Below are 57671 nucleotides of genomic sequence, written 5' to 3' on the forward strand. Positions count from 1 at the left end.
AGTTCCTGCCGTGGAACTACCTCCAGCAGATCAACCCTGCCTAAACAACACGCCGCTTCCCAGCGGTGTGACGCTATCATCGGTCCGATTGAATACCCGTTCAAGACGGTAGTGGCCGGACGCTTACCCTGGTCATGCTCTTTCTCCCCTTGATGCTTCCCTGCCGCATGCTGACGCACGGCCGGCGCGCTGTGCATAAAATGCAACAGCTTCCGTTATTTGCATAAGCGCTTATGTAAATACTGCTAATATCGCTACAGGAAACAAGATGTGGAAGGCCATGGCATCGAACAGTGTTCCATTGGCAAGCGTATCCATGATGTAGGCAAGCCGCAAAAGTAACTCCCTGAACACTCTTTGAGGAAAGTGACGATGGAAAATACCCTGGGTATGGCAATAAAGAAATCCCTGCCGGCGCGCCTGCTGGCCTATCCCCTGGTGCAAATTGTGCTGGGCATGGTGCTGACCTTTGCCGCGGTGCCGCTGACGATGATCATCGCTTCCAGGCTGGTGGACAAGTCCTACCGTATCCTCTGGCCACAGCTGCTGGCGGCCGTACTGGTGTGGTTCGGCTACCGTTTCTATGTCCGCCGCATCGAAAAACGCCAGCCGACTGAATTGGCAATGCCGGGCATGGCGCGTGAACTGGGCCGCGGACTGCTGCTGGGCGCCGGACTGGTCGTCCTGACCTTTGCCGTACTGGCGGTGCTGGGTGTGTATCAGTTTAGCGGCGTCAACGCGCTGAACGTGTTGCTGCTGCTCCCGCTGGCTGAATTGTTGTTGGTAGGTATGGCGGAAGAGATGATGTTCCGTGGCGTCATTTTTGGCGTGACCGAACGTGCGCTGGGCAGCAAGGCTGCCATCGTGATTTCAGCACTGGTGTTCAGCCTGGCCCACTTGCCCAATGCCGGCTTTTCCTTGCTGGCGATCGCCGGGCTTGTCACATATGGCGTGCTGCAGGCGGCGCTGTACCTGCAGACGCGCCGTTTGTGGGTCTGCATAGGCACGCATGTCGGCTGGAATTACTGCGTCGGCCAGGTATTCTCGTCGATTGTATCCGGCCATGCGGATACCGGCGGCCTGCTGCGTGGCGAACTGGCAGGCAATGCCATGCTGACGGGCGGCGCATTCGGCGTGGAAGCTTCGCTGGTGACGGTGCTGCTGCTTGGCGTCGCCGCCGCGTACGTGCTGCGCCTGGCTTTGGCCAGCGCACCACGCACAGCGCGCAACTAGGCCGTCGCTCCGCTTTTATTGTCCGGCGACTACCGGCCTGGCACCGCTCCTGGCGACCCACTCGATCAGCGCATCGACGGCCGCGCGGCCATTGCCGTTGCCCACCAGATCGCTATTGATCATGGCGACCACCACGCACTGCTGGTTGTTGGCGTCGGGCACATAACCGGCGATGGCCACCACATTCTTCAAGGTGCCCGTCTTGACGCGTGCCCGCGCGGCGGCAGGCGTGTTCAACAGACGCTTGCGCATGGTGCCGTCCAGTGCCACGATGGGCAGGCTGGACTGGAACTCGGGCGCCCACGGACTTTGCTGCATCGCTTGCAGCACGCCAGCCAGTTGCGCCGGCGCAATGCGTCCCGTGCGGGACAGGCCGGAACCGTTGTCGACCAGCATGCCCTGGGTATCGATATGGTGCCGCTGGAACCATTCCTGGATGACCAGCCGCGCCCGGTCGGCCGTGTCTTCCGGCGCCGCCATGGCGACGGGTCGGCTGCCCAGCCAGCCATCGCTCTGCAGGCTGCCCAGGCTCAGGAACAGGGTGCGGGCCAGGGTGTTGTCGGACGTCTTGTTGATATCGCGCAAGACCTCCGGCAAGGCGCGCGCCACATGGTCGGCCAGCATGCGCGTGCCGACGGGTTCGGCCGTTGGCGGCAAGCCCGTGCCTGGTGCTTCGCGCACGCTGCCCGTGATCGTGCCGCCCAGGCGTTTCCAGGTGGCGCGGAATAGCCGGTCCGCATAATCGTTGCGATCGAGCACATTGATGCTGGTGGCCTTGCTGCAGTTTTGCGGGAAGGTACCGTGCAGTATCACCTGCAGCTTGCCGCCCGCATCGCGCCGGTATTCGGGCGGACGCCAGCCATCTTCCCACTTGGCGCAACTGCCCTTGATGAGCTTCATGTCGCTCGTGATGCTGACATTCTCGAGCGGTGGCTGCATCTGGAAGCTCAATTGCCGCTCCGTCGCACTGATGTTGATATCGATCAGATTAGTGTTCAGCAATAAGGCGTCGGGGATGACGTTGTAGCGGAACTCGGCCGATTCATCGAAAGGGGCGGCACCGACATCGGGCCGGGCCGGCTGGAACAGCTGACGGTCGAGGATCAAATCTCCCTTGATTTTGACGATGCCTTGGGTGCGCAGGGTTTGCAGCATGTGCGCGAGCACGTCCGCATTGAAATCCGTATCGGCGCCACCGCGCAGGATCAGATCGCCCTTCAGCACGCCATTGATGACGTCGGCACTGGTGCGCAACTCCGTGCGCCCGCGGAAGATGGGGCCCAGTTGTTCCAGGCCCACGGCCGTCGTCACCAGCTTCATGGTGGACGCGGGCTGCATGCTGCGGTCGGCGCCATGCGACAGCACGGTGGTGTTGCCGCGCAAGACAATGGCGCCCATGGCGTCTTCGGGGATATTCGCGCTGCGCAGCAGCAGGCTGACGGATTCGGGTAGTTGTGCCTGCGCATTAGACAGGCCGATGCCGGCCAGCAAGGCAGCGATGAGGATGGGACGGAACATGGCTCTCCTTAGTGGAAAAAGACGTAGGCGACAAAGACGGCTGTGATCACGCCAGCCAGATCGGCGATCAGGCCGGCCGTGATCGCATAGCGCGTCTTGCGGATGCCCACGGAACCGAAATACAGGGCCACGATATAGAAGGTGGTGTCGGCCGAGCCCTGGAACACGCAGGCCAGGCGGCCGACGAACGAGTCGACGCCGTAGGTATTCATGGCATCGATCATCATGGCTTTCGAGCCGGAGCCGCTGAGCGGCTTCATCATGGCCGTCGGCAGGGCGGGCACGAAGTCCGTATTGATGCCCAGGTTGGCGAAGAACCAGTTCATGCCGCTCATCAGGAAATTGAACACGCCCGCGTTGCGGATCACGCTGATGGCCACCAGCATGCCGACCAGGTAGGGAATCACGGTGATCGAGGTCTGGATGCCGCCCTTCGCGCCTTCGATAAACGCGTCATACACGTTCACTTTCTTGCGCAAGGCGCCGATGATGAAGATGGCGATGACGCTGATCAACACCAGGTTGCTGACCACCTTCGAGACCAGCTCGATTTCCTGTTTCGTCAGGTATTGCGTGAAGTACCAGATCATGGCCACGATGGCGCTCGTCATGCCGCCCATCCAGCCCAGCACGACCCCGTTGAGCAAGTTGATGCGTTGCTTGATGGAGACGGTGATGATGCCGACCATGGTGGCCACATAGGTGGCGATCATGCAGGGGATAAAGATGTCGGACGGATCGGCCGCGCCGAGGATGGAGCGCTGCGCCATGATGGCCAGCGGAATCAGGGTCAGGCCCGAGGTGTGCAGCACGAGGAACATGATCTGCGCATTCGTCGCCTCTTCCTTGTTCGGGTTCAGGGTCTGCAGGCTTTCCATGGCCTTTAAACCGAAGGGCGTGGCCGCATTGTCCAGGCCCAGCAGGTTGGCCGAGAAGTTCATCACCATGTGGCCCGTGGCCGGATGGTCCTTGGGAATTTCCGGGAAGATGCGCGAAAAGAAGGGCGCGATCACTTTTGCCAGCCAGCCGACGATGCCTGCCTTTTCGCCGATGTTCATGATTCCCAGCCACAAGGTCATCACGCCCGCCAGCGGCAGGGCGATATCCATCACGCCCATGCGCGCCGTCTCGAACGTGCCGTCGATGATGCGCTTGAAGATATCGGTATCGCCGAGAAACAGCCACTGCAGCACTGCGGCCAGGAAGCCAACGAGGAAAAAGCCGGACCAGATGTAATTAAGTGCCATATGCGATCAGTTCTGTATTTCGGGGAAATGAAAAGTAGCTGCAAGCAAAGTATAGAGGTAGCCCGATACGAGTTGATGAAAGAATGCAGCAATCGCATGCCAAAAAGTTATAAGCTGGCAGCCTGTTTTCATTGGCGTCCCGTACTTTGCCCGCGTAGTGTGGGGGATGCCTGTCGCTTATCGCTGTTCGTTACCCTTGTCTGCACTGGATCACTGATGATGTTTTTACGCAAAACCGCCTGCGCCGCCGGCCTGGCCCTGTTGACGCTCTGCATTGCGCCCGCGCATGCCGCCGCCGATGCCCGCGCGAACAAGACCCTGCACTTGTTTTTGAGCACCAGCGAGACGGGCCTGGACCCGGCCGTGGCCTCGGACCTGGCCAGCCTGAATTTGATGGAAAACATCTTCGACCCGCTGCTGCGCTACGACTACCTGGCGCGCCCCGTACAACTGCAGGGCAATACGGCGCGCGGCTTGCCGAGCGTGGAAGATGGCGGGCGCACGTATATTTTTCACTTGCAGCCGGGTATCTTCTTTACCCCCGATCCCGCCTTCAAGGGCCGGCCGCGCGAAGTGACGGCGCAGGATTATGTGTACAGCCTGACGCGGCTGTATGACCCGGCCCTGAAGTCGCCGTGGCTGTTCTTGCTGGAAGATAAGCTGGTGGGCGATGCGGCCCTGAAAGCCAAATTCAGCTACGACACGCCGATCGCCGGCTTGCAGGCGCTGGATAAATACACCCTGCGCATCCGCCTGAATGGCGTCGACCCGAACTTCCTGTTTTACCTGGCCATGCCGGCGACAGCTGTGGTGGCGCGCGAAGTGGCCGAAGCGTATGCGGCGCCGGGACAGATCGGCAACCACCCCGTGGGCACGGGGCCGTTCCTGGTGAAGGAGTGGAAGCGCAGCGACAAGATCGTGCTGCAAGCCAACCCGACCTTCCGCCCCACCGTCTTTCATACGGATGCCAAGGCGCTGGCCGCCCTGCCGCCGGATGCGCGCGCCATCGCCGGCGCGCTGGAAGGCAAGCGCCTGCCCTTGGTCGAACGCATCGAGGTGCGCATCGTCGAGGAATATCAATCGCGCATGCTGGGTTTTTTGAAAGGCGAATTCGATTACCTGGAGCAAGTGCCCGAATCGATGACGGACATGGTGCTGGAAAACGGCGCGCTGAAACCGGCATTGGCTGCCAAGGGCATGCAGCTGACGCGCTTTCCCGTGCTGCAGACGTATTACATGTGGATGAACATGGATGACCCCGTGCTGGGCGGCTATACGAAAGACAAGCTGGCCCTGCGGCGCGCCATCGCCCTCAGCTACAACAGCCGCGAAGACATCGCGCTGCTGAAGAAAGGCCTGGCATTGCCGGCCCAGTCGCCGCTGCCGCCCAATGTGCTCGGTTACGACAAGCATTACCGCAGCCCTGTCGGCTACGATCCCGTGCTGGCGCGCGCGCTGCTGGAGCGCTTCGGCTACAAGCTGGGCGCCGACGGTTTCCGCACGCAGCCGGATGGCACGCCCCTGATCCTGACCATGCACACGGAGCCGAGCACGGTGGGGCGGCTGCGCGATGAACTGTGGCGCCGCAACCTGAATGCCATCGGCGTGCGCGTGGAATTTAAAAGCGACAAGAAGACGGAAATCATCAAGGCCTCGCGCCTGGGCAAGGTGCAGATGTTCGAGACCAACTGGATTGCCGACTTCCCTGACGGCGATAACTTTATGCAATTGTTGTATGGAGGCAACGTTGGCCGCGCCAACTATGCCCGCTTCAACTTGCCCGATTACAATAAACGCTATGAGGAGGCGCGCCTGCTATCCGATACGCCGCGCCGACGCAGTCTGTACTTCGACCTGTTTCAGCTGATCCACGCCTACACGCCGTGGGTGCTGCTGACGCATCCCATCTCTGCCGACCTGCAGCAACCGTGGCTAAAAAACTACAGGCGCCACCCCGTGGAATTCACGTCCTGGCGCTATCTGGACGTGGATGAAGCCAGGGGCAGCCCCGCAGGCAAGTGACCATGTCGCTGAAAAGGGCATTCATTCCAAAAAGTTATGGTTAGGAAAGCATTTTTCATTGGCTGGCCGCGGATGCATCGCGCTACTCTGAAAATGAAAACAAATAAAGTCATGCGCAAATGTCATAAAAAAATGTACTGCGAGACAGACAGCTGCGACGTGAAAAACAGCCTGACTTGATAACTCAAGTTTCGATTGCCCAACAAGGAGAAGACCTGTGAAATTGAAGAAGCTAGCGCAGTTGGTGGCATTGATGGGGGTGGTGGGGCCGGTCGTGGCACAGGAAGCGGCGCCGCCAGCGATGCAACGGGTCGAAGTGACGGGCAGTAGCATCAAGCGCGTGGCCAAGGAAGGTGCGCTGCCGGTGCAAGTCATCTCGTTTGACCAGATCGAAAAGCAGGGCATCACGACGACGGAGCAACTGGTGCGCACCTTGTCGGCGAATGGCACGGGCGCCGATAACATGACGTCGGGCAATAACGTGTTTGGCGCCGATGCCGACCGTCTTGCCGGTGGCGCCTCGTTCGCCTCGCTGCGCGGGCTGGGACCGGGCGCGACCTTGGTACTGCTGAATGGCCGACGCGTGGCCACGCATGGTGCCAGTGGCCGTGCCGTCGACTTGAATTCGATTCCACTGGGGGCGATTTCACGCGTGGAAATCCTCAAGGATGGCGCCTCGGCCATCTACGGCACGGATGCCATCGGCGGCGTGATCAATTTCATTCTGAAAACCAATTACAGCGGCGTGGAAGCGTCCGTTTCCACCAACGATACGCAGGCAGGCGGCGGCGCCACGCGCCGCGCTTCGCTGCTGGCCGGCACGGGCTCGCTGGAAGAGGACCGCTACAACATCATGGCCAGCCTGACCGTCGACAAGGCGCAGCGCCTGAATGGCAGCGACCGTTCCTTCGTCAGCGGCTTCCAGCCGGGCCGTGGCCTGTCGCCCGATACGACGGGCACGCCATTCGCCAACCAGATGTCGGGGCCGGGCACGGCATTGCAAATCCCCAATCCTGATCCGAAAAAACCAGGGACGTTTATTGGCGGTTACACCTTGCCTGGCGACCCGACAGTGTATCTGCAAGCCAATCCCCTGAGCTTCCAGGGCAAGTGCGACAGCATCGCCGGCATGTCGCAGTACCAGACGCAACTGTGGAAAGACGTGACCTCACCACTCAGCACCACGCATTCCTGTGCGTATGACTACGGCGCCGACTATGTGCTGCAATTCCCTGTGGAACGGGTCAATTTCCTGTCGCGCGGCACCTTTCAGTTGGCGCCCGACCACCGCATGTTTGTCGAAGTGCTCGGTTCGCGCACCAAGGCCACGGCGATCCTGACGCCGATGCAGGTGCAGACGAGCATCGCCAACAAGGGCGTGTATCCGGTGGGCGGCGCGTATTACCAGGATTTGTCGGCCTATATTCCCACGTTCGACAATACCAAGCCGATTGCCTACAAATGGCGCGCCAATGAGATCGGTAACCGCACGCAGGAAAACACCACCGACAATGCGCGCGTGCTGCTGGGTTTTGAAGGCAACTTCGGCAAGTGGGATTACAAGACCGGGGTGTCCTACGCACAGAGCACCACCAAGACCAAGCTGACGGATGGCTATTCCTACACGGACAAGTTATATGCGGCCTTGGGGACAGGGATCATCAATCCCTGGGTGGCCGCGGGCCAAAGCCAGACGGAAGCGGCCAAGCAATTGATCGAGTCGACCAAGTTCCGTGGCGCCTTCCAGCATGGCAAGACGACCCTGACGCAGATCGATGGTTCCGTTTCCGGCGAGCTGTTCCAGCTGCCGGCTGGTGCCGTGGCAATGGCGGCCGGCTTTGATTTGCGCCGCGAGGGCTACAGTTTTGAACAGGATGTCGATGCCAACCTGATTCTATTGGCGCCAGGAAATGCCGCCTTGAAGGATGTCAGCCGCAACGTCAAGGCCGTGTATGCCGAGTTGCTGGTACCCATCATGAAAGACCTGGAAATGCAGCTGGCCGTGCGTCGTGACGATTACAGCCAGGTGGGCGCCACCACGAATCCCAAGATTGCCTTGCGTTACCAACCGACCGATTTCGTCCTGTTCCGCGCCTCGGCCAGCAAGGGCTTCCTGGCACCGAGTTTCGACCAGCTCTATTCAGGTGTATTGACGCAGGAATTGCCGAATGGTGTGAAAGATCCGGAAGGCTGTATCAAGCATCCCGGCGTGACCGAATACTGTTCCATTCCCCGCCTCATTTACACGACGGGCGGCAACCTGAACCTGAAGCCGGAGACGTCGAAGCAGGGCAGTGTCGGTATCGTCATCGAACCGGTGAAGGGTTACTCCGCCTCGTTCGATTACTGGGCCATCAATACCCAGGACCAGCTCCTCAAACGCACGCCGCAAGTCGTGCTGGCCAACTATCAGGCGCTGAACCAGTACATCTTCCGCAAACCCGATGGCACCATCGATTACGTGCAGGCGGGCTGGTTCAATGCAGGTGGCAGCCGCGTGCGCGGCCTGGACGTGAGCTTGCGCGGCGAAGGCAAGGTGCAGGAAGTGAAATGGACGGCAACCCTGGACGGCACGTATATGGACAGCTTCAAGTTTGCCGAATACAAGGGGCAAGAATACAAGGAGCTGGTTGGCAACTTCTACACGCGTGATTTGTACTTGCGCTGGAAACACAATGCCAGCTTCAGCGTATCGCGCGGCGACTGGAGCGGCTTGCTCGTGCAGAGTTTTGCTTCCGGCTACAAGGACCAGGTGCCGAATGGCGGCAAGGGTACGCCGCCACCGGGCTTCAAATCCGATGTGTCCAGTTACACCACGTACAGCTTGTCGGGCACGTACACGGGCTTCAAAAATACGACGATTACCGTGGGCATCCAGAACCTGTTCGACCGCGATCCGCCATTCACCGCGCACAACGTGGATGACGTGGTGGGCGCCGGCTGGGACCCGCGCGTGGCCGATCCGCGCGGCCGTTCGCTGTCGTTCCAGCTGAAGTACAAGTTCATGTAAGGCAACCATGCCGGCGGCGATCCCGTCGGCATGCTACTCTCATGCGGCGGCGCCTGGCGTCGCCGTTTTTATTCCAGGAAAGGGCCGCATGTCCAGTCAGACCAATCTCAGCCGGCGCCGCTTCGGCGGCTTGCTGGCCGCCACCGTGGGGGCGGCAGGCACACCGGCGTGGGCGGCGGCCGCGCAAGGGAAGGACAAACGCATGCAACAGCAACACTCCATGATCAAGCCGGCGCGCCTGCGCGAAGGCGACCTGGTGGCCATCATCGCACCGGGCGGTTTTACGGACGAGGACGCCATCGCCAAGGCCGTGCGCAATGTCGAATCGCTGGGGCTGCGCGCCAGCCTGGGCGCCAACATCCGCGCCGTGCACGGCAACTATGCGGGGACGGTGCAGCAGCGCCTGGACGACTTGCACGTCGCGTTCCGCGACCCGGACGTCAAGGCCGTGTGGGCCATTCGCGGCGGCTCCGGCTGCATTTCGCTGCTGGCGCTGCTCGACTACGCCTTGATCCGGCGCAACCCGAAAGTGCTGGTCGGCTATTCCGACATCACGGCCCTGCACCTGGCCATCGGCCGCCAGACGGGCCTGGTGACATTCCACGGCCCCGTGGCTTCATCCACGTTTTCCGAGTACACGGTGACGCAGCTGCGCAATGTGCTGATGACGCCGCAAGACAATTACACGATTCCCATGGCGCTGGACAACCACCGCCGCGCGCAGACGGCGCCCAACTTCGCCATCCGCACCGTGCACGGCGGCCAGGCCACGGGACGCTTGACGGGCGGCAACCTGTGCATGGTCAGCGCGCTGGCCGGCACGCCGTATGCGGCTGATTTCCGCGAGCATATTTTGTTCCTCGAAGAAATCAACGAAGTGCCGTACCGCATCGACCGCATGCTGTGCCAGCTGGACCTGTCCATCGGTTTCAAGCACGCGGCGGCGCTGATGCTGGGTATCTTCGAGCATTGCGAGGCGGCCGAAGGCGACACGGCGCTGACCCTCGACGCCACCCTCGACCAGCATTTGCAGCCCTTGCGCGCGCCGGCCGTCAGCGGCTATTCGTTTGGCCACATCCGCCACCAGTTCACGATACCGATGGGCATATTGGCCACCCTCGATGCGGACCGGCAAACCTTGACCTTGCTGGAAGCTGCCGTCAGCTAGTCTGTTCGTTTGCGCACGGCACAGTATGGGGATAGCCAGTATGCTAGGGGCATGTGCGGCAAGGCATCGGGCCATGCCGGCATCCTTGAACGGCTTGCTCATGATCAACCGCCGCGCCAGCGCCTACATTCTGAGCCACCCGCTGGCCTTCGTGCTGCAGGTGCTGAAGGGCTTTCGCGCCAACCAGGGCTTGCTGCTGGCGGGCGCCGTTGCGTATTACTCGCTGCTGTCCATCGTGCCCCTGCTGATGCTGGTGGTGGTGGCCCTGTCGCACGTGATCGCGCAGGATGAATTGCTGCAGACAATCGGCCATTACCTGGAATGGCTGGTGCCCGGGCAATCGAAGGCCATCGTGGCGGAAGTGGCGCATTTCCTCAACAACCGGGGCGTGATCGGCTGGCTATTGCTGCTGACCATGCTGTTTTTCAGCTCGCTGGCGTTTACCGTGCTGGAAAACGCCATGAGCGTGATTTTCATACACCGCGTGGCCATCCGCCGCCGCCATTTCCTCATCTCCGCCGTGCTGCCGTACTGCTACATCCTGTGCCTGGGCGTGGGTATCCTGTTGATCACCCTGGTGGCGGGCAGCTTGCAGGTGATGGGCGAGGAAAGCGTGCGTTTCCTGCGCCACGACTGGGGCCTGGAAGGCGTGTCCGGCGTGCTGCTGTACTTGCTGGGGCTGGCGGGTGAAATCCTGGTGCTCAGCTCGATCTACCTGGTCATGCCCGTCGGACGCTTATCGATCACGCATGCGCTGATCGGCGGCGTGACGGCGGCCCTGCTGTGGGAAATCGCCCGCCATGTGCTGGTCTGGTATTTTTCCACCTTGTCGCAGGTCAATGTCGTGTATGGCTCGATGACGACGGCCATCGTCGTCATGTTCAGCCTGGAAATCGGCGCCACCCTGCTGCTGCTGGGCGCGCAAGTGATTTCCGAATACGAAAGGGTGGCCCGGGGTGGCGCAGAAGACAAGCCGCTGGCGCTAAGGACTTGATTTAAAAAGATTGTTGCATCGCACAAAAAGCTGTGCTATACTGCGTTCAGTGATTGAGATTCGCTTGCGAATAGTCTCACCATCCAGTCCCAGCGCGGCGACCGACAGGTGTAATGTCGATGGCGTGACAGTGCGAAAGAGTGGATTTTGTAATTCCGGATACGTTGGTCGATTTACACTTGGAGTCACCATGCAGATAGCATGGGAGTCTGAAAATCAGGAGGCACTTTGCAGATAGCACTGGCGTCCATGACACGATTAAAGCATTGGTAATACATTGGAACAAGCCCGCGCTAGCGGGCTTTTTTTCGTCCATCGTTGGCAGTCGCTCGGGGTCAGACCCGGCGGGTCTGACCCCAGCATTTGCCGTGGGTTTATAAAGCCCGCGCAATCAAAATCTTCTGGATATCGCTGCTCCCCTCGTAAATCTGGCACACGCGCACGTCGCGGTAGATGCGTTCGACGGGGAAGTCGGACACGTAACCGTAGCCGCCGTGCACCTGGATGGCGTCCGAGCACACTTTTTCCGCCATTTCCGACGCAAACAGCTTGGCCATGGCCGCTTCTTTCAGGCAGGGCAGGCCCGCATCCTTCATGGCTGCCGCGTGACGTATCAGCTGGCGCGCCGCTTCGATCTGCGTGGCCATGTCGGCCAGGCGGAATTGCACGGCCTGGTGTTCATAGATGGGCTTGCCGAAACTCTCGCGCTCGCGCGCATAGCTCAGGGCCGCTTCGTACGCGGCGCGCGCCATGCCCACGGCTTGCGAGGCGATGCCGATGCGTCCGCCTTCCAGGCCGGAGAGGGCGATCTTGTAGCCTTGTCCTTCTGCGCCGATCAGATTTTCCGCCGGGATGCGGCAGTTGTCGAACAGGATTTGCGCCGTGTCCGACGAGTGCTGGCCCATCTTCTGTTCCAGTCCCGCCACGATGTAGCCGGGCGTGTTTGTCGGCACCCAGAAGGCGCTGATGCCGCGCTTGCCGGCTGCCTTGTCCGTGACGGCCATGACGATGGCCACATCCGCATACTTGCCGCTGGTAATGAACTGCTTCGTGCCGTTGATGACGTAGTCATTGCCGTCGCGCGTGGCCGTGGTGCGCAGGGCGGAGGCGTCGCTGCCCGTGTGCGGTTCCGTCAGGCAAAACGCGCCCAGCATGGCGCCTTGTGCTAGCGGACGCAGCCATTGCTCCTTTTGCGCGTCATTCGCGTACATCATGGCGATGCTGCACACAGGGCAATTGTTGACGGAGATAATCGTCGAGGTGCCGCCATCGCCGGCGGCGATCTCCTCCAGCACGAGGGCCAGGGACACGTAGTCGAGGCCGGCGCCACCGAGCGCTTCCGGCACGGCCACGCCAAAGGCGCCCAGCGCGGCCAGTTCCTGTAATTCTTCTTTCGGGAAATGATGTTCCTTGTCCCAGCGGGCTGCGTTGGGTGCCAGGCGTTCGCGCGAAAAACTGCGCAGCGCTTCCTGGATCATCGATTGTTCTTCATTGAGTATCATGGGACGTCGTCTCGTTTGTTTTTATATGGTGTGTGGTGGAATTACCAGGCGATGGGTTTGCCATCGTAGTTGCGGAATACGGCCTTGTCCGTGGCCGGCAGGCTGGCCAGGGTGGCGCGGATGCCGGCAGCGCTTTCCTCGGGGGAAATATCGGCGCCGGCGCCGCCCATGTCCGTGCGCACCCAGCCCGGGTGGAAGGCCACGCAGCTGACGCCCTGCGGGCCATGCACGAGGGCCGTGTCGATCAGCACGGAATTCAGGGCCGCCTTGCTGGCGCGGTACAGCGAACCGCTGGGATTGCCCCGTTCGCTCAGGGAACCCATGTGCGAGGACAATACGGCCAGCTTGCCTTTCGCGTTGGCCACCAGCGGCGCCAGGATGGGCAGCAGGCGCATGGCGGCCAGCACGTTCGTGTGCATGACGAGGTCGAAATCGGCTTGCGCGGGAAAACCGTCGTGGCGGGGGCCATACACGCCCGCGTTGAGAATGGCCACGTCGAGCTTTTCATCGTCGAGCTTCCAGCCCAGGCCGGCGCAGCCTTCCACATCCGTCACGTCCAGCTGGTGCGCTTCGGCGCCCAGTTGCCTGAGGGCTGCGCAAGCGTCGGGTGTGCGGGCCGTGGCGATGACGCGCCAGCCATCGTGGCGGTATTGACGGACGAGCTCGTGACCGATGCCGCGCGAGGCGCCGATGATCAATGCGGTAGGCATATCTTTTCTCCCTGAAAATAAAATGAAAGGCGCGCACCGTGAACTGCGGTGCGCGCCCGTGCTCAGGAAGAGCTTATACCAGTTCGATTGCCATCGCCGTCGCTTCGCCGCCGCCGATGCACAGGGCCGCCACGCCGCGCTTGCCGCCCGTTTTCTTCAGGGCGCCCAGCAGGGTGACGATGATGCGCGCGCCCGAGGCGCCGATCGGGTGGCCCAGCGCGCACGCGCCGCCGTGGATGTTGATCTTGCTGTGCGGAATGTCGAGGTCGTGCATGGCGGCCATGGGCACGGCTGCGAACGCTTCATTGATCTCGAACAAGTCCACATTGCTGCTGCTCCAGCCCGTCTTGGCGTACAGTTTTTTCACCGCGCCGATGGGGGCCGTGGTGAATTCGTTCGGCGCCTGCGCGTGCGTGGCGTGGCCGTGGATTTTGGCGATGACGGTGCAACCGAGTTTTTTCGCCGTCGATTCGCGCATCAGCACGAGGGCGGCGGCGCCGTCGTTGATCGACGAAGACGAGGCGGCCGTGATGGTGCCGTCCTTCTTGAACGCCGCCTTCAAGGTCGGGATTTTTTCCAGGCGGGCTTTTTGCGGACCTTCATCGATGCTGACGACGGTGTCGCCGCCGCGGCCGGACACGGTCACGGGCACGATTTCCCACTCGAAACTGCCATCCTTGGTGGCGGCCTGGGCGCGCTTCACGGATTCGATGGCGAAGGCATCCTGCGCTTCGCGCGTGAAGCTGTATTGGCTGGCGCACTCTTCGGCAAATGTGCCCATCGAGCGGGCATTGCCCTTTTCATCGCGGCTGTAGGCGTCTTCCAGGCCATCCATCATCATGTGGTCATAGATCATGCCGTGGCCGATGCGGTAGCCGCCGCGCGCCTTCGGCACCAGGTAGGGGGCGTTGGTCATCGATTCCATGCCGCCGGCCACCACCACGTCGGCGCTGCCGGCGAGCAAGGTGTCATGCGCGAACATGGTCGTCTGCATGGCCGAGCCGCACATCTTCGACAGGGTCACGGCGCCCGTGGAATCGGGCAAGCCGGCCTTGCGCAAGGCCTGGCGCGCAGGCGCCTGTCCCTGGCCCGCCATCAGGCAATTGCCGAAATACACGTGTTCAACGGCGTCCGGCGCCACGCCGGCCCGCTCGACGGCGGCACGGATGGCCACGGCGCCCAGGTCGCTGGCGGTAACGTTGGCAAAGTCGCCCTGGAAGGCGCCCATGGGGGTGCGCGCGGCACCGACGATTACGACTGGATCATTCATGTTGGATCTCCGATTAAGGGTGGGGATGGTGACTGCATACAAAAACGCAGGTGCTGCGGATAAGGGAAGACGTCCTCGATATGGCCGTCTTCGATGCGCTGTTTGCGCGCCTGCCAATATTGCGCCGTCAGCAGGTCGGCATGGTGCTGCATGAAATAGTTGCGGATGCGGGGATTGCCCAGCAGGAAGGTGCCGAATTGTTCGGGAAACACATCGTACTTGCCGATCGGATACCACGGTTCGGCCGACATTTCTTCCTCCTCCGTGCGCGCCTGGGGAATGACGCGGAACTGGCAATCGGTGATGTACTCGATTTCATCGTAATCGTAAAAAACGACACGCTGATGACGCGTGACGCCAAAGTTTTTATACAGCATGTCGCCGGGAAAGATATTCGCCGCCACCAGCTCCTTGATGGCGTTGCCGTACTCGACGATGGCGTGTTCGACCAGGTCATCGCGGCCTTCTTTCTCGGCATTGCTCAGCCACATGTTCAGCGGCACCATGCGCCGCTCGATGTACAGGTGGCGGATGATGATCTGCTCGCGGTCTTCCTCGATCAGCGAGGGGGCGAACTGTTTCAACTCGGCCAGCAGTTCCTCGGCAAAACGGGCGCGGGGAAAGGCCACGTTGGAATACTCGAGCGTGTCGGCCATGCGGCCCACCCGGTCATGGTGTTTCACCAGCAAATACTTTTGCTGGACTTGCGCGCGCGTGGTTTCCTTGGGCGGCGGGAAAAAATCCTTGATCACCTTGAAGACATAGGGAAACGACGGCAGGGCAAACACCAGCATGACCAGGCCGCGGATGCCGGGCGCGCTTTCGAAGTGGTCCGACGAGTGTTTCAGATGCTGCAGGTAGTCGCGGTAAAACAGCGTCTTGCCCTGTTTTTGCAAGCCCAGTATCGTATAAATCTCACTGCGCGGCTTGCGCGGGAGCAAACTTCGGAGAAATTGTACGTAGGCCGACGGCACTTCCATATCGACCAGGAAATACGCGCGCGTAAACGAAAACAGCACGGCAATCTGCTGGTGCTCGAACAGCACCGTATCGAGCACCAGCTTGCCGTGACGGTTGTGCAGGATGGGCACGACAAACGGGTATTCGCGGTTGCCGTTGATGCCTTTGCCCACCAGGTAGGCGCCCTTGTTACGGTAGAACAAACTGGTCAAGACCTGGATCTGGTGGTTCGGTTCCAGCCTGTCGCCGCCGAACAATTGCTGCAGGCGTGCTTCCACCTGGGCCACGTCACGCTCCAGGTCGGCAAACTCACAATCGAGCTGGAAATGCGTCAGCATGCGCATCAGGGTGTGGCGCAGGCCGTCCTCGCCCGGGTAATACACGCGGTAGGTGGGCAGCGGGTCTTGCGTTTCGATGTACTCCGTGGAAACGACGGGCCGCACGAAAATATAGTCGTTATTGAAATACGTGCGGTGCAGGATGTTGCAGCAGACGGAATTGAAAAAGGTTTCCGCCAGTTCCGGCTGCTTATGCTCCGTCAACATGCCGATGTAGTGCAGCTTGAGTTCGCGCCACACTTCGTCGCTCAACTCCGACTCTTCGTACTCATCTTCGAGCATCTGCACGCATTCCTGTACGCGCTTGTCATAAAAGTCGATGCGTTCACGGGCCGCCGTCTGTGCCGCGGCCCAGGCGCCTTGCTCGAAATACTGCTTGGCATGCTGGCTGGTTTCACGGAACAGGCGGTAATGCTTGTCAAAGCCGTCGCGGATGGTGCGCGCGATATCGAATGCGATCTGGGAAGAAAGCAACTTGGGGAAGGCAATTTGCGTCATAGCTGTACTCGCATGAATGGCTCATTCCCCAGTCGATAGCCGCGCGCCCGTGCTTACTTGGTTTCCGCAAACAGTTCGCGGCCTATCAGCATGCGGCGGATTTCGCTGGTCCCGGCGCCGATTTCGTACAGCTTGGCATCGCGCCACAGGCGGCCGGCCGGGAACTCGTTGATGTAGCCGTTGCCGCCCAGGGCCTGGATCGCTTCACCTGCCATCCAGGTCGCCTTCTCCGCACTATACAGAATGGCGCCGGCCGCATCCTTGCGCAGCTGGCGCACGGCTTCCGGCGTGGCGGCGCGGTCGCAAGCCTGGCCCACGGCATACACATAGGCCTTGCACGCCATCATGGTCGAGTACATATCGGCCAGTTTGCCTTGCATCAATTGGAATTCGCCGATGGGCTGGCCGAATTGCTTGCGGTCATGTACGTAGGGCACGACCAGGTCCATGCAAGCCTGCATGATGCCCAGCGGCCCGCCGGACAGCACGGTGCGTTCGAAGTCGAGGCCCGACATCAGCACGTTGACGCCCTTGCCCAGGCCGCCCAGCACGTTTTCGGCCGGTACTTCGCAATCCTGGAACACCAGTTCGCCCGTGTGCGAGCCGCGCATGCCCAGCTTGTCGAGCTTTTGCGCGATGGAAAAGCCCTTGAAATTCTTTTCGATCAGGAAAGCCGTCATGCCGCGCGGGCCCGCTTCCAGGTCGTTTTTCGCATACACCACCAGCACGTCCGCGTCGGGACCGTTGGTGATCCACATCTTGGTGCCGTTCAAGACCCAGCGGTCGCCCTTGAAGTCGGCTCGCAGCTTCATGCTGACGACGTCCGAGCCCGCGTTCGGTTCCGACATGGCCAGCGCGCCGATGTGCTCGCCCGTGATCAGCTTCGGCAGGTACTTGGCTTTTTGCTCGGCCGTGCCGTTGCGCTTGATCTGGTTCACGCACAGGTTCGAATGGGCGCCGTAGGACAGGCCGACGGAAGCCGAGGCGCGCGAGATTTCTTCCATGGCGATGATGTGCGCCAGGTAGCCCATGCCGGCGCCGCCGTATTCTTCGCCGACGGTGATGCCGAGCAAGCCCATGTCGCCCATCTTGCGCCACAGGTCCATGGGGAACTGGTCGGTGCGGTCGATTTCGGCCGCGCGCGGCGCGATTTCGGCGGCGGCAAATTGTTGGATCGCTTCGCGCAGGGAGGCGATGTCTTCGCCGTGGTCAAAGGTCAAGCCTGGGAGATGGAGCATGTCGTCCTCGTCGTTATAAGTGTGGCGGTCATGGATGCCGGGTCAGTAAAGCTATGATACTCAGTTGTGACGTTTACGTAAACGTAAAGCGATGCGCGTGCGGCCAGCGCCTGCCGCGTGTCCACTCAGTTTGTTGGCGCCTTATCAAGGTTCAAGTCCGCCAGCATGCGCGCGCAAGCGTCTTCGTGTGCGCTGATTTCCGCCAGCGCCATTTCGATATCGATGCGCTGCTGTTCCAGGGTCTGGCGATGCTGCGCCAGCACGCCCAGGAAGCGGTCCATCTGCGCGCGCGTGTCCTTCGGCGACTCGTACATGTCGACCAGGCTCTTGATTTCCGACAGCGCGAGGCCCAGGCGCTTGCCGCGCAGGGTCAGTTTCAGGCGCGTGCGGTCGCGCGGCGTGTAGACGCGGCTGCGCCCGCCCGCGCCTTCGCGTTTCGGGCTGAGCAGGCCCTGGTCTTCATAGAAACGGATGGCGCGCGCCGTGATGTCGAATTCCCGCGCCAGTTCGGTAATGGTGTAGGTCGTCGTTGCTGGGGGCGGTGTTGGTTGCATGGGTGGTCGGTCGCTGGATGGATGCTGCGAGGCAGGTGGTGGCAAAGTGCCGTTTACGTCAACGTCAATACTATTGTAGCGTGCCCTGCCCGTGCTGCAACAAAGAAAAAAGCAGGCATGGACATGGTAATTTGGCGAATATGGCAACAGTTACTGAAAATAAATTGATTCTTCTTGCGCAAACGCGCTTAAGATCGAGAGTTGGTGGCCAAGATGACACCAAAAAGAGCTTTCCTGGCACAACGGCGACATTCTTTTCGTTACGATGGCAGTAGAATTTTTGGGCGCAGATTCTTTCCAATCGGCACGATCAAAAAACAACGTTCCTCTATGAGTACGCTGTTTAGATAGTTTCCATATTGAAAACAAAATGGCCCTTCTGAAAACTTTGTCTACAAGAAATTGTATGACATGGGCATTGCGCGTATCGGCAGAGGGGGGCATTATCCGATACCGTACGTTGTAATGCCAAACCGAGGCTTTGAATCGTGCTGCAGTGCGAAAATCAAGGCCAGCCGCGAATTTGACCCGAAGCCACGCAGAATCACAAGAGAAAATTCGGCCCACTTTTCTACCCGGAAAACCCGGCCGGAGTGTTAATTGTTAATTGATACTCTTTTCAAATGTAACATTTTGTATGGTCATTCAAGAAACTGACTTTCATGTTACAACATGAAATAGTACACCTATGAATTCTTCTAACGAACGCGAAAGCTTCAGCCAGCGACTTCAGTTGGCTCTCAAAAACGCCCATTACTCTCCAGACAGCCCGACCAGACTGGCCCGGGAATTCAATATCCGTTTCGACGGGCGCCCGATTACCGTGCATGCAGCTAGGAAATGGTTAGTAGGTGAAGCAATTCCCACGCAAGAGAAATTGCGCATGATTGCTCAATGGTTGGGCGTGCCGGCGGAATGGTTGCGTTTTGGCGGCCCGGAAAGCGCCACGCCGAATGGCGAAGCGGGCAGCGCCTTGTCGCGGTTTGAGTCCGCCGATGTGAAATTAATTGCCGATTTGCAAAGATTAGATGAACATCATCGTCAAATCGCGCGAGAATTTATTCGCATGCTGGTCCGCGTCAACTACCAAAAGTAAGCATTCAGGCCATCCCCGGCCGGCGCCGTCCGCCTTTCGCTGACGGTGCTCCTCCTGTACTTTTATTTGCGCAGAGTCATACTGGAGACATGATTTTGCCGCACAATAAGACCTCGCATGTTGCGCTGCAGCGGAATTATTTGATAATAATCCCGCATGCAGCGGCGCAGCGGCCAATACCAGCGCATAATCACATCAGAAGCAGCCAGTTCATCCACTACGGAGCCGAGCATTTGAGCCGTCTTATGAAAAGTAACTACAGCAATACCGCGCAGCTGAAAGACTTGATGACCGTGCCACCCATGACTGCCGCGCAACACGCGGAAGTGATGCGCAAACGGATCGCCCACCGCAGGATGGTTGAAGAAGCCAGGGATTTGAAGCAGGCCAGTGCAGTTCAGTTCGAAAAACGCTGAGTGGTGGATGCCTGACCAAAGCTGCTGCGCGTCGCGCTTTGCGGCCGGCGATGCTCACCGTGCTTCAGCACGGTTGCGCTTCTCGGCCACAAGGGGGCGCCGAGCCTCACTGCCGCTCGCTACGCTTTTATCAGGCATCGGAGCGTGCGTAGTTTGATGCGTAGTTGTTTAGCTTGTTGCTGACTGGTCCGGGTTTTTCAAACCATTCCACCGCGGCGCCAGGCTGTGCTCGATGCCGAGCAGGTCGATGACGCGCGCCAGCGTATGGTCGACCATGTCCGCGATGCTGTGCGGGTGGTGATAAAAGCTGGGCAAGGGAGGGAAGATGATGCCGCCCATCTCCGTCACGGCCGTCATATTGCGCAGGTGCGCCAGGTTGAACGGCGTTTCGCGCACCATCAGGATCAGGCGCCGGCGCTCCTTGAGTACCACGTCGGCGGCCCGCGTGATCAAATTATCCGACAAGCCATGCGCCACGGCCGCCAGGGTCTTCATCGAGCATGGCGCCACGACCATGCCATCCGATTGAAACGAGCCGCTGGCGATGCTTGCGCCGATGTCGCGCAGCTTGTGCACCACGTGCGCCTGCGCTTCGATATCCTTGCGCCCCACGCCCGTTTCCTGGTGCAGGGTCAGTACGGCCGCATCGGACAAGACCAGATGCGTCTCGACGCCGGGGATGGCGCCGAGCAATTGCAGCAGCCGCAAGCCATACACGGCGCCCGTGGCGCCCGTGATGGCCACGACGATACGGCGCGGCCGCTGCTGCTGATTAGGCATCCAGCAGGGACTTCAGTTCGCCCGATTCAAACATTTCATTCATGATATCGGAACCACCGATGAACTCGCCTTTGACATACAGCTGTGGAATGGTCGGCCAGTTCGAGTAATCCTTGATGCCTTGGCGAACTTCCGGGTCATCCAGCACGTTGACGGTAGCGATGTTTTCCACGCCGCATGCTTTCAGGATCTGGATGGCGCGGCCGGAAAAGCCGCACTGCGGGAACTGGGCCGTGCCCTTCATGAACAGCACGACTGGCGTGTTCGTCACGGTTTCTTTGATCCAGGTTTGTACGTCGCTCATAGCTGCCTCTGATGGGTAAATAAATAGATGCCGTCATTTTATAAGAAAACGACGGCACGGGTATGCGCTCAGGTCATAAATCGGGCAAGTCAGCCACGCTGGCGCTTATAACTGCTTGCCCAGGCAGGCCGATTGGGCGGCGCCCACGTATTTGCCCCAGGCATTGAGGGGTGCATAGCCGTGTTTGGCGTAAAACGCCATGGCGCGGCGATTCGCCACGCGGGTGGACAGGTGCAGCCGCGCATAGCCGAAGCAGCGCGCCTGCACTTCCACGTGGGCCAGCAGGGCCGCGCCCACGCCGGCGGAACCGGGGCGCGCATACATGCGCTTGAGTTCTGCCGTGGTGCTGTCCGGCCCGTCCAGCGGGCGCAGGGCCGCGCAGCCCAGCAGTTCACCGGCGCCGTCGCGGGCAATATAAAAGCCGCCGCGCGGCGTGGCCGCTTCCGCGTCGAACGAGGAGCGCCCGCTGTCGCCATTGATGCGCAGCAATGCGTCCGACAATGCATCGAGCAGCAGCCGGGCATCCGGGCCGGCCGCATCCGCCGCCAGGATGGCGATGTCCTGCCCGGCGGCCACGGGCTTAACCGCGCAGCTTGGCGAACGCGGCGGCCATGCTGCCGGCCGGTTCCGGCGCGTTGCGCGACTGCGACTGGTGCTGCGCCATGCTGCGGCGGTCGTTGCGGTCGCTGCGTTGTTCCGGCTTGCTGCCCGCCTGCGGCGCGCTGTCCGTCAAGCGCATGGTCAGGGCGATGCGCTTGCGCTTTTCATCGACTTCCAGCACTTTTACGCGCACGACCTGGCCCGCTTTCACCACCGTGTGCGGATCCTTGACGAAGGTGTTCGACAGGGCCGAGATGTGCACGAGGCCATCCTGGTGCACGCCGATATCGACGAAGGCGCCAAAGGCGGCCACGTTGGTGACCACGCCCTCGAGGATCATGTCCGGGCGCAAGTCGCGGATTTCTTCCACGCCTTCCTTGAAGGTAGCCGTCGTGAATTCCGGACGCGGATCGCGGCCCGGCTTTTCCAGTTCTTTTAATATGTCGGAGATGGTCGGCACGCCGAAGGTGTCATCCGCGTACTTGGCGGGGCTGAGAGTTTTCAGCAAGGCCGTTTCGCCGATGACGGCCTTGATATCCTTCTTGATGTCGGCCAGGATCTTTTCCACCAGCGGGTACGATTCCGGGTGGACGGCCGAGGCGTCCAGCGGATTCTCGCCGCCCATCACGCGCAGGAAGCCGGCTGCCTGTTCGTAGGTCTTGTCGCCCAGGCGCGGCACGGCTTTCAAGGCCGCGCGCGAGGTGAACGCGCCCTTCATGTCGCGGTAGGTGACGATGCTTTGCGCCACGCTGGCCGACAGGCCGGACACGCGCGCCAGCAGCGGGGCCGACGCCGTGTTCACGTCCACGCCCACGGCATTTACGCAATCTTCCACCACGGCGTCGAGCGAGCGGGCCAGCTGGCTTTGGCTCACGTCATGCTGGTACTGGCCCACGCCGATCGATTTCGGGTCGATCTTCACCAGCTCGGCCAGCGGGTCTTGCAGGCGGCGCGCGATCGACACGGCGCCGCGCAGGGACACGTCCATGTCCGGCAATTCCTTCGAGGCGAACTCGGACGCCGAATACACCGACGCGCCCGCTTCCGAGACGACGATCTTCGTCATCTTCGCTTCCGGATGCTGCTTGATCAAATCCTGCGCCAGCTTGTCCGTCTCGCGCGAAGCCGTGCCGTTGCCGATGGAAATGAGCGACACATTGTGCTTGGCGGCCAGGCGGCCCAGGGTGTGCAGGGAGCCGTCCCAGTCGTTCTTCGGCTGGTGCGGGTAGATCACGGCCGTGTCGACCACTTTACCCGTGGCATCGACCACGGCGACCTTGACGCCCGTGCGCAAGCCAGGGTCCAGGCCCATGGTGGCGCGCTGGCCGGCCGGCGCGGCCAGCAGCAGCGCTTTCAAGTTGGTGGCAAAGACGTTGATGGCGTCCAGTTCCGAGCGTTCGCGCAGCGCGCCCATCAGTTCCGTTTCCAGGTGCATGAAGCTTTTCACGCGCCAGGTCCAGCGCGCTGTGTCGGCCAGCCATTTGTCGGCCGGACGGCCTTGTTGCTTGATGCCGAAGCGGGCGGCGATGCGGCCTTCGCACGGGTTGTGCGGCGCATCCCATTTTGGTTTTTCCGCTTCCGTGTCCAGGCGCAGGGTGACGTCGAGGATGCCTTCGCGGCGGCCGCGCAGCAGGGCCAGCGCGCGGTGCGAGGGGACGGTGGAAATGGTTTCCGAGTAATCGAAATAATCGGCGAATTTTTCGCCTTCGTCCTGCTTGCCTTCCACCACTTTCGATTCGACGATGCCGTGTTCCTGCACGTATTCGCGCAAGGTTTGCAGCAAGGTTGCGTCTTCGGCGAAACGCTCCATCAAAATCTGGCGCGCGCCGTCGAGGGCCGCCTTGGTGTCCGCCACGCCCGGGTTGTTGCCGTCGGCACTAGTGAATGCTTCGCGCAGGAACTTGCCCGCTTCCATTTCCGGCGTCAGTTCCGGATTGTCCAGCAAGCCGTCGGCCAGCGGCATCAGGCCCGCTTCGATGGCGATCTGCGCCTTCGTGCGGCGCTTCTGCTTGTATGGCAGGTACAAGTCTTCCAGGCGCGTCTTGTCTTCCGCGTGCATGACGGCGTCGAGCAGCGCGGGCGTCATCTTGTTCTGTTCCGTGATCGACGCCACGATGGCGGCGCGCCGCTCTTCCAGCTCGCGCAGGTAGCGCAGGCGCTCTTCCAGCAGGCGCAGCTGGATATCGTCGAGGCCGCCGGTCGCTTCCTTGCGGTAACGGGCGATGAAGGGCACGGTGGCGCCTTCGTCGAGCAGTTCGATGGCGGCGGCAACTTGCACGGGTTTGGCGGCAAGTTCAAGGGCAAGGCGTTGTTCGATAGTGGGCAGCATGGTTGTTTCCAGAGCGATCAAGCCTGGAATGATACGCAATCGGCGCGATTGCGCAATCTTGACAGCGCAAATGGACTGTGCGTTGACAAGCGGCCTAGCGGGGCGGCAGCAGCGGGCTGGCGGGCGGCGCAGGCGCCGGCCTCTGCGGCGTGACGGACTTGCCGAAGGCATTGCCCATGCGGTGTTCGAGGGCGGCGCGGTTGTACAGGCCCAGCTGGTTCGACGGGCGCTGCATGGTCGCTTCCGCGCCGGACAGGGTGGGCGGCTGCCGGTTCACGTTGTTGCTATTCGGCAATAATTTTTCATTCAGGCAAGAGATGGATTGCGCGCGCCTGCCATTGACTTCCACTTCCACGCACCCCTTCCCGGGCGCGGCGGCGTTCACGACGACGGTGTGTTCGTCCGCCTGCGCGGACAGGGCGGCGCAGGCCGACAGCAACAGCAAGAACAGGCGTGCCATGGCGGCTCCCGGAGCGGTGGAAGAAGCGCTCAGCATAGCAAAACCATATGTCGCGGCGATGACACACGGCAAGCGCAGCAAATATTTCATGTCATGCAGTTGTCATTTTATGAAGCTACCATCTTGCCATTCTGCAGAGAACATTGCAGTCAAGACACTTCATGAGCAGGATTCTTCGTTGATTCCCCTGGAAAATGACACTAAGCCACCGCCGCGCCGCAACGGGCAATGCCCTGTCCGCCTGCTTGCTGATGACATTGATGACATTGATGACATTCGTGCGGCCGGCAGCCAGCGCGGACGGTGCTGACGCGGCCGCGCATGCGACCCTGCGCTTCGACTTGCCCGCCCAGCCGCTCGATGCGGCGCTGGTGGCGTTTGGCGAAGTGACCGGCTATTCCGTGCTCGTCAGCAGCCAGCTGGCGGCGGGGCGGGTGGCTGCGTCCGTGCGCGGCGACTACACGCCGGCCGAGGCGCTGCAGCGCTTGCTGGCAGGCACGCAGCTGGGCGCGCGCTTCAGCGGCAGCAATGCGTTTACCTTGCTGGCGCTGGCCGATGCCCCCGCGGCGCTGGCGCCCGTACCGGCCGAGGCCGTTCCTGCCGCACCGCCGTTGCAAGGCTATGCGGCCATCCTGCAGCGCTCGCTCACGCGCGCCCTGTGCCGTTTGCACCCGGACGCGTTCGGCCGCTACCGCCTGGCGTTTCAGCTGTGGCTTGACGAGCGGGGCAAGGTGCGCGCCGTGCACGTGCTGGAACCGAGCGGCGTGGCGCAGCGCGACCGTGCCGTGCTGCAGCGCCTGCGCAGCCTGCTGATGGATGGCGCGCCGCCCGCGGGCTTGCCGCAGCCGCTGACGATTTTGTTGACGCCGCGGCCCGATCCCGATGCCGATTGCGCGCCGTATCTGCACCTTGCCGGAGCGCCCTGAGCATGCCGGAATTGCTGAAAACCACCTTGCGCAAGCTGTTTCTGGAACGCTATGGACAGTTTCGCCGCCACCTGCAGCGCCGCCTGGGCTCGGAAGACCTGGCCAACGACGCGCTGCATGAAACGTATCTGCGGGTGGAGCGGATGACGGCGCCCGAGGCGATCAGCTATCCGTCCGCCTACCTGATGCGCATCGCCATCAACGTTGCGGAAGATCAACGCCGCGACAATGCGCGCCTGCTCAGCCTGCCGGATATCGACGATCTGTACGAGATGGCCGATGAACTGGCGGACCCGGCCCGCACCTTCAGCGCGCGCGCCGAACTGGAAGAACTGGAGCGGGCCTTGCAGGAGTTGCCGAAACGCCGGCGCGCCATCGTCATTGCCGCCCGCGTCGATCAATTGCCGCACCGCGACATCGCCGAGCGTTTCGGCATTTCCGCCCGCACGGTCGAGAAGGAATTGCGCGCCGGCCTAGAACACTGCTGCGAGCGCATGGGACGCGATTTCATTCAGCGCTTCGGTCCCGGCGCGGGAAAAACGTCTAAACATCATGATTGAACAAGCGGAAGACGACATGGGTGTCATCCAGAAGGAAGCGCAGGCGTGGGTCGTGCGCCTGGCCTCGGGCCAGGTCAGCGAGCGCGACGCGCAAGTGTTTCGCCATTGGTGCGCGCGCAGCCGCAAGCATGCGACGGCGTTTGCCGAGGCGCGCGCCGTGTGGGGCGCGATGGCGCCGGCCGCGCTTGCCGTCAAGCGGACGCAGCAGCCAGTGAATACGGCGCGGCGCGCCTGGCTGGGCGCCGGCGTGGCCGCCTCGCTGGGGCTGCTGATAGTGCGTCCGCCCACGGACCTGTGGCCGGCCGTCGCGGGCCTGGGCGCGGACTACGCCACCGGCACGGGCGAGCAGCGCGAAGTGGCGCTCGACGGCGGCGTGCTGGTGCAGATGAATACGCAGACGCGCCTCGATGCGGCGCCGCTGCAGGACGGCGCCGCCGCACTGGTGCTGCTGGCGGGCGAGGCGGAATTCCAGGCCGGCCTGCGCGGCGCGGCGCGCGTGCGCGTACAAGCGGGCGACGGCACGGTGTCGGCCGGCAGCGCGCGTTTCAACATCCGTTTGTTCGGCCAGGAAGTGTGCGTGACGTGCCTGGCGGGCCGCCTGCGCGTGGCGCAGGCGGGCAACGATGCGGAGCTGGCCGCGGGCCAGCAGTTGCGCTACCGGCCCGAGCATTTCGGCATCGCGCGCGCGGTGGCCAGGGGCGACGTCAGCGCGTGGCGCCAGCGCCTGCTGGTGTTCAAGCAAAGCACCCTGGCCGAGGTGGTGGACGAGGTGAACCGCTACCGTCCCGGCAAGCTGATCCTCAATGGCGACGCCTTGAAGCACACGCGCGTGCAGGCCAGCTTTTCGCTCGATCGCCTCGACGACGTGATCGCCCTGATCCAGGATGCGTATGGCGCGCGCGTGACGCGGCTGCCGGGCGGCATCGTGCTGTTCGGCTAGCGCTGTACGCCGATGGCATGCCGCCAATTATGACATTTTGATGACCTTTTGCAGTCCCGGACCTTGTTCCCTGTCAATGCTGCTGGAAGCCGCGAATCAGTGCCTGCCGCCCGCCCCGTGCGTGCCGCGCGCCGCCTCGCGATATCGGTCAGCAACGGAACATGAAAAGGGAATGTCGCCATGCAGCGAAGCAAGTCGGTCACGAAACACGCATCCTCCTCCGCCATGGCGGGCAACCGGACCGGTCGCCCGGTGCGCCTGAAACCGCTGGCGCTGGCCATCGCCATGCTGCTGCAGGCGGGTGGCGCGCAGGCGCAGCAGCCGTTCAGCGGCGCCTGGTTCGCGGGCAAGGGCGCGCAGCAGGGCACGGCTGCCGCCACGGGGCGCTTGCCGAATGGCCAGCCAGCCACATCGCTGAACAATCCCTTGTTGCAGCAGCAAAAGGCCGAAGGCAAGCTGCAGCAATCGCTGAACAATCTGTTGCTGGCCGCGCGCGGCATCGCCGCCGAGCAGGCCGTGCAGGCGGCCGCGCGCCAGGCGGCGCTGGCCGCCGGCGGTGCACCGGACGGCCTGGTCAAGGGCGGCTTGCAGGTCGACAGCAACAGCCTGACGGCGGGTTGGCTCAATGCCCAGGCGCCCGTGCAGACCCAGGCCGATGGCAAGACTGTCGTGAAGGTCGTGCAGACGGATGACAAGGCGATCCTGAACTGGGAAAGCTTTAACGTCGGCAAGAACACCACCTTGCAATTCGACCAGAAATCGAACTGGGCCGTGTTGAACCGCGTGAATGATCCGCTGGCGCGCCCCAGCCAGATCCAGGGCCAGATCAAGGCCGACGGCACGGTGATGATCGTCAACCGCAACGGCATCGTGTTTACGGGCAGCAGCCAGGTCGACACGCGCAATCTGGCCGCCGCCGCCATGGGCATGAGCGACAGCCAGTTCAAGAGCGGCCTGTACGGCAAGGCGCAGGGCACGGGCGCCGTGCCGACCTTTGCGAATGACTTGCTGCTGGGCCAGAACACCTACACGCATGGGGCGGCCGAGGCGGACGTCGTCGTCGCCGCCGGCGCGCGCATCGACACGCGCAAGCCGCAGACGGTCACCGAGGGCGGCGGCTACGTGCTGCTGGCCGGCCGCAGCGTCGAGAATGCGGGCGCCATCACCACGCCGAACGGCCAGACGACCCTGGCGGCGGGCGACGCCATCGTCGTGCGCCAGGGCATGGGCACGGACAAGAACCAATATTCGAGCACGCGCGGCAATGAAGTCGGGATGCTGCGCGTGGCCGGCAGCAACGCCGGCAGCGTCGTCAACAACGGCCTGATCCAGGCGGCAACGGGCGACATCACGCTCAGCGGCAATAGCGTGCGCCAGGATGGCGTGCTGTTGTCGAGCACGACCGTCAATGGCCGCGGCACGATCCACCTGACGGCGGCGGACGAGAACGCCGGCGTCACCCTGGCGCGCGGCAGCGTCAGCGCCATCCTCATCGATGACAATGGCGCCACGGCGCTGGACGTGCAGCGCGATACCTTGCTGAAAGACACGGGCAAGGGCACGGACACGCCGCAGGACCGGCGCGACCAGTCGCTGGTGCGCATCGTGTCCGCCGGTAACATCGAGTTCGAGGGCGATTCGCTGACCCTGGCCACGGGCGGCCAGGTGCTGGCCGATGCAGCCCGCCGCAGCCACGTGGCGCGCGGCGCCGCCATCGACGTCTCCGGCGCCGTCGGCGTGAAGGTCGACATGAGCAGCAACAATGTGCTGATCAACGTGCAGGGCAACGAGCAGCGCGACGCGCCGGGCAGCCGCGACGCCAAGTACCTGAACAACAGCGATGTGTGGGTCGACCGCCGCGACCTGGTGCTGGTGCCGGCCGGCACCTACGGCTACGCCACGGACCGCTGGTACACGGCGGGCGGCTTGCTGGAAGTGAGCGGCTACCTCAATACCAGCGGCCATGGCGTCGGCGAATGGGCGGCCCAGGGCGGCACCGTCGGCTTTGGCGGCGGCGAAGTGGTGACGCAGGCCGGTTCGCGCATCAACATCGCCGGCGGTTCGCTGGACGTGCAGACGGGCATGGTCAAGCAGACGTGGCTGAAGGGCGCCGATGGCGCGATGTACAAGCTCAGCACGGCTCCTGGCGACAACCTGTACACGGGCCTGTACCGCGGCTATGAGAGCACGCATGCGCGCTGGGGCGCGAACACGACGGAAACCTTTGCCAATGCCTTGATCGGTCCCCGCGAGCGCCTGGAAAACGGCTACACGGTGGGCCGCGATGCGGGCCGCCTGATCGTTTCCACGGGCGCGGCCGTGCTGGAAGGCGACATCGACACATCCGTGTTCCAGGGCGAACGCCAGCAGCGCAAGCGCGACGACGGCGTGGACAGCTACAAGCAGGCGCAGACGTCGGCGGCGCGCGCCGGTCAATTGATCGTCGGCAAAATGACGCCCGTCTTCGATCCGAAGTCGGGCCAGTTGCGCGACAGCCCGCAAGCCGTGCTGGAAAAGGTCGAGATCGGCAAGGTGGCAGCCATCGCCGATGGCCAGCTGCTCAATGCGGCCTTGCCCGCCGCGCGCAGCAAAACCTTGCAGCTCGATGCGGACTGGCTCAATGGCCTGGAATTGGGCGCACTGAACATCTACGCCTACGACAAGCTCGACGTCAATGCCGACGTGCGCGTGGCCGATGGCGGCGACATCGCCCTGCACGCCACCGACGTGGGGATCAAGGCGAACGTGAGTGCGCGCAGCGGCAGCATTGCCGCCGGCAACATGATTTCGCGCTACCTTGCCTCCGCGGGCGCCGTGTGGGCGGACCTGCCCGTGTCGCCGGAAGCGCGTCCCGCGGGACCGGCCGGCGTGCGCGTGGCGCCCGGCGTGCGCCTCGATGCGCGCGGCCTGTGGAGCAACCTGGAGCTGGACCCGGGCGCCGGCGCCGGTTTGCCGTATATCAATGGCGGCAAGGTCAGCCTGAAGAGCTCCGGCGGCATCGAGCTGGCCGGCGGCAGCGTCATCGACGTCTCGTCCGGCGCCGCGCTGATGAGCAATGGCAGCCTGCAGGGCGGCCGCGGCGGCGACATCACCCTGGCCGTCGACTTGCCGCGCGAAAAAGCGCCGACGGGCGCCCTGCTCAAGCTCGACGGCGAGCTGCGCGGCCATGGCGTGAAGGGCGGCGGCCGCCTGACGATCGATAGCGGCACGGCCGTCAGCATCGGCGGCAAGCTGCTCGACGGCGACGTGTTGCCAGCAGGAAGCAGCGCCCCCGTGGGCCTGCGCCTCGTCGATGAATTCCTGATTGCCAAGGGCGAGAAGATTCCCTTCGATTTCGCGCTCAGCACCAGCCTGATCAAGCCGGGCCAGACCCTGAGCCAAGCCGTGACGGTGGACGTGTCGGCGCAGAAACCGCTGATCCTGGGAGCCAGCATGGTGGTGCCGCAGGGGGCGCAGGTCGTCGTCAACGGCACGATGTATCTGGGCAGCGGCGCCATCGTTCCCGCTGGTAGCGTGTTGACGTCGATTAACGGCTTGAATGCGGGCTTCGTGGTCTCGGCGGCGGCCTTTCCGAACGGCTTGCCGATCCAGCCGATGACGACGCGGTATGCGGCCGGCAGCATCGCTGCCGAAGCGCTGGCCGCGCCCCGCGGCCAGCTGCTGCCGACCGGTGTCGCGCTGGGGCGCGACGTAGCCGTGCAGCCCATGCTGGCGCTGGACGCCAGCCTGTTCCAGAGCGGCTTTGCCGACTACGCCGTCACGGGCCGCGACGGCGTCGTGGTGGCCAAGAATGCGCAGATCGACGTGCGGATGCCCGTGCTGCGCTTCAAACCCGCCACCGGCCATACGGTGGCCGGCGGCACGGATCCAGGCGCCGCGCTGGAAGTGTGGACGCCGCCGCTGTACCAGGAAGATGCGCGCAAGGGCCGCCTGACGCAGCGCGCCGGCGCCGACCTGACACTGACGGCGGGCAGCCCGTACGTGAAGGGCGGCCTGGCGGTGGCCGAGGGCGCCGTCGTGACGGTCGATCCGGGCCGCCAGATCAGCTTGACGGGCAATGGCCAGGTCAGCATCGATGGCCGCCTCGAGGCCTGGGGCGGCAAGATCGCCGTGCTGCCGGGTACGTTTGGCACGGGCAACGATGTGGATGTGCCGAACGGCAAGGGACAAGCCACGTCGATCTGGATCGGCGAACACGCCGTGCTCGACGTCGCCGGCCGCGCCACCGTCGCCACCGACATGCGCGGCGGCCGCTATGGCCGCGCCGACAAGGGCGGCAGCATCGAAATCGGCGCCCGCTACAAGGCTGACGCCGCCAGCGTCGATGCGGCCGATGCCTTTGTCGTCGTGCGCCCGGGCGCACTGCTCGACGCCACCGGCGCGGCAGCCACGCTGGACTTGCCGAACCAGGGCGCCGTCAACGTGGCCGGCAGCGGCGGCTTGATTTCGCTCAGTTCGTACAACGGCATCTTTGCCGATGGCACCATGCGCGCGGCGGCCGGTGGCGCGGGGGCGGCCGGCGGCACCCTGGCGCTGGCGCTGGACACGCCCAACTATGGCCAGGTGGACCGCCAGACGCTGGAAGGCGCCGGCGTCGACAATGTGGTGCGGGTGCCGCGCGAATTCGTGCTGGCCCAGGTACAGGGCGACAGCGCCTTGCCGGCCGATTTGCGCGCGGGCCAGCAGGATGAAGCCTTGCGCTACGGCAGTGCGCGCCTGGGTGCCGACCGCGTGCAGGCCGGCGGCTTCGATAACCTGGCCATGCACGTGAACGGCATGCTCAGCGTGGATGGCGACGTCAACCTGGCGCTGGGCCAGAGCCTGCGCCTGAGCGCCACGTCGCTGGGCCTGGCGCAGCCGCCGCAACAGCTGGGTATGGACGGCCAGGAAAAGGACGGCCAGGAAAAGCGGCCAAGCCTGGCCAGCCAGGTACACCTGGCGGCGCCGTATGTGCGCCTGGGAACGGCCGCACGCGCGCAGAAGGACAATTACATCGTGCCCAATGCCGTGAAAGGGTCGAAAAACTCGGGCAAGGGGCGCGGCATGCTGGGCGTGCCGCTGGTGGCCGACGGCTCCCTGCTGCAGATCGATGCGGGCATGCTCGATCTCGCGGGCGAGGTCAACATGGGCACGCGGGGCGAGATCGTGCAAAGCAGCGGCAAGCCGCTGGCCGTGGAACGCGATGCCTTCGAACAGCTGACCCTCAACAGCCGCGGCGACTTGCGCATGTCGGACAACGCCGCCCTGTACCAGCCGGGCAATGCCACCCTGGTGGCCGCGCAAATCTACCCGGCCACGGGCGACAGCGGCATGGTCACCGTGGGCCAGAGCAGCCGGGTCGACGAATACGGCATCGTGCGCGTCACGCTCGATCCCTTGCGCACGCTGAATATCGAGCGCAGCGCCGGTAGCGCCACGCCGAACCAGCCGTTTTCCGTCTTTGGCAGCCTGAACCTGGTTGCGCCCACGATCAACCAGCGCGGCGTGCTGCGCGCGCCGCTGGGCCAGATCACCCTGGGCGCCGAAGGTTATGAAGCCTATACGGACCATGTCAACCTGTTGCCGGGCAGCCTGACCTCCGTTAGCGCGAAGGGCTTGACGATGCCGTACGGCGGCACGCTCGATGGCCTCAGCTACCTGTATGACGGCAACGACATCGTGTTCAAGGGCGTGGGCAACGGCCCCGAGATCGCCTTGACGGGCGCTGCCGTCGACGTGCAGGCCGGCGCCGTGCTCGACCTGTCGGGCGGCGGCACCTTGACGGGCGCCGCCTTCCTGGCAGGACGGGGCGGCTCCACCGATGCGCGCCTCAATCCGCTGGTACAGATGAAGCCGAATGGCGGCTTCACCTTGCCCGGCCTGAATACCAACCCCGTGTACGCCATCATCCCCGGCGTCCAGCCGGACGTGGCGCCACTGATGGCCGAGCAGGGCGCGGGCAAGCCTGCCGTGGGACGCCAGATCACCATCGGCGCGGGCGTGCCCGGCCTGGCGGCCGGCACCTACACCTTGCTGCCATCGAATTTCGCCTTGCTGCCGGGCGCTTTCCGTGTGGAATTGAATGGCCTGGCCGGCGCCGTCGAGGCGGGCGGCACGGTGGCCATGCGCAACGGCTCGTACGCCACGGCGGCGCAGACGGGCATCGCCGGCACGGCCATCCGCGACGCCGTGCCCGGCCAGGCCATCCTGACGCCGGCCGACGTGCTGCGCAGCTATTCGCAATACAATGAAACGGGCTATGCCGCCTTTGCCATGGCGCAAGCCACGCGCGACGGCGTGCCGCGCGCCATGCTCGAACGCGACGCCAAGGCCGTGCGGCTGCAGCTGATCGCCCCGTCCCTGCGCAGTGTCGAGAATAACCAGACGCCATTGATGATGGATGGCAGCGCCCTGTACGCGCCGGCCGAGGGCGGCTTTGGCGGTTCCCTGCTGCTGGGGACGGGGACGCATGCGTCGACCCGCTACGAAGTGCTGGCCGACGGCACGGCGCCGCTGGCGGACTTCGATGGCGTGTCCGTGCACGCCTCGCAAATCAACGCCTTCGGCGCCCAGCGCGTGGGCATCGGCGGCTTGCCGCGCGTCACCTACAGCGATTTCGCCACGGGCAGCAACCAGCGCGCCAACATCGCCGCCATCAACGAATCGGCAGGCGGCATCGTGCTGCGCGACGGCGCCGTGCTGAAGGCGGCCGAAGTGTTCCTCGTGACGACGAAAAAAAACGACGGCATCATCCTCGAGCAGGGTTCCGGCATCAATACGCTGGGCCGCGGCAAGGCGGCCTGGGACTCGCGCGACGGCTATGTGTACCAGCCGATGGGCAGCGTGCTGGCCGTCTCGAACGGCTGGCTGGACATGCTGCCGGCCGTAGCGCCGCCGTCCGAATCGTATGGCCCCGGCATCATCGATATCGGCGCCTGCGCCAAGGTCAATGGCGTTTGCAGCGGCAGCACCGCGCTGTACTCCGAGGGCACCATCGCGGCCGTGACGGAGCGCGCGTTTACCCTGCGCGACAACGTGCGCTACGGTACGCGCAACCTGGTGCTGGCGATGGGCGCGATCAATATCGGCAGCGAAGCTGCGCTGGCGGACGCCAGCGCCCGCGGCGCCTTGCCGGACGGCCTGGCGCTGAATCAGGGCGTGCTCGACCGCCTGCTGCGCGGCGATACCAGCACGGGTGCGCCGGCACTGGAAAATCTGGGCTTGACGGCGCGCAACTCCTTCAATTTCTATGACTCGTCGCAGCTGTCGACCATCGATGCGGCCACGGGCAAGTCTTCGCTGTCGCGCCTGGTGCTCAATACGCCCGCCATCTACGGCTATGGCGGCGCCGATGCGCTGGCGCGCATCCACACGGACACCCTGGTGTGGCAGGGGGCGACGAATGCGCCTGGCGCCGTCGTCACGGCGGGCCCCGGCACCGGCAGCGGCCGCCTGCAGGTCGATGCCAAGCGCATCGAGTTCGGCTTCACGCCGGACAGCCGTCCCGACACCATCCACAATCTGGACCGTTTGATACTGGGCTTTGGCCAGGTGGTGCTCAATGCCAGCGAGCAAGTCACCGCCAACCACAAGGGCAGCCTGTCCGTCTACCAGTCGCAGGGCGCGTGGGATACGGCCATCAATGGCTACCGCTACAGCGGTGGCGACGTCGTGATCAACACGCCCCTGCTGACGGGCGCGGCCGGTTCCGTCAACCGCATCACGGCCGGCGGCGACCTGAAGGTGAGCGCGCCGGCAGGCGCAGCGGCCGCCACGCCGACGAATGCGGCGCTGGCCGGCGCCCTGGGCGCCGAAGTGGCGCTGAGCGGCAACAATGTCAGCGTGGATACGTCGGTGGTCTTGCCAAGCGGAAAATTGACCCTGTCGGCTGAGCGCGATGTGCTGCTGGGCGACAAGGCCAAGCTGGACCTGGCGGGCCGCAAGATCGATTTCTACGACACCAGCAAGTACAGCTGGGGCGGCGACGTGATCCTCGACAGCCGCGAGGGCGATGTGCGCCAGGCGGCCGCTTCCGTGATCGACCTGTCGGCCGTGAACAACCGCGCCGGCAAGCTGAGCGTGATCGCCACGGGCGACGCGGCCGGCACGGCCGACTTGCGCGGCACCCTGCTGGGCGGCGCCAGCGGCAGCTATGACGCGGGCGGTACCCAGGTAGCCTATGCGGCCGGCGGCGCGGAAATCCGCGCCCAGCGGATCGGCGACTTCGCCGGCCTGAACCAGCGCCTGAACACGGGCAAGGTGTTCGGCAGCCGCAGCTTCCAGCTCAAGCAGGGCGACCTGGCCATCGGCGACGAGGTCAAGGCGCGCGAAGTGAGCGTGTCCGTCGATGGCGGCGCGCTGACGGTGAACGGCCGCATCGACGCCAGCGGCGAACAGGTGGGCAGCATCCGCCTGGCCGGCCGCGACGGCGTCACCATCAAGTCCGGCGCCGTACTCGACGCGCATGGCACGGTGCTGCGCACGGACAGCTACGGGCAAGTGATCGAGGCGCCGAACCGCGCCGTGATCGAACTGGCGTCGCCTGGCGGACGCCTGACCCTGGAAAACGGCGCGCGGCTCGACCTGCGCAGCGGAGACAAGGGCGGCAATTACGGCAGCATCGACCTGAATGCGCGCCGCCTGGGCGGCGCCACGGGCGACGATATCGATATCGATGCGGCCGGCGCCTTGAACATCGCGGGCGCGCGCAACATCAACGTCAACGCCTTCTGGCAATACAAGGATGCCCCGGCGGGTACCGGCAAGGATGCGGACGGCCGCAACTACCAGAGCATTACCCAGGCTTACCTGGACGGGAAGCATGCGGACAGCCAGGCCTTCATGGTCAATGCGCTGGCGAACGGCAACTTGATGAACAACAAACTGCGCGGCTTGCGCGGCGATGCGAACGCCTTCCACCTGCGACCCGGCGTCGAAATCGTCAGCGCCACGCCGGGCGGCGACCTGCATATCGATGGCGACATCGACCTGTCCGGCCACCGCTACGACGGCGTCAATCCGCTGGCGCGCCTGAGCGGCGTGTACGGCTCGGGCGAGGCGGGCGCGCTGGTCGTGCGCGCCGGCGGCAAGCTCAGCGTCTTTGGCAGCATCACGGATGGCTTCGATACCCGCACCTTGCCCGTCACGTCGGACGACCAGGGCTGGCAACTGGTGAAGGGCCGTTTGCCGTGGGGCGGCGATGTCGTCGTGCCGCAAGGGGGCCTGGTGACCCTGGCCGAAGACACGTATTTCAAATCGGGCACGAGCCTCAATTTCGCCGTGCCGATGAAGCCGATGCAATTGCGCGGCGGCACCTTGCTGGCGGTGCGCGCCACCTTGACGGCGGAGCTGAACTTGCCGGCCGGTAGCGTGCTGGGCGGCGCCGTGCGCAATGCCGATGGCAGCGTGCTGTACGCGGCCGGCACGGTCTTGCAGAAGGCGCTGACCTTATCGAGCGGCATGCAGCTCGATCCCGGCCTGCGCCTGCCTGGCGCAGCCAGGGTGGCGGCCATGGTGTGGCCCGCGAATGTGGCCCTGCCCTTCCCGGAAGGCAAGCCGTGGGACGTGGGCGATGGATGGAATCCCGTCAACGGCGTGGTGCTGGCCACCGCGCTGGCGCTGGACAAGGGCAGCGTGCTGCCCGCCGGCACCGTGGTCAAGCTGCCTGGCGACGCGACCATGGTGGCGCTGCGCAGCGAGGATGGCAGCGGCAGCCAGGGCCGCAACCTGGCGCTGGCGCCCATGCTGGCCCAGGGTTCGCAAGCGTGGTCACTGCGCCTGGTGGGCGGCGCCGATACGGCCGCGGCCGACACGCGTGCGCTGCGGCCGCATGCGAAGGACGCCCATCTGATGCTGGCCGATACGCATTACGGCATGGTCCCTGCCCGCGAATTGGTTCCAGGCACCGGCTTGCCCGGACAATACATCTGGGGCGACGATGCCGGCCTGTTTGGCCAGGAACCGGGCACGCCGATCAACCTGGATGACTTTGGCAGCGAAGAAGTGCTGCTTGGCTTCAATGAATATGGCGCAATCGTGGTCAAGGTTGCCGATGGCACACCGCCCGAATACGTGGACGTGATTGCGCCGGCGCGCCAGCCCCTGTTCAGCGTGCTGCGTACGGGCACGGGCGACCTCGACCTGCTGGCCGCCGGCGATTTCGACATGCGTTCGCTGTACGGCGTCTACACGGCGGGCACGCAGTCGGCTTCGCCGCTGGTCGATGGCAAGGATCTGTTCAACCTGCCCCGCGGCGTCAGTGCCAAGGGCCAGTTGCTCGGCGCCCTGGACAACCAGCTGACGCGCTTCGTCGATGGGGGCAGCGAGAGCCTGTACCGCGCCTGGTATCCTGAGCACGGCGGCAACCTGCTGCTGCGCGCCCAGGGCGACGTCAAGGGCGACACCGTGGGCACCTCCACGCAGCGCCGCGAGGACGCAATCGGCGCCCTGAGCCGGCAGCAGGATACCAGCGACATCGGCACCTGGCTGTGGCGCCAGGGCAGCGGCAGCACGGGCGCGGGCGTGCCGACGGCATGGTGGATCAATTTTGGCACCTATGTCGCGCGTCCCGACGGCAGCGAGCTGTTTGCCGGCCAGCCGGCGGTGTCGGGCTTTACGGGCATCGGCACCCTGGGCGGCGGCAATGTGCTGCTGCAGGCGGGCGGCGATGCCGGCATGCTGACCTCGCGCACCGATCCGGGTGGCGAGTACGCGCCGCGCAGCCAGGGCCTGAACGTGGCCGTGGGCAGCACGGGCAGGGTGACGCCGGACGGCAAGCTGCTGCTGACGGGCGGCGGCGACCTCGACATCCGCATCGGCGGCGGGCTCAACCCTGTTGCCGAGGTGCGCAGTTTCGACCGCAACAGCGATGTCCAGAATGTCGATACGCGCTACGAGCGCCAGTCTCTCACGCTCAACAGCACCTTCACGAACCTGCGCGGCGCGCTGCGCATGGAGGCGGGCGCCGTGGGCGGCGTCGAGCTGCGTTTCGACCGCGCCGATCCGAAGGAATCGCGGCCGTATGAAACCTATACGGCGGGCACGGCGATTGCCAGCGGCGGACCGATCCTGGTGCCGGGCGACAGCGGTGTGCGCATCGATGCGCGTGGCGACCTGGTGCTGGGCGGCACGGCTGATGCGGGCCGCGTGAAGCAGCTGGGCAATGGCTCGCCGTTCAACTACCAGGGCGTCGAGCGCGCCGGCGAGGGCTGGAGCTGGTTCTCGCTGTGGACGCCGGCCACCGCCATCGACCTGTTCAGCGCCGGCGGCAACCTGACGCCGACGTCCGCCTGGATCCGATCGGCGACGGGCGACAACCATGCGCCCTCGGACGGACGCTTCGTCATGCCGTCCGTGCTGCGCGCCGTGGCTGCCAGCGGCAGCTTGTATTACGGCAATGCCAGCCTGGGCAGGTTGGGCGAGGGCGGCAAGGTCGACATGCCGCAAAACGGCGTGATCCTGGCGCCGTCGCCGGTGGCGCCGCAATTCGTCAAGACGGGCACGGGCCAGCTGGAAATGCTGGCCGCCGATTCCATCCATGCGGCCGGCTATCCCATCACGCCATCGGGCGCCGATCCGCGCCTCTTGCCGAACCCGTTCAATCCGGGCTTCGTCGGGGCGCTGGACAAGGTCTGGTTCGGCCTGCTGCCCTTGCATAACGTCAGCACGAACGCGCTGGCGCCCTCGCCGCTGAAGTCGTTTGCGGGGAATGCGAATGGCGCCGGCGTGGAGGCACAGACCTATCCGCTGTTCAGCATGACGGCACCGACGGTGTCGGACTATGTGCCAGTGGGCCAGCTGCCTGCGCATTTCTATGCCAACAGCGGCGACATCGTCGGCCTGCGCACGGGCGGCATCGTGTACCGGGCCACGCTGAGGGGAGAAGCGGGTCCGCTGGGCGTGTGGTACGAGGGCGGCGGCGCCGTGGCCGTGCGCGCCGGGCGCGACATCGTCAATTCGGGCACGCCGCTGGGCAGCATCGAAGACGTGCCGGACGGCGCGGCCGGATGGACCAGCCAGGGCTTTGTCGGCCGGCCGGACTATCCGGACAAGCCGGTCGTCACCGGCAGCTCGTCGGCGCGCGGCAACCTGTTCGTGCACCGCCATGCCGATGACGTTTCCGTCGTCAGCGCCGGGCGCGATATCCGCTACAGCACCTTCTATGTGGCGGGTCCCGGCCAGCTGAACGTGAGCGCCGGGCGCGACCTGTACATGGCCGACAAGGCCGAATTGCGCAGCCTCGGTTCCATCGTCGGCACCGGTCCCGGCGAGCGCGGCAATGGCGCAGGCATCAGCGTGGCTGCCGGCGTGGGCCGCAATGGCCCCGACTATGCGGCCTTCGCGGCGCGTTACCTGGACCCGGCCAAGCTGGCCGACCCGGGCCGCCCGCTGGCCGACCAGGCCGGCAGCGCCGTGTACGTCTACGGCGGCAAGCTGACCCTGGCCGACTGGCTGCGCGGCCAGTTCGGCTACGGCGGCGACGAAGCGGGCGCTTCCGCCTTCCTCGGCACGAAACAGGCGGAACTGGAGAAGGCCGGCGCGCAAACGGGCGGCGTGCGGCGCGACCTGGCGCGCGAATACGCGCTGGTCAGCCAGTTGCACCTGGTGAACTGGCTGACGACGCGCTTTGGCGGCGACAGCGGCCTGGGCATCCGCTACGACCCGGCCACCGATGCGCGCAGCTTCTTTGCCGCCTTGCCGAAGGAACAGCAGCAGGTGTACCTGAGCAATGTCTACTTTGCCGAACTGAAGGCGGCCGGGCGTGAATACAACGATCCGGACGGCATGCGTCGCGGCAGCTACCTGCGCGGCCGCGAAGCCATCGCCACCCTGTTCCCCTCCCAGGACAAGGCGGGCAAGAAGATTGAGTACAAGGGCGACCTGACGATGTTCAGCAGCGCGCTGTACACGGTCAACGACTACGCAGGCATCTATACCAAGCGGCCCGTCGAGGGCGTGCGCTACTTGAGCCCGCAGGAGTGGGCCGAGGCGGGGCGTCCGGTCGTCAACGTGCCGCACGTGATCGTCAACGATGCCGGCATCCATACGGATTTCGGCGGCGATATCGGCATCGCGGTGCCGGGCGGGCGCGCGCTGATCGGCGTCGACGGCGGCTATGCGCCGGGCGAAGGCTCGGGCGTGCTGACGCAGGGGGCGGGCGAGATCCAGATGTATGCGAAAGACAGCATCCTGCTGGGCCAGAGCCGCATCTTCACCACTTTCGGCGGCAACATCCTGGCCTGGTCGGCCACGGGCGACATCAATGCGGGCCGCGGCACCAAGTCCACCGTCGTCTACACGCCGCAGCGCCGCACCTACGACAGCATCGGCCTGGTCAGCCTGTCGCCGAGCACGCCAAGCACGGGCGCCGGCATCGCCACCCTGAATCCGATCCCGGAGGTGCCGCCCGGCGACATCGACCTGATCGCCCCGCTGGGCAGCATCGACGCGGGCGAGGCGGGCATCCGCGTCTCGGGCAACGTCAACCTGGCGGCCTTGCAGGTGGTGAACGCGGAAAACATCCAGGTGCAGGGCAAGTCCACGGGCATGCCCGTGATCGCCTCGGTGAACGTGGGGGCGCTCAGCAATGCCAGCGCGGCCGCCACGCAAGCCGTCACCGCGGCGCAGGACGTGCTGCAGCGCGAACGGGCCGCCACGCGCCAGGCGCAGCCGTCGCTGTTCACGGTGAAGGTGCTGGGCTTTGGCAACGAGCAGGCGGACGAAGCCGGTGTGGGCAAGCACGCGGGCGGCGAACCGCAGGCGTCCAGCTACCAGCCGGCCGGCGTGGTGCAGGTGCTGGGCGCGGGGCCGTTGACGGCGCCGCAGCTGCAGGCGCTCACGCCGAACGAGCGGCGCGGTTTGCAGCCTTGAGCGGAGTTTTATGAACATTTGATGACATTCGGCAGTCGCCGCGCGCGGCGACTGTCTAGGCATCAGTAGACAAGCTTCGATGGACGACATGCGCAGTACACAACGCCGGCCCAGCGCCGCAATACAGGGCAACCGTTTGATTTTAAGGTGAATGGAAGATGCGTGAGATGAAAAAACAGGGCAAGGGTGCAGCGCCAGCGGCGCCTGCGACGGCCTTGACGATGCTGTGCCTGGCCATGCTGGCGCTGCCTGGCATGACATACGCTCAGGAAACAGCTGCAGCCGCGCCGGCCGTGCCGGAGCGCCAGGTGACGATCGAGGAATATTTGGTGCGCGGCAATACCGTGCTCGATGCGCGTGCCATCGAAGAGGCGGTCACGCCCTTCCTGGGGCCGGGCCGCACCCTGAAGGACGTGGAAGGGGCGCGCGACGCCCTGGTCGCCGCCTACCAGGCGCGCGGCTACCAGTCCGTCTACGTGGACTTGCCCGAGCAGCAGGTGGAGCAGGGCGTGGTGGTGCTGCAGGTGAGCGAAACGAAGGTGGGGCGCTTGCGCGTGGTCGGTGCGCAATACAACTCGCCGCTCGACGTGCGCCAGCAGGTGCCGGCCCTGATGGAAGGCAAGGTGCCGGATTTTACGCAGGCGCAAGCGGAACTGACGGCCCTGAACCGGGGCCCCAAGCGCCAGGTGATGCCGCTGGTCAAGCAGGGCAGCCTGCCCGGCACCATGGACGTGGACTTGAAAGTCGAGGACAGCAGCCCGTGGCGTGCCAGCGTGGGCCTGAACAACGATTACAGCGCTGATACGAAGAAGCTGCGCACCAGCATGTCGGTCGGCCACGACAACCTGTGGCAGCTGGGGCACAGCGCCACCATCAGCTTTTTCGGCACGCCGGGCGACCTGAACCAGACCAAGGTGTGGTCCGCCTCGTACGTGGCGCCCATCGGCACGCAGGGCTGGAGCGTGGAAGCGACCGGCTACCAGTCGAACAGCAATGTGGCCAGCGCGGGCGGCACCAGCGTGCTGGGCAAGGGCCACGCGCTGGGCATGAAAGTCAACTACACGGTGCCCAACAGCGGCATCTGGTGGCACAGCTTTTCTGCCGGCATCGATTTCAAGGATAACCAGGAAGCCTTGAAACTCAATGGCACGGGCAGCAATATTCCGCTCAAGTACGTGCCCCTGAGCGTGTCGTATAACGGCTTTGCGCAGACGGACGCGGCGACATACGGCCTGGGCCTGTCGCTGGTGGCCGGCACGCGCGCCTCGTTCGGCTACGGCAGCGACAGCGCCGCCTATGACAACAAGCGCTACAAGGCGTCGCCCAGCTTTCTCGTGCTGAAGGGCGACGCCAACGCCACCTACACCCTGGGCAGCGGCGCGCAGCTGCACGGGCGCATGTCGGGCCAGCTGGCCGACGCGGCGCTGGTGTCGGGCGAGCAGATGGCCGCCGGCGGCGCCAATTCCGTGCGCGGCTATCTGTCCGCCGAAGCGACGGGCGACTACGGCGTCTCGGGCACCGTCGAGTGGCGCACGCCCCAGCTGACGTATTTCAGCCGCCTGGAAAACTGGCGCCTGTTTGCCTTTGCCGATGGCGCGCGCCTGCGCCTGCGCGACCCGATGATCGAGCAGAAAGACCTGTTCGGCCTGGCTTCCGTGGGCGTGGGCAGCAGCTTCCAGTTCCTGCGCTATCTGAATGGCCGCATCGATTTCGCTTATCCGCTGCGCGATGGCCCGCGCACGCACAAACACGTGCGCCGCATCAATTTCAACCTGTCGGCCAGCTACTGACGGGCCAGCTCACCAGCACTGCACTTTTTTAGACTTTTCTTCGGAGAATCACTGTCATGCAACGTTTTCTTTTTCTGCTCACGATCCTGGGCACGCTCGTTCCCGGCCTGGCGCATGCCTGGTGGCAGCCCGACTGGGCTTACCGCAAACCCGTCACCGTCGATGCCGGTCCGAAGGCAGGCGCCGTCGGCGGCGATCCCGGCCGCATTCCCGTGCTGCTGCGCTTGCATTCGGGTAATTTCAACTTCGAAGGCGTCAGCGACAACGGCGCCGACCTGCGCTTCGTGGCAGGCGACGACAAGACGGTGCTGAACCACCAGATCGAACAGTTCAACCCGCTCTTGGGCATCGCCCTGATCTGGGTCGACGTCCCGGCCCTGACGGCGGGCACGCCGCAGCAGCTGTGGATGTACTACGGCAATCCGAAGGCGCCCGCTTCCGGCAACGGCCAGCGCACCTTCGATCCCGACTACAGCCTGGTGTACCACTTCACGGAACCTGGCGTGCCTTCGCGCGACAGCACCGCCTACGGCAACCATGCCCAGACGGCCGTGCCCGCGCTGGACGGTTCCGTCATCGGCGCCGGCGCCCGCCTGGGCACGGCACCGCTGATGCTGCCCGCCTCGCCTTCGCTGGCGCTGGCTGCCGGCGCGCCGTTCACGTTTTCCGCCTGGGTGCGTCCGGACAGCCTGGGCGCCCAACAAGTGCTGTATGCACGCCGCGACGGCGCCAATGAATTGCTGATCGGCATAGACCAGGGCGTGCCTTTCGTGCAAGTGAATGGCCAGCGCAGCAAGCCCGGCCAGCCGATCCAGGCAGCGCAATGGTCGCACCTGGCCGTCAAGGCCGATAAAAACAATGTGGCCCTGTATGTGGGCGGCCGTCCGGCCGTGTCGCTGGCCACCGCCCTGCCGGCGTTTGCCACGGCCGCCTCGGTAGGCGCCGATGCCCCGCCGGTCGCCACCGGCGGCGCCACCCTGGCCAACTTCACGGGCGCCATCGACGAGCTGCGCCTGTCGCGCACGGCCCGTCCCGACGCCTTGCTGCTGGCCGATGCCGTCTCGCAAGGTTCCGAATCGCGCCTGGCCGTGTTTGGCGCCGATGAACAGCAGGCCGGCAAGAGCCATTTCGGCTTCATCATCGCCGCCATGCCGCTCGACGCGTGGATCGTCGTCGGCGTGCTGGGCCTGATGATGGTCTTGTCGTGGATCATCATGATCGGCAAGGGCCGCAGCTATGGCGCCATCTCGCGCGCCAATGCGCAATTCATGCAGTCGTTCCACGAAGCGGCCGGCGCGCCGCTGGACCACCTGGCGCGCAACGGCAAGCTGAGCGCTTCCGTGAAGACGGATTCCTCGCTGTGGCGCCTGTATGACGTGGCCATCGACGAGATGCGCCGCCGCCATGACCGCGGCTACGATCTGAACGCCGTGTCGAACGCGACGATCGGCGCCATCCGCGCCGCCATGGATGGCGTGATGGTGCGCGAAAGCGAGCGCATGTCCAAGCGCATGATCTGGCTCTCGACCACCATTGAAGGCGCGCCGTACGTGGGCCTGTTCGGCACCGTGATCGGCATCATGCTGGTGTTCGTCGTGGCGGCCATGGCCGGCGCCGTGGACATCAACTCGGTGGCGCCCGGCATGGCGGCAGCGCTGCTGTGTACGGCTGCGGGCCTGGGCGTGGCGATTCCCGCCCTGTTCGGCTACAACTGGCTGTCGTCGCGTTCGGACGCCATCGTCGCCGACATGGCCGTCTTCGTCGACGAATTTGCCACGCGCCTGGCTGAAGAGCAGGGCGACGGACGCCAGATGCGTCCCGTGCTGCAACAGGCGTGAGGGGCGCATAACCATGGCCACCTCCGCCAAGTTTACCCCCCGCAAGCGTAGCGGCGGCATCAATATCACGCCCTTCGTCGACGTGCTGCTGGTGGTGCTGGTGATCTTCATCCTGACCAGCAATGCCAGCATTCCCGGCATCAAGGTCGACCTGCCCAAGGCCAGCTCGGCCATGGCGCTGGAAAAACCGAAGACCAAGGCCATCACCATCGACAACGCGGGCCAGGTCTTCCTCGACGCCTATCCCGTCACCTTGCCCGAGCTGGAAGAGCGCTTGCGCACGGAAAAGGCCTTGACACCCGACTTCCCCGTGATCGTGCGCGGCGATGCTGCCGTGCAATACGCGAAAGTGGTCGAAGTGCTGGACTTGCTGCGCCGCATAGACCTGAACCAGGTGGGCCTGGTGACCGGCAAGCCGGCATGAGGAGCGCAAGGTGAAGCGTGACGACATGATGAAGATGGCTGCCTCGGAACCGTCGGGCGCGGCGCAGTGGTGGCGCCGCTGGGGCGGCGTGGCCGGCGGCGCCCTGCTGGCCGGTGCGCTGGCCGCGCTGGTCTGGTATCTGCTGTCCGACACGGCGGCTACCAAGCGCGAAGTGGCGGCCCCGCCGATGCTGATGTTGCCGCCCCCGCCCCCGCCGCCGCCGGAACCGGAAAAACTGCCGGAACCGACGCCGGACAAGGTGGTGCCGGAAGTGTCGGAGCCGGAACCGACACCGGCCGACAAGCCCATGGATGACGCGCCGGAAAGCCCGTCGCCGGACAAGGGCGACCCCGTCACCATCGACGGCGCAGCGCAGGCCGGCAGCGACGCCTTCGGCATCCAGGCCGGGCGCGGCGGCGGCATGACGGGCGGCGGCGGTGGCGGCCTGGGCGCGGGATCGTACGGCCGCTATGTCGCCAATGCGCTGCAGATGGCCATTGCCCGCGACCCGCGCACGCGCCAGCTGGCCTTTGCCGACATCCGCGTCGACCTGTGGCTCGATACGGAAGGCAGGACGACGAAAGTGCAGCTGATGCAAGGCACGGGCAATGCGCAGACGGATGAGCAGGTGCTGGCCATGGTGCGCGACTTCCGCGCCGACGAGCGGCCACCGGCGTCATTGCGTTTCCCGGCACGTGTATCGATCAAGGGCCGCCGGCCGTGAACACCCGACCAAACCTGCTGCGCGTTGTGATTTGCGGCCTGCGATGCTCGCTGTGCCTGCGCACAGCTGCGCTTCTCAGCCACAACTCACTGCCGCTCGCGACGGTTTTGTCAGGCGTTCTTGACGACATTCATTTTAATTTTTACCGAAAGAAACAATGAATTCCTTATTTTCTTCCCCACAGCGCATGCGCCGCCTTCCGCTGGCGCTGGCTGCCCTGGCGTTGAGCATGGCGGCAGGCGCAGTACAAGCGCAGGCGCCGGCCGACAGCACCATGGTCAAGCTGATCCGCGGCCTGATCCAGAGCGGCGCCCTGAACAAGGATGCCGGCGAAGCCTTGCTGGCGCAGGCGCAGAGCGAGGCGCTGGCCGCTGCGCAAGCGCGTCCGGCGGCAGCGCCGGCCGCCCTGGCGCAGGTGCAGCCGGGCGACGTGCGCGTGCCGTATATTTCGCAGACCGTGCGCGAGCAGATCCGCGACGAGATCAAGGGACAAGTGCTGGCCGAGGCCAAAGCGGGCGGCTGGGCGGCGCCGAATGAAACGCCGGCCTGGACCAAGCGCATCCGCGTGGAAGGCGATGTGCGCGCACGCTACGAATCGCGCTACTACGACATGGCCAACAGCAATATCGAGATCGACTGGCGCTCGCTCAACAGCGGCAGCGGCTACGACGTCAACTCGAACACCAACCTGGCCCTGCCGGCGCTGCTGAACACGCGCGAAGACCGCAAGCACTTGCTGCGCGCCCGCGCCCGCCTGGGCATCCTGGCCGACATTTCCGACAGCACGCAAGCGGGCATCCGCCTGGCCAGCGGCAACGACGACAGCCCCGTGTCCACCACGCAAACCCTCGGTGGCGGCCTGGGCAAGAAAAACATCTGGCTGGACCAGGCCTGGCTGTCGTACCAGCCCGCTGCGTGGCTGAAACTGACGGCGGGCCGCTTCGACAATCCGTTTGTGTCCAGCGACGAACTGTTTTCCAGCGAACTCAATTTCGACGGCATCGCCGCCAAGGTGCAGCAACCGGTGGGCGACAGCAAGGACGTCACCGTGTTCGGTACCCTGGGCCTGATTCCGCTCGAGTATTCGTCCGACAATGCGCCTAGCCGCAGCCAGGCCAAAATGTCCAGCGAAAACAAATGGCTGCTGGGCGCGCAAGTGGGCGCCTCGTGGAAGGTCAATAGCGACCATCAATTGCGCGGCGCGCTGGCTTACTACAACTTCCGCAACATCAGCGGCGAATATTCGCAGCCGTGCGCGCTGTACGCGGGCGCCGATGGCTGCAGCACGGACTGGTCGCGTCCGTCGAGCATGCAAAAGGGCAATAGCTTGATGCTGCTGCGTAATATCGCCCTCAATCCGCTGGACCCGGCGAATACGCCGCAGCCGCAATTCGTGGGCCTGGCCTCGAAGTTCCGCCTGGCCAACCTGAATGCGCGCTGGGATAGCAGGGTGGCCGGCGGCACGGACTTGCGCATCGAAGGCGATTATGTGCGCAACATGGCCTACGACAAGAATGCCATGTGGGCGCGCGCCAAGGGCGGCATCATGAACAACTTCGGCGGCACGGGCGGCGTGTCGCAAGCCGATTTCAGGAGCGGCGGCAACGCCTACATGCTGCAGGCAACCCTGGGCAAGGCGAACCCGGCGGCGCGCGGCGACTGGAACGTTTTACTCGGCTACAAGCGCATCGAACCGGATGCCTTGCCTGACGCCTACAACGATTCCACCTTCCACCTGGGCGGCACGAATGCGCGCGGCTACTACCTGGGCGGCGCATATGCGCTCGACAAGAATACCTGGCTGAACGGCCGCTGGACGTCGAGCCGCGAAGTGTTCGGTTCGGCACTGTCGATCGATACCCTGCAAATCGAACTGAACGCGCGTTTTTAAGGAGCCATGATGTTGATATCCAACAAAATGCGCGTGCCGCTACTGTTGCTGAGCTTGCTGGCTGCCGGCACCGCCCAGGCGCAGGCGCAAAAGGGGCAAAGCATGGAAGAGCGCCTGCGGGCCGAGTTGCGCAATGTCACGGCGCAATTGCAGCAGACGCGCGGCGAGCTGGAATTGCTGAAAGCCAAGGGCGTGCCTGCCGCCAAGGCGGCGCCCGTCGCCGCACCTGCCAGCGAGGGCTTGAAAAAGGAACTGGCGCGCAGCCAGTCGCAGCTGGCGCAAGAGCGCGCGCAGCGGGAAAAACTGGGCGAGCAGCAACAGCGCAGCGCTACTGCCGCGCAAGAGGCGGCCGCCAGCCTGGCGCAATATCGCCAGGCCAGCGAGCAGCTGGCCGCCACGGGCAAGCAGCTGGAAGCGGAACGTGCGCGCCTCGACGGCGAAGTGGCGTCGCAGCGGGGCGCCCTGGCGCGCTGCGAGAGCAAGAATGCCCAGCTGTTCGCGGCCGGGCAGGAAATCCTGCAAGCGTACGAGTCGCTGAACGTGCTGGACGTCATGAAGGCGCGCCAGCCGTTCGCCGCGCAAAGCCGCGTCAAGCTCGAGCAGATTGCGCAGCAGTACGGCGACCAGCTGTACCAGGGCCGCTTTGATGCGCGTCAAACCAGTGACACGCCGGCCGCCCCCGCGCCCGCCCCCCAATAATTTTACTTTTTGAAATGAATGGAATGACGATGGAAAACAATACCAACTTGCTGAGCACCCTGAATGCGGAACAAATGGCCGACGCCATCAAGGCGGCCGGCTGCGCCGTGACCAGCATTGAACACGACGGCGTCGTGCGCCTGCACAGTGCCAGCCATGGCATCGGCTTTCAGGTGCTGTGGGGCAATGAAGCGGCGCCTGGCCAGTACGCCGATCTGACCCTGAGCTGCCCGCTGCGCGTGCAGGGCGGCGACTTGCCGGCCGGCTTGCTGGCCGAATGGCATCGCAGCAAGCGTTTTGCCCGCGTGGCCCAGCATGGCGATTTCGTCGTGCTGGAAATGGACGTGCTGGTTGCCGGCGGCGTCAGCCAGGAGTATCTGAATATCAATCTGCAACTGTGGACGCAGATGATGGGCCAGTTCTTCTTGTTCTTGCGCAACTTTACGCCAGCCGATACAAGCACGGCACCGATAGTCGAGGCCGCCAGCGTGGCCGAAGAAGAAACTGTAGCAGCCTGATAAGCGGGCCAAACGGGGCAAAAAGGGCCGGTGACGGGCCTTTTTTGCCGCCTGCGGGTCCCAAGTGTCGTATTAAATACTTATTTTTTAGGCATCGCGCATTAAAACTGCTTAAAGAGCGTGTGTGAATCAAGCCAGCAACGGCTGTATGGCGGATAATATTGCCTGTTGCCGATTTGGATACGACCTTTACACAAAAATGCGCCCCATGGATTTTACCCGCGACGAAACCAGTGAAACCCCAGTTGCCCCGGCCAGCGCGCCGGGAGCGCCTTTGCCGTATGCCGTCGCCACCTGGCTGCAGCGGGTAGAGGCAGCCGCCCATCCGAAGGCCGTGCTGACGATTGCCGAGCCTGATCCCAAGCTCAACCAGCATCGCTTGATCTACGTGCTGGCGCCCACCAGCGGCGGCCGCCACGTGGCCCTGTGCCTGTACAAGGCGCGGCTGCGGCCGAACGGCGACGTGGCGGCGGCCAGTCCCATCAGCGAAATCTTTTCCCTGCTGTCCGCGCCGCCCACGTTCCTGACGCCGTTTGACGAAGACCTCGTGCGTTTCTTCGTGGCCATGCGCAGCGGGCAGAACTCGCAGACGGGCAGCGCCACGGAGCCGAAAGGCAAGGTGGGCGCGGCCCTGCTGAAAATGCTGGCCGAGCAGGATAAATTGTTATGGGCCAATTCCTGGGCCGACGTGGGCAATGGCCTCGTGTATCCGCTGAAGGAAGGTCCCGTGCGTCCCGCGCGCCTGTTCTGGCGCGACGAAGGCAAGACCATGCGCCTGGGCTGGCAAGTGGACCCGCCGGAAGGGGCGAAGCACCATGGCGCCGACCAGATCGACTACATGCTGCCCACCGATCCGCCGTGGTACATCGACAACTTGTCGTGCGGCGTGCTGGAACTGAATCAGGGCGGCTCCGACATTTCCCTGGCCGACTTGCAGGCGCTGGTGGCGCAGGCGCCGCCGTTGAGCGCGAACGACAAGGTGCGCGTGTCGCAACTGCTGCTGGCCCAGGGTTTGCAGCATTTGATGCCGCTGCCGCAACCGTTGCCGCAGCGCTTGCGCAAGGATGTGCCGGCGCAACCGGTCTTGCTGATGGACAGCGCCATGCTGGCCGACGGCAGCGTGCAGCGCTGGAGCGACTTCGCCGTGCTGTCCTACGACTACGATGGCGAGCGCGTCTCGTTCGACCCGTCGCAGCGCGTGGTGCGGCAAGTGGGCGACGTGACGGAAATTATCCAGAGAAACACGGCCGATGAAGCGCGCGCGCTGGCCACCCTGGCCGAGCTGCAATTCAAGAAGCCGGGCTCCGCCCCCTTGAGCGGCTTGAAGGGCGCCTTGCTGCTGCCTTCGCAGGCGGAATGGCTGCGTTTTGCCGAGTCCGGTATCGATACCTTGCTGGACCAGGGCTGGATCGTGGAAAAGACGGCCAAATACCGCTACGACGTGAGCGACGTGGGCGACTGGTACGCGGAGATCGACGACCAGGACCCGGACAGCGGCAACGCCTGGTTCGAGCTGGAACTGGGCATCGTCGTCAACCACGAAAGAGTGCCGCTGCTGCCCGTGCTGGTGCAGCTGATCCGCAGCGCGCCCAACGATTTCAACCCGAAAGTCATCGAAGCGCATGCGGACGATGACCAGATGCTGGCAACCTTGCCGGACGGCACGCGCGTGGCCCTGCCGTGGGGCCGGGTGCGCCCCATCCTGAACACCCTGGGGGAACTGTACTTCAGCGACAAGATCAAACATGCGGTGCGCATGTCGACCCTGGACGCGGCGCGCCTGGAAGAGCTGGCGCGGGGCCTGGACATGGAATGGACGGGCGGCGAGCAGCTGCGCGCCATGGGCCGCAAGCTGAGCCAGTTTGGTTCCGTGCAGAAAGTGGCGGCGCCGGCCGGCCTGCAGGCGACCCTGCGCGATTACCAGGCCGATGGCCTGGCATGGATGCAATTCCTGCGCGACCATGACCTGGCCGGCATCCTGGCCGATGACATGGGCCTCGGCAAGACTGTGCAAACCCTGGCGCATATCCTGGTGGAAAAGGAAGCGGGCCGCCTCACGCATCCGGCCCTGGTCATCGCGCCCACGAGTTTGATGGGCAACTGGCAGGACGAGGCGGCCAAGTTCGCGCCCAGCCTGAAAGTGCTGCTGCTGCAAGGCAAGGACCGCGCCCAGCAATTCGACCAGATCGACCAATGCGACCTGGTGCTGACCACCTACGCGCTGTTGCCGCGCGATGAGGAAACCCTGCGTGAGCATGATTTCCACCTCGTCATTCTCGACGAATCGCATTACATCAAGAATACGCGCAGCAAGGCGGCGCAAAGCGCGGGCCTGCTGCGCGCGCGCCACCGCCTGTGCCTGTCCGGCACGCCGCTGGAAAATCACCTGGGAGAATTGTGGTCGCAATTCCACTTCCTGCTGCCGGGCTTGCTGGGCGACGAAAAGACGTTCAACACGCAGTTCCGTCACCCGATCGAACGCCAGGATGACCCGCTGCGCCGCATGCTGCTGAACCGCCGCATCAAGCCTTTCCTGTTGCGCCGCACGAAGGACAATGTGGCCAAGGAACTGCCGCCGAAGACGGAAATGGTGCGCAAGGTGGAACTGACGGGACCGCAGCGCGACCTGTATGAAACCGTGCGTCTTGCGATGGATCAAAAAGTACGCGAAGAAATCGACAAGAAGGGCGTGGCGCGCAGCCAGATCGTCATCCTCGAAGCGCTGCTGAAACTGCGCCAGGTCTGTTGCGACCCCCGCCTCGTGAAAACCTTGCCGGCGAAGAAGCAGTCGGCCGGTTCGGCCAAGCTGCTCGACCTGATGCAGATGGTGGAAGACTTGCTCGACGAAGGGCGCAAGATCCTCGTCTTCTCGCAATTTACCAGCATGCTGGAATTGATCGAGGAAGAGCTGGAATCGCGCGACATTCCGTATGCCTTGCTGACGGGCGAGACGAAGGACCGGGGCGCGCAAGTGGCGGCCTTCCAGCAGGGCGCCGTGCCCATCTTCCTGATCAGCCTGAAAGCGGGCGGCGTGGGCCTGAACCTGACGGCGGCCGACACGGTCATCCACTACGATCCGTGGTGGAATCCGGCGGCGGAAAACCAGGCCACGGACCGCGCCTGGCGCATCGGCCAGGACAAGCCCGTGTTCGTCTACAAGCTGATCGCCAAGGGCACGCTGGAAGAAAAAATCCAGCTGCTGCAGCAAAAGAAATCGGAGCTGGCGCAATCGATCCTGGCCGAAGGCGAGTCGCAGAAGATGGCGCTCACGCAGGAAGACTTGCAGCAGATTTTCGCTCCGCTGGAAGATTAAGGGCGCAGCACGCGTATACTTGGCGATTCTTTCTTGCCAGGTATAACGCATGCTGCCCTTCCTGCCCTTTCTTGTATTGCTGCTGGCCGGCGCCATCCTCATGGCGCTGCGTTTCGTCCAGTTGCGCCGCGCCCTGCTGCGCGCGCGGGCGGGCGAAACGCAGTTCCGCCTGCTGGCCGAGCACGGGCGCGATGCGGCTTTCCTGCTCGACGCCACCACCTTCGAATTGCTCTACATCAGCCCCGCCGCGCAGCGCCTGACGGGATACGACTTGCCTGCCTTGCGCGAGCACGCGGCACAGCTGGCGGCGGACGTGCCGGCCCGGCTGCAGCGCTGGCGCGATGGCGATGCCAGCCGTTTGACCCTGCTGCGCGAAGTGGAGATGCCGCACGCCGACGGCCACCTGCTGGCGCTGGAAATCAGCTCGACCATCGTGCCTGCGGCGGCGGGGCGCAGCATGACCCTGGTGGGGAGCTTGCGCGATGTCAGCGAGACCCAGGCGCAGGAAGCGGAACGGGAAAAGGAGCAGAAGCGCTTTGCCTCGATGCTGTCGCATGAATTCCGCACGCCGCTGGCCACCATCGACGGCGCCATCCAGCGCCTCGTGTCGACCTCGCAAGACGCGGACGACGCCACGCGCAAGCGCTACGTGAAAATCCAGACGGCGGTCGACCGCTTGTTGTCCATGATCGACGATTATCTGTCGCCCGAACGCATGGCGGCCATCGGCCGCGAGCGGGCCGCCGACGGCATCGCGCCGCTGGCCTTGCTGCAGCAGGCGGCCGCCACCGTGCCCACCAGCCACCGCGTGCAGCTGGAACTGGACGAGGACTTGCCGGCCAGGCTGCGCTGCGACGTGCCCGGCATGGCGCTGTGCCTGAAAATCCTGCTCGACAATGCCGTCAAGTTCAGCGTGCCGGGCAGTGCCATCACCTTGTCGGCCAAGCTGGTGCCCGAAGGGGGCGTGGCCCTGTGCGTGCGCGATGCGGGGCCCGGCTTGCGGGAAGAAGAACTGGCGCAGCTGTTCGAAAAAGGAAGCCGTGGAACGAATGCCACGCATCCGGGGGCGGGCCTGGGCCTGTACATGGCGCGCGCCGTGGTGGATGTGCATGGAGGGAGTTTACAGGGGCATAATCTGCCCGAAGGCGGGGCTGTTTTCCGGATTTGGCTGCCCTTGCCTGTCTAGACAAGGAAAAGCCTTGCTTCCGCTGAAGGCAACCGTGATAATTCCTTGACGTAAACCTATTGTGCCGTCCATCATGGTGCAGAAGTGAATGGCATGGTTTGCCCACGGTAGCTCACTAACGGAAGAATGGCGTTGCAATGACGAAAATACTGATCGTCGAAGACAATCTGGACTACGCCGAAGACATGGCGGAGTTTCTCGTTGAGCTCGAACACGAAGTCCATATCACCAGCTCCGCTGGCGGCATGTGGACGGCGTTGAGCCATGGCAATGTTGGCGTGGTCGTACTGGACCTGGGCTTGCCCGATGAGGATGGCTTCAATGTCATCCCCCGCATGCGCCAGCTGTATCCGCAAATCGGCGTGCTGGTGCTGACGGGGCGCGTGGCTTTCGACAGCCGCATCCTGGGCTTGCGCCTGGGTGCCGACCACTATCTGACCAAGCCGATCAAGTTCCCCGAACTGGCCGCCCACATCGAGGCGCTCGACCGTCGCGTGGGGCCGCAAGACCCCGTGCCCGAGCCGGGCAAGTGGACCTTGAAAGTAAGCGCTCGCCAACTTGAGCTGATGGGTTCGGTCATCGCCTTGACGGAAAAAGAATTCAACTTCCTGCACCTGCTGACCATCAACACCCGCCCCGTGCCGCGCGACGTCATCGTGGCCGGCATGGGCGGCGAAGACCCCGATGCGGGCCGCAGAGTCGACATGCTCGTGTATCGCCTGCGCAAGAAAGCCAAGACGGGCCTGGGTCAGGACTTGCCGCTGCGCAGCGCATATGGCGAGGGCTACAGCCTGTCGGCCAGTTTCAACCTGTCCTGATTTGCGCCTGCAGCCACCCTCAGCCGGGTGGCGTCATAAAAAGGGACAGAGTCAATGGCTTTTTCACGTATTCAAAATAAAATAGGGTCAGAGTCGCGTCTGACGCGTCAGAGTGTGTAGAATCAAGGTCTTAGCCTTCTTTTTGCCGATTCTGCCATGGCCCGTTTGCCCCGCCTCATCATTCCCGCACTGCCCCATTATGTGATCCAGCGCGGCAGCAACCGCCAGCCCGTGTTCCAGGATGCGGCCGATTACGCGCAATTCCTGTCCTGGCTGAAAACGGGCGCGAAAATGTTCAAGGTGGCCATCCACGCCTATGTTTTGTTGCCTGATCAGCTACATTTGCTGGCGACGCCGGCCGACGCCACGGGTCTGGGACAGCTGATGCAGTGGCTGGGACGCTATTACGTGCCGTATTTCAATCAAAAATACGGCCGCGAAGGCGCATTGTGGCAGGGACGCTACAAAACTTCCGTCATCGATCCCGACAATTTCTTCCTCACCTGCTGCCGCTACCTGGAATGCGTGCCCGTGCAGACGGGCCTGGCGGGCCAGGCGCCCGATTACAGCTGGTCCAGCTATGCCCACCATGCGGGCGTGCGGCCCGATCCCGTCATCACCGACCATGCGCTGTACTGGGCGCTGGGCAACACGCCGTTCGACCGCGAGGCCGCGTATCTGCGCCTGTTCGAGCAAGGCCTGGGCAGCAGCCAGGTGAAGGTCGTAGAGCAGGCTGTGCTGAAGGGCTGGCCGCTGGGTTCCGACGCTTTCAAGCAGGCGCTGGAGCAGAAAATGCAGCGGCAAGTGCTGCCGGCCAAGCGGGGCCGTCCCCGCAAAATTGTGGCCGACGCGGCCGCTGATTAATAAAAAGCATTCGCATTTAAAACAAAAAATGCTTCCTTTCCGCGCTTTTATTGAAATTGCTTCGACTATGTCCCTATTAAATTTTTAGGGCGACAAAATCCAATTTAATTCGACTCCGACCCTAATTATTGTGGTTGAGTTTTTTGTTGCGTTGCACTACTCTAGTTTTTCGATAGTCATATGCAGCGGAGAAGCCCATGAAAGCGCAAGGCCTGTACGACCCAGCCAATGAACACGATGCCTGCGGCGTCGGTTTCGTCGCCCATATCAAGGGCAACAAGACCCATTCGATCGTCGAACAGGGTTTGCTGATTCTGAAAAACCTCGATCACCGGGGCGCCGTGGGCGCCGATGCGCTGATGGGCGATGGCGCCGGCATCCTGATCCAGATTCCCGACCAGTACTACCGCGAAGAAATGGCCAAGCAGGGCGTGGATTTGCCGCCGCCTGGCGAATATGGCGTGGGCATGGTCTTCCTGCCGAAGGAACACGCGTCGCGCATCGCTTGCGAGCAGGAAATCGAGCGGGCCGTGCGCATCGAGGGCCAGGTCGTGCTGGGCTGGCGCAACGTGCCCATCGATACGGACATGCCGATGTCGCCTACCGTGCGCGCCAAGGAACCCGTGATCCGCCAGATCTTCATCGGCCGCGGCCCGGACATCATGGTCACCGACGCGCTCGAGCGCAAACTGTATGTGATCCGCAAATCGTCGGGCCACGCCATCCAGGCCTTGAAGCTGCTGCACGGCAAGGAATTCTTCGTGCCGTCCATGTCGGCCCGTACGATTGTGTATAAAGGCTTGCTGCTGGCCGACCAGGTGGGCGTGTACTACAAGGACTTGCAGGATGCGCGCTGCATCTCGGCCCTGGCCCTGGTGCACCAGCGTTTCTCGACGAATACCTTCCCCGAATGGCCGCTGGCCCACCCGTACCGCCTGATCGCCCATAACGGCGAGATCAACACGGTGAAAGGCAACTTCAACTGGATGCGCGCGCGCGAAGGCGTGATGAAGTCGGCCGTGCTGGGCGACGACCTGCAAAAGCTGTTCCCCCTGATCTATGAAGGCCAGTCCGACACGGCGTGTTTCGACAATGCGCTGGAACTGCTGCTGATGGCCGGCTACCCGATCGCCCAGGCCATGATGATGATGATTCCGGAAGCGTGGGAAAACCACACGACGATGGATGACAACCGCCGCGCCTTCTATGAATACCACGCGGCCATGATGGAACCATGGGACGGCCCTGCCGCCATGGCGTTTACGGATGGCCGCCACATCGGCGGCACCCTGGACCGCAATGGCTTGCGTCCGGCCCGCTACATCGTCACGGACGACGACCTGGTGGTGATGGCGTCGGAATCGGGCGTGCTGCCGATCCCGGAATCGAAAATCATCCAGAAATGGCGCTTGCAGCCTGGCAAGATGTTCCTGATCGACCTGGAAGCGGGCCGCATCATCGACGACCAGGAACTCAAAAACACCTACGCCAACGCCAAGCCGTACAAGGCGTGGATCAATTCGGTGCGCATCAAGCTCGACGAGATCAAGCTGGCCGAAGGCCAGGCCAAGCAGGACCGTGCCCAGGGCGAAAAGACCCAGCCATCGTTGCTGGACCGCCAGCAGGCGTTCGGCTACACGCAGGAAGACTTGAAATTCCTCATGGCGCCGATGGCACTGGCCGGCGAAGAGGCGACGGGCTCGATGGGCAATGACTCGCCGCTGGCCGTCATGTCGAACAAACTCAAGCCGCTGTATAACTACTTCAAGCAGCTGTTCGCGCAAGTGACGAATCCGCCGATCGACCCCATCCGCGAAGCGATGGTGATGTCACTCGTGTCCTTCATCGGCCCGAAACCGAACTTGCTCGATACGAATAACGTCAACCCGCCGATGCGCCTGGAAGTGGCGCAGCCCGTGCTGGGCTTTGACGACATGGCGCGCTTGCGCAACATCAGCGCCCACACGGGCGGCAAGTTCAAGTCCTACGAGCTGGACATCTGCTACCCGCTGGCCTGGGGCAAGGAAGGCGTGGAAGCGTGCCTGGCCTCGCTGTGCGCGGAAGCCGTCGACGCCGTCAAGTCCGGCCATAACATTTTGATCGTCTCGGACCGCGCCATTTGCGCCGACCAGGTGGCGATCCCTGCGCTGCTGGCCACCTCGACCGTGCACCAGCACCTGGTGAGCAAGGGCTTGCGCGCCTCCACGGGCCTCGTCGTGGAAACGGGCTCGGCCCGCGAAACCCACCACTTCGCCCTGCTGGCAGGCTATGGCGCGGAAGCCGTCCACCCCTACCTGGCCATGGAAACCCTGGCCGAGATGGCGCGCGGCTTGCCCGGCGATTTGTCCGCCGACAAAGCCATCTACAACTACACCAAGGCCGTGGGCAAGGGCTTGATGAAGGTCATGTCGAAGATGGGCATTTCCACGTATATGTCCTACTGCGGCGCGCAGATCTTCGAAGCCATCGGCTTGAACAAGTCGCTGGTGGACAAATACTTCAGGGGCACGGCATCGAACGTGGAGGGCATCGGCGTGTTTGAAGTGGCGGAAGAGGCGCTGCGCCTGCACGCGCTGGCCTTCGGCAGCGATCCCGTGCTGGCCGACAAGCTCGACGCGGGCGGCGAGTATGCGTTCCGCGTGCGCGGCGAAGACCATATGTGGACGCCGGATGCGATTGCGAAATTGCAGCATTCCACGCGCAGCAACAATTTCTCCAGCTATAAAGAGTATGCGCAAATCATCAATGACCAGAGCCGGCGCCACCTGACCCTGCGCGGCCTGTTCGAGTTCAAGCTCGACCCGACCAAGGCCATCCCGCTCGACGAAGTGGAACCGGCCAAGGAAATCGTCAAGCGCTTCGCCACGGGCGCCATGTCGCTCGGTTCCATCAGCACGGAAGCGCACGCGACCCTGGCGGTGGCCATGAACCGCATCGGCGGCAAGTCGAACACGGGCGAGGGCGGCGAAGATCCGAACCGCTACACGCAGGAATTGAAGGGCATCCCCATCCGCCAGGGCGACACCATGGCGTCCGTCGTCGGTGCCGAGCAGATCGTCGTCGATATTCCGCTGCAGGAAGGCGA

At 64.0% G+C, this 57671-nt stretch carries 37 protein-coding genes (1 of these 37 running past the window's edge); 24 read left to right on the forward strand and 13 right to left on the reverse strand.

All coding sequences use genetic code 11. The features are described from left to right. The first annotated feature begins 372 nt into the window (after positions 1-372). Positions 373-1233, forward strand: coding sequence for a CPBP family intramembrane glutamic endopeptidase (locus GCN74_RS06190; RefSeq protein WP_226938898.1), 861 nt, complete (start codon positions 373-375; stop codon positions 1231-1233). A 15-nt stretch (positions 1234-1248) separates the two neighbouring features. Here GCN74_RS06190 and dacB read toward each other — a convergent pair whose 3' ends face one another. Both dacB and GCN74_RS06200 read right to left on the reverse strand, forming a co-directional pair. Continuing rightward, the gene (dacB, locus tag GCN74_RS06195) at positions 1249-2751 is read right to left on the reverse strand and encodes a D-alanyl-D-alanine carboxypeptidase/D-alanyl-D-alanine-endopeptidase (RefSeq protein ID WP_152255852.1); all 1503 of its coding nucleotides are present in this window, start codon (positions 2749-2751) and stop codon (positions 1249-1251) included. A gap of 8 nt (positions 2752-2759) precedes the next feature. Continuing rightward, positions 2760-3998 (reverse strand): nucleoside recognition domain-containing protein, encoded by a 1239-nt coding sequence (locus GCN74_RS06200; protein ID WP_152255853.1) that lies wholly within the window; start codon positions 3996-3998, stop codon positions 2760-2762. A gap of 219 nt (positions 3999-4217) precedes the next feature. Between GCN74_RS06200 and GCN74_RS06205 the strand changes: the two genes are divergently transcribed. From GCN74_RS06205 to GCN74_RS06220, 4 genes are all read left to right on the forward strand, one after another. Then, positions 4218-6020, forward strand: a complete 1803-nt coding sequence (locus tag GCN74_RS06205; RefSeq protein ID WP_152255969.1) for an ABC transporter substrate-binding protein — start codon at positions 4218-4220, stop codon at positions 6018-6020. 217 nt (positions 6021-6237) lie between these two features. Next, entirely contained in the window at positions 6238-9030 is a 2793-nt protein-coding gene (locus GCN74_RS06210) for a TonB-dependent receptor (protein ID WP_226938899.1), read from the forward strand. An 88-nt stretch (positions 9031-9118) separates the two neighbouring features. Then, positions 9119-10198, forward strand: a complete 1080-nt coding sequence (locus tag GCN74_RS06215; protein WP_152255854.1) for a S66 peptidase family protein — start codon at positions 9119-9121, stop codon at positions 10196-10198. 73 nt (positions 10199-10271) lie between these two features. After that, entirely contained in the window at positions 10272-11192 is a 921-nt protein-coding gene (locus tag GCN74_RS06220; protein WP_226938900.1) for a YihY/virulence factor BrkB family protein, read from the forward strand. A 374-nt stretch (positions 11193-11566) separates the two neighbouring features. On the opposite strand, the gene GCN74_RS06225 is transcribed toward GCN74_RS06220, so the two are convergent. The 6 genes from GCN74_RS06225 to GCN74_RS06250 form a co-directional block, all read right to left on the reverse strand. Further along, complete coding sequence (locus GCN74_RS06225; protein ID WP_152255855.1) at positions 11567-12694, reverse strand: acyl-CoA dehydrogenase family protein; 1128 nt, start codon at positions 12692-12694, stop codon at positions 11567-11569. 41 nt (positions 12695-12735) lie between these two features. Next, complete coding sequence (locus GCN74_RS06230; RefSeq protein WP_152255856.1) at positions 12736-13404, reverse strand: SDR family oxidoreductase; 669 nt, start codon at positions 13402-13404, stop codon at positions 12736-12738. A 73-nt stretch (positions 13405-13477) separates the two neighbouring features. Beyond that, on the reverse strand, positions 13478-14674 hold the full coding sequence (locus tag GCN74_RS06235; protein WP_152255857.1) for an acetyl-CoA C-acyltransferase: 1197 nt from the start codon (positions 14672-14674) through the stop codon (positions 13478-13480). After that, positions 14671-16470, reverse strand: a complete 1800-nt coding sequence (gene aceK, locus GCN74_RS06240; protein WP_152255858.1) for a bifunctional isocitrate dehydrogenase kinase/phosphatase — start codon at positions 16468-16470, stop codon at positions 14671-14673. Before aceK ends, GCN74_RS06235 begins: the two co-directional genes overlap by 4 nt. A 53-nt stretch (positions 16471-16523) precedes the next feature. Beyond that, positions 16524-17708: an isovaleryl-CoA dehydrogenase gene (locus GCN74_RS06245; protein ID WP_152255859.1), complete on the reverse strand. Its 1185-nt coding sequence runs from the start codon at positions 17706-17708 to the stop codon at positions 16524-16526. Positions 17709-17833: 125 nt separating this feature from the next. Continuing rightward, entirely contained in the window at positions 17834-18262 is a 429-nt protein-coding gene (locus GCN74_RS06250) for a MerR family transcriptional regulator (protein ID WP_152255860.1), read from the reverse strand. 688 nt (positions 18263-18950) lie between these two features. Here GCN74_RS06250 and GCN74_RS06255 point away from each other — a divergent pair. Then, a complete protein-coding gene (locus tag GCN74_RS06255) occupies positions 18951-19358 on the forward strand; it encodes a hypothetical protein (protein WP_034753756.1) in 408 nt (135 codons plus the stop codon). Positions 19359-19447: 89 nt separating this feature from the next. Then, positions 19448-19774 (forward strand): hypothetical protein, encoded by a 327-nt coding sequence (locus GCN74_RS29215; RefSeq protein ID WP_152255861.1) that lies wholly within the window; start codon positions 19448-19450, stop codon positions 19772-19774. A gap of 168 nt (positions 19775-19942) precedes the next feature. On the opposite strand, the gene GCN74_RS06265 is transcribed toward GCN74_RS29215, so the two are convergent. The 5 genes from GCN74_RS06265 to GCN74_RS06285 all read right to left on the reverse strand — a co-directional run bounded on the left by GCN74_RS06265 (position 19943) and on the right by GCN74_RS06285 (position 24247). Then, complete coding sequence (locus GCN74_RS06265; protein WP_152255862.1) at positions 19943-20554, reverse strand: UbiX family flavin prenyltransferase; 612 nt, start codon at positions 20552-20554, stop codon at positions 19943-19945. Further along, positions 20547-20858 carry a Grx4 family monothiol glutaredoxin gene (grxD, locus tag GCN74_RS06270; RefSeq protein ID WP_034753766.1) on the reverse strand — a complete coding sequence of 104 codons (312 nt, stop codon included), beginning with the start codon at positions 20856-20858 and terminating at the stop codon, positions 20547-20549. Before grxD ends, GCN74_RS06265 begins: the two co-directional genes overlap by 8 nt. A 105-nt stretch (positions 20859-20963) precedes the next feature. Next, positions 20964-21434 carry a GNAT family N-acetyltransferase gene (locus GCN74_RS06275; protein WP_226938901.1) on the reverse strand — a complete coding sequence of 157 codons (471 nt, stop codon included), beginning with the start codon at positions 21432-21434 and terminating at the stop codon, positions 20964-20966. A gap of 4 nt (positions 21435-21438) precedes the next feature. Then, on the reverse strand, positions 21439-23787 hold the full coding sequence (locus GCN74_RS06280) for a Tex family protein (protein ID WP_152255863.1): 2349 nt from the start codon (positions 23785-23787) through the stop codon (positions 21439-21441). Positions 23788-23881: 94 nt separating this feature from the next. Beyond that, positions 23882-24247 (reverse strand): hypothetical protein, encoded by a 366-nt coding sequence (locus GCN74_RS06285; RefSeq protein WP_152255864.1) that lies wholly within the window; start codon positions 24245-24247, stop codon positions 23882-23884. Here GCN74_RS06285 and GCN74_RS28675 point away from each other — a divergent pair. From GCN74_RS28675 to GCN74_RS06365, 17 genes are all read left to right on the forward strand, one after another. Beyond that, positions 24246-24557 carry a hypothetical protein gene (locus tag GCN74_RS28675; RefSeq protein WP_193316990.1) on the forward strand — a complete coding sequence of 104 codons (312 nt, stop codon included), beginning with the start codon at positions 24246-24248 and terminating at the stop codon, positions 24555-24557. The two genes, GCN74_RS06285 and GCN74_RS28675, sit on opposite strands and share 2 nt — an antisense overlap. Then, the gene (locus tag GCN74_RS06290) at positions 24508-25173 is read left to right on the forward strand and encodes a secretin and TonB N-terminal domain-containing protein (protein ID WP_193316991.1); all 666 of its coding nucleotides are present in this window, start codon (positions 24508-24510) and stop codon (positions 25171-25173) included. Before GCN74_RS28675 ends, GCN74_RS06290 begins: the two co-directional genes overlap by 50 nt. Positions 25174-25175: 2 nt before the next feature. Then, positions 25176-25733, forward strand: a complete 558-nt coding sequence (locus GCN74_RS06295; protein WP_152255866.1) for an RNA polymerase sigma factor — start codon at positions 25176-25178, stop codon at positions 25731-25733. After that, positions 25726-26673 carry a FecR family protein gene (locus GCN74_RS06300; protein WP_152255867.1) on the forward strand — a complete coding sequence of 316 codons (948 nt, stop codon included), beginning with the start codon at positions 25726-25728 and terminating at the stop codon, positions 26671-26673. Before GCN74_RS06295 ends, GCN74_RS06300 begins: the two co-directional genes overlap by 8 nt. Positions 26674-26853: 180 nt before the next feature. Next, positions 26854-40521, forward strand: a complete 13668-nt coding sequence (locus tag GCN74_RS06305) for a filamentous haemagglutinin family protein (protein WP_152255868.1) — start codon at positions 26854-26856, stop codon at positions 40519-40521. Between the two features lie 158 nt (positions 40522-40679). Next, complete coding sequence (locus GCN74_RS06310; protein ID WP_152255869.1) at positions 40680-42311, forward strand: ShlB/FhaC/HecB family hemolysin secretion/activation protein; 1632 nt, start codon at positions 40680-40682, stop codon at positions 42309-42311. A gap of 56 nt (positions 42312-42367) precedes the next feature. Then, entirely contained in the window at positions 42368-44149 is a 1782-nt protein-coding gene (locus tag GCN74_RS06315; RefSeq protein ID WP_152255870.1) for a DUF2341 domain-containing protein, read from the forward strand. Positions 44150-44162: 13 nt separating this feature from the next. After that, positions 44163-44573: an ExbD/TolR family protein gene (locus GCN74_RS06320; RefSeq protein ID WP_034753784.1), complete on the forward strand. Its 411-nt coding sequence runs from the start codon at positions 44163-44165 to the stop codon at positions 44571-44573. Between the two features lie 10 nt (positions 44574-44583). Then, the gene (locus tag GCN74_RS06325; RefSeq protein WP_226938902.1) at positions 44584-45297 is read left to right on the forward strand and encodes a TonB family protein; all 714 of its coding nucleotides are present in this window, start codon (positions 44584-44586) and stop codon (positions 45295-45297) included. Positions 45298-45484: 187 nt separating this feature from the next. After that, complete coding sequence (locus GCN74_RS06330; protein ID WP_226938903.1) at positions 45485-47188, forward strand: putative porin; 1704 nt, start codon at positions 45485-45487, stop codon at positions 47186-47188. A 9-nt stretch (positions 47189-47197) separates the two neighbouring features. Then, complete coding sequence (locus tag GCN74_RS06335; RefSeq protein ID WP_193316992.1) at positions 47198-47887, forward strand: hypothetical protein; 690 nt, start codon at positions 47198-47200, stop codon at positions 47885-47887. A gap of 29 nt (positions 47888-47916) precedes the next feature. Next, a complete protein-coding gene (locus GCN74_RS06340; protein WP_226938904.1) occupies positions 47917-48405 on the forward strand; it encodes a YbjN domain-containing protein in 489 nt (162 codons plus the stop codon). A 208-nt stretch (positions 48406-48613) separates the two neighbouring features. Continuing rightward, positions 48614-51718 (forward strand): DEAD/DEAH box helicase, encoded by a 3105-nt coding sequence (locus GCN74_RS06345; RefSeq protein ID WP_152255874.1) that lies wholly within the window; start codon positions 48614-48616, stop codon positions 51716-51718. 49 nt (positions 51719-51767) lie between these two features. After that, positions 51768-52904, forward strand: coding sequence for a PAS domain-containing sensor histidine kinase (locus tag GCN74_RS06350; protein WP_152255875.1), 1137 nt, complete (start codon positions 51768-51770; stop codon positions 52902-52904). A 137-nt stretch (positions 52905-53041) separates the two neighbouring features. Then, positions 53042-53722, forward strand: coding sequence for a response regulator transcription factor (locus tag GCN74_RS06355; RefSeq protein ID WP_034780956.1), 681 nt, complete (start codon positions 53042-53044; stop codon positions 53720-53722). Positions 53723-53878: 156 nt separating this feature from the next. Continuing rightward, a complete protein-coding gene (locus GCN74_RS06360; protein WP_152255876.1) occupies positions 53879-54586 on the forward strand; it encodes a transposase in 708 nt (235 codons plus the stop codon). A gap of 197 nt (positions 54587-54783) precedes the next feature. Further along, positions 54784-57671, forward strand: partial view of a glutamate synthase-related protein gene (locus GCN74_RS06365; protein WP_152255877.1) — the 5' portion only. 1813 nt of this gene lie beyond the right edge of the window; the window shows 2888 of its 4701 coding nt (coding positions 1-2888); it begins with the start codon at positions 54784-54786; its stop codon lies beyond the right edge, outside the window.

It is taken from the genome of Janthinobacterium sp. FT14W (assembly GCF_009208755.1).
Classification (GTDB): Bacteria; Pseudomonadota; Gammaproteobacteria; order Burkholderiales; family Burkholderiaceae_D; genus Janthinobacterium; species Janthinobacterium violaceinigrum.

Coding starts and splice junctions, on each gene's coding strand:
- GCN74_RS06190 (WP_226938898.1), top strand. CDS start 373: ATGGAAAATACCCTGGGTATGGCAATAAAGAAATCCCTGCCGGCGCGC.
- dacB (WP_152255852.1), bottom strand. CDS start 2,751: ATGTTCCGTCCCATCCTCATCGCTGCCTTGCTGGCCGGCATCGGCCTG.
- GCN74_RS06200 (WP_152255853.1), bottom strand. CDS start 3,998: ATGGCACTTAATTACATCTGGTCCGGCTTTTTCCTCGTTGGCTTCCTG.
- GCN74_RS06205 (WP_152255969.1), top strand. CDS start 4,218: ATGTTTTTACGCAAAACCGCCTGCGCCGCCGGCCTGGCCCTGTTGACG.
- GCN74_RS06215 (WP_152255854.1), top strand. CDS start 9,119: ATGTCCAGTCAGACCAATCTCAGCCGGCGCCGCTTCGGCGGCTTGCTG.
- GCN74_RS06220 (WP_226938900.1), top strand. CDS start 10,272: ATGCCGGCATCCTTGAACGGCTTGCTCATGATCAACCGCCGCGCCAGC.
- GCN74_RS06225 (WP_152255855.1), bottom strand. CDS start 12,694: ATGATACTCAATGAAGAACAATCGATGATCCAGGAAGCGCTGCGCAGT.
- GCN74_RS06230 (WP_152255856.1), bottom strand. CDS start 13,404: ATGCCTACCGCATTGATCATCGGCGCCTCGCGCGGCATCGGTCACGAG.
- GCN74_RS06235 (WP_152255857.1), bottom strand. CDS start 14,674: ATGAATGATCCAGTCGTAATCGTCGGTGCCGCGCGCACCCCCATGGGC.
- aceK (WP_152255858.1), bottom strand. CDS start 16,470: ATGACGCAAATTGCCTTCCCCAAGTTGCTTTCTTCCCAGATCGCATTC.
- GCN74_RS06245 (WP_152255859.1), bottom strand. CDS start 17,708: ATGCTCCATCTCCCAGGCTTGACCTTTGACCACGGCGAAGACATCGCC.
- GCN74_RS06250 (WP_152255860.1), bottom strand. CDS start 18,262: ATGCAACCAACACCGCCCCCAGCAACGACGACCTACACCATTACCGAA.
- GCN74_RS06255 (WP_034753756.1), top strand. CDS start 18,951: ATGAATTCTTCTAACGAACGCGAAAGCTTCAGCCAGCGACTTCAGTTG.
- GCN74_RS29215 (WP_152255861.1), top strand. CDS start 19,448: ATGATTTTGCCGCACAATAAGACCTCGCATGTTGCGCTGCAGCGGAAT.
- GCN74_RS06265 (WP_152255862.1), bottom strand. CDS start 20,554: ATGCCTAATCAGCAGCAGCGGCCGCGCCGTATCGTCGTGGCCATCACG.
- grxD (WP_034753766.1), bottom strand. CDS start 20,858: ATGAGCGACGTACAAACCTGGATCAAAGAAACCGTGACGAACACGCCA.
- GCN74_RS06280 (WP_152255863.1), bottom strand. CDS start 23,787: ATGCTGCCCACTATCGAACAACGCCTTGCCCTTGAACTTGCCGCCAAA.
- GCN74_RS28675 (WP_193316990.1), top strand. CDS start 24,246: ATGGCGGCTCCCGGAGCGGTGGAAGAAGCGCTCAGCATAGCAAAACCA.
- GCN74_RS06285 (WP_152255864.1), bottom strand. CDS start 24,247: ATGGCACGCCTGTTCTTGCTGTTGCTGTCGGCCTGCGCCGCCCTGTCC.
- GCN74_RS06290 (WP_193316991.1), top strand. CDS start 24,508: ATGACATTGATGACATTCGTGCGGCCGGCAGCCAGCGCGGACGGTGCT.
- GCN74_RS06295 (WP_152255866.1), top strand. CDS start 25,176: ATGCCGGAATTGCTGAAAACCACCTTGCGCAAGCTGTTTCTGGAACGC.
- GCN74_RS06300 (WP_152255867.1), top strand. CDS start 25,726: ATGATTGAACAAGCGGAAGACGACATGGGTGTCATCCAGAAGGAAGCG.
- GCN74_RS06305 (WP_152255868.1), top strand. CDS start 26,854: ATGCAGCGAAGCAAGTCGGTCACGAAACACGCATCCTCCTCCGCCATG.
- GCN74_RS06310 (WP_152255869.1), top strand. CDS start 40,680: ATGCGTGAGATGAAAAAACAGGGCAAGGGTGCAGCGCCAGCGGCGCCT.
- GCN74_RS06315 (WP_152255870.1), top strand. CDS start 42,368: ATGCAACGTTTTCTTTTTCTGCTCACGATCCTGGGCACGCTCGTTCCC.
- GCN74_RS06320 (WP_034753784.1), top strand. CDS start 44,163: ATGGCCACCTCCGCCAAGTTTACCCCCCGCAAGCGTAGCGGCGGCATC.
- GCN74_RS06330 (WP_226938903.1), top strand. CDS start 45,485: ATGCGCCGCCTTCCGCTGGCGCTGGCTGCCCTGGCGTTGAGCATGGCG.
- GCN74_RS06335 (WP_193316992.1), top strand. CDS start 47,198: ATGTTGATATCCAACAAAATGCGCGTGCCGCTACTGTTGCTGAGCTTG.
- GCN74_RS06340 (WP_226938904.1), top strand. CDS start 47,917: ATGGAAAACAATACCAACTTGCTGAGCACCCTGAATGCGGAACAAATG.
- GCN74_RS06345 (WP_152255874.1), top strand. CDS start 48,614: ATGGATTTTACCCGCGACGAAACCAGTGAAACCCCAGTTGCCCCGGCC.
- GCN74_RS06350 (WP_152255875.1), top strand. CDS start 51,768: ATGCTGCCCTTCCTGCCCTTTCTTGTATTGCTGCTGGCCGGCGCCATC.
- GCN74_RS06355 (WP_034780956.1), top strand. CDS start 53,042: ATGACGAAAATACTGATCGTCGAAGACAATCTGGACTACGCCGAAGAC.
- GCN74_RS06360 (WP_152255876.1), top strand. CDS start 53,879: ATGGCCCGTTTGCCCCGCCTCATCATTCCCGCACTGCCCCATTATGTG.